At 66.4% G+C, this 56507-nt stretch carries 48 protein-coding genes and 1 tRNA gene (2 of these 49 cut by a window edge); 25 read left to right on the top strand and 24 right to left on the bottom strand.

Features of this window, described 5'->3' with window-relative positions:
* Both CEW88_RS05130 and CEW88_RS05135 read right to left on the bottom strand, forming a co-directional pair.
* Positions 1–589: the 5' portion of a D-alanyl-D-alanine carboxypeptidase family protein gene (locus CEW88_RS05130; RefSeq protein WP_108964989.1), read on the bottom strand. The gene continues 611 nt to the left of window position 1, outside the view; 589 of the gene's 1200 nt are visible here — the first part of the coding sequence; it begins with the start codon at positions 587–589; its stop codon lies off the left edge, out of view.
* A 25-nt stretch (positions 590–614) separates the two neighbouring features.
* Positions 615–1538, bottom strand: coding sequence for an SPOR domain-containing protein (locus CEW88_RS05135; protein WP_108964990.1), 924 nt, complete (start codon positions 1536–1538; stop codon positions 615–617).
* Positions 1539–1890: 352 nt separating this feature from the next.
* Between CEW88_RS05135 and CEW88_RS05140 the strand changes: the two genes are divergently transcribed.
* A tRNA-Ser gene (locus CEW88_RS05140) sits at positions 1891–1980 on the top strand.
* A gap of 274 nt (positions 1981–2254) precedes the next feature.
* Here CEW88_RS05140 and CEW88_RS05145 read toward each other — a convergent pair.
* From CEW88_RS05145 to CEW88_RS05175, 7 genes are all read right to left on the bottom strand, one after another.
* Positions 2255–3337 carry a response regulator transcription factor gene (locus CEW88_RS05145; protein ID WP_108964991.1) on the bottom strand — a complete coding sequence of 361 codons (1083 nt, stop codon included), beginning with the start codon at positions 3335–3337 and terminating at the stop codon, positions 2255–2257.
* 35 nt (positions 3338–3372) lie between these two features.
* Positions 3373–4785, bottom strand: a complete 1413-nt coding sequence (locus CEW88_RS05150) for an HlyD family type I secretion periplasmic adaptor subunit (protein ID WP_108964992.1) — start codon at positions 4783–4785, stop codon at positions 3373–3375.
* Between the two features lie 3 nt (positions 4786–4788).
* On the bottom strand, positions 4789–6576 hold the full coding sequence (locus tag CEW88_RS05155; RefSeq protein ID WP_108964993.1) for a type I secretion system permease/ATPase: 1788 nt from the start codon (positions 6574–6576) through the stop codon (positions 4789–4791).
* A gap of 21 nt (positions 6577–6597) precedes the next feature.
* Positions 6598–8325 carry a calcium-binding protein gene (locus tag CEW88_RS05160; protein ID WP_108964994.1) on the bottom strand — a complete coding sequence of 576 codons (1728 nt, stop codon included), beginning with the start codon at positions 8323–8325 and terminating at the stop codon, positions 6598–6600.
* Positions 8326–8534: 209 nt separating this feature from the next.
* Positions 8535–8822, bottom strand: a complete 288-nt coding sequence (locus CEW88_RS05165) for a hypothetical protein (RefSeq protein WP_108964995.1) — start codon at positions 8820–8822, stop codon at positions 8535–8537.
* 223 nt (positions 8823–9045) lie between these two features.
* Complete coding sequence (locus CEW88_RS05170) at positions 9046–9504, bottom strand: hypothetical protein (protein ID WP_108964996.1); 459 nt, start codon at positions 9502–9504, stop codon at positions 9046–9048.
* 377 nt (positions 9505–9881) lie between these two features.
* A complete protein-coding gene (locus CEW88_RS05175; RefSeq protein ID WP_159099561.1) occupies positions 9882–10574 on the bottom strand; it encodes a hypothetical protein in 693 nt (230 codons plus the stop codon).
* A 652-nt stretch (positions 10575–11226) separates the two neighbouring features.
* On the opposite strand from CEW88_RS05175, the gene CEW88_RS05180 reads away from it, so the two are divergent.
* Positions 11227–13764 (top strand): penicillin-binding protein 1A, encoded by a 2538-nt coding sequence (locus CEW88_RS05180; protein WP_108967557.1) that lies wholly within the window; start codon positions 11227–11229, stop codon positions 13762–13764.
* 224 nt (positions 13765–13988) lie between these two features.
* Here the strand turns inward: CEW88_RS05180 and CEW88_RS05185 are convergent, their stop codons facing one another.
* The 3 genes from CEW88_RS05185 to CEW88_RS05195 form a co-directional block, all read right to left on the bottom strand.
* Positions 13989–14969 (bottom strand): ABC transporter permease, encoded by a 981-nt coding sequence (locus CEW88_RS05185; RefSeq protein WP_108964998.1) that lies wholly within the window; start codon positions 14967–14969, stop codon positions 13989–13991.
* The gene (locus CEW88_RS05190; RefSeq protein WP_108964999.1) at positions 14962–15999 is read right to left on the bottom strand and encodes an ABC transporter permease; all 1038 of its coding nucleotides are present in this window, start codon (positions 15997–15999) and stop codon (positions 14962–14964) included. Before CEW88_RS05190 ends, CEW88_RS05185 begins: the two co-directional genes overlap by 8 nt.
* 281 nt (positions 16000–16280) lie before the next feature.
* A complete protein-coding gene (locus CEW88_RS05195) occupies positions 16281–17990 on the bottom strand; it encodes a peptide ABC transporter substrate-binding protein (protein ID WP_108965000.1) in 1710 nt (569 codons plus the stop codon).
* Positions 17991–18228: 238 nt separating this feature from the next.
* Here CEW88_RS05195 and CEW88_RS05200 point away from each other — a divergent pair, with 238 nt between their 5' ends.
* From CEW88_RS05200 to CEW88_RS05235, 8 genes are all read left to right on the top strand, one after another.
* Entirely contained in the window at positions 18229–20049 is a 1821-nt protein-coding gene (locus tag CEW88_RS05200) for an ABC transporter ATP-binding protein (protein ID WP_108965001.1), read from the top strand.
* Positions 20050–20200: 151 nt separating this feature from the next.
* Complete coding sequence (gene minC / locus CEW88_RS05205) at positions 20201–21025, top strand: septum site-determining protein MinC (RefSeq protein WP_108965002.1); 825 nt, start codon at positions 20201–20203, stop codon at positions 21023–21025.
* Positions 21026–21050: 25 nt separating this feature from the next.
* Entirely contained in the window at positions 21051–21869 is an 819-nt protein-coding gene (gene minD, locus CEW88_RS05210; protein ID WP_095882785.1) for a septum site-determining protein MinD, read from the top strand.
* Complete coding sequence (gene minE, locus CEW88_RS05215) at positions 21866–22165, top strand: cell division topological specificity factor MinE (protein WP_108965003.1); 300 nt, start codon at positions 21866–21868, stop codon at positions 22163–22165. Before minD ends, minE begins: the two co-directional genes overlap by 4 nt.
* Positions 22166–22370: 205 nt before the next feature.
* Complete coding sequence (locus CEW88_RS05220; RefSeq protein ID WP_108965004.1) at positions 22371–23645, top strand: Hsp70 family protein; 1275 nt, start codon at positions 22371–22373, stop codon at positions 23643–23645.
* A gap of 117 nt (positions 23646–23762) precedes the next feature.
* Positions 23763–24929 (top strand): acetylornithine deacetylase, encoded by a 1167-nt coding sequence (argE, locus tag CEW88_RS05225; RefSeq protein WP_108965005.1) that lies wholly within the window; start codon positions 23763–23765, stop codon positions 24927–24929.
* Entirely contained in the window at positions 24926–26275 is a 1350-nt protein-coding gene (locus CEW88_RS05230; RefSeq protein WP_108965006.1) for an NAD(P)/FAD-dependent oxidoreductase, read from the top strand. Before argE ends, CEW88_RS05230 begins: the two co-directional genes overlap by 4 nt.
* 137 nt (positions 26276–26412) lie before the next feature.
* A complete protein-coding gene (locus CEW88_RS05235) occupies positions 26413–27576 on the top strand; it encodes a M20 aminoacylase family protein (protein WP_108965007.1) in 1164 nt (387 codons plus the stop codon).
* 150 nt (positions 27577–27726) lie between these two features.
* Here the strand turns inward: CEW88_RS05235 and CEW88_RS24440 are convergent, their stop codons facing one another.
* From CEW88_RS24440 to CEW88_RS05250, 4 genes are all read right to left on the bottom strand, one after another.
* Positions 27727–27891, bottom strand: coding sequence for a hypothetical protein (locus CEW88_RS24440; protein ID WP_159099562.1), 165 nt, complete (start codon positions 27889–27891; stop codon positions 27727–27729).
* 64 nt (positions 27892–27955) lie between these two features.
* Positions 27956–28999, bottom strand: a complete 1044-nt coding sequence (locus tag CEW88_RS05240; RefSeq protein WP_108965008.1) for an ABC transporter substrate-binding protein — start codon at positions 28997–28999, stop codon at positions 27956–27958.
* Entirely contained in the window at positions 28996–30465 is a 1470-nt protein-coding gene (locus CEW88_RS05245) for a sensor histidine kinase (protein ID WP_108965009.1), read from the bottom strand. The genes CEW88_RS05240 and CEW88_RS05245 overlap by 4 nt, the downstream gene beginning before the upstream one ends.
* Positions 30458–31129 carry a response regulator transcription factor gene (locus CEW88_RS05250; protein WP_108965010.1) on the bottom strand — a complete coding sequence of 224 codons (672 nt, stop codon included), beginning with the start codon at positions 31127–31129 and terminating at the stop codon, positions 30458–30460. The genes CEW88_RS05245 and CEW88_RS05250 overlap by 8 nt, the downstream gene beginning before the upstream one ends.
* Before the next feature lie 205 nt (positions 31130–31334).
* On the opposite strand from CEW88_RS05250, the gene CEW88_RS05255 reads away from it, so the two are divergent.
* From CEW88_RS05255 to CEW88_RS24445, 4 genes are all read left to right on the top strand, one after another.
* Complete coding sequence (locus CEW88_RS05255; RefSeq protein ID WP_108965011.1) at positions 31335–32324, top strand: Bug family tripartite tricarboxylate transporter substrate binding protein; 990 nt, start codon at positions 31335–31337, stop codon at positions 32322–32324.
* A gap of 89 nt (positions 32325–32413) precedes the next feature.
* Entirely contained in the window at positions 32414–32845 is a 432-nt protein-coding gene (locus CEW88_RS05260) for a tripartite tricarboxylate transporter TctB family protein (protein ID WP_108965012.1), read from the top strand.
* Positions 32846–32858: 13 nt separating this feature from the next.
* Positions 32859–34397, top strand: coding sequence for a tripartite tricarboxylate transporter permease (locus CEW88_RS05265; protein ID WP_108965013.1), 1539 nt, complete (start codon positions 32859–32861; stop codon positions 34395–34397).
* A 202-nt stretch (positions 34398–34599) separates the two neighbouring features.
* Positions 34600–34776 carry a hypothetical protein gene (locus tag CEW88_RS24445; protein ID WP_159099563.1) on the top strand — a complete coding sequence of 59 codons (177 nt, stop codon included), beginning with the start codon at positions 34600–34602 and terminating at the stop codon, positions 34774–34776.
* A gap of 98 nt (positions 34777–34874) precedes the next feature.
* Here the strand turns inward: CEW88_RS24445 and CEW88_RS05270 are convergent, their stop codons facing one another.
* On the bottom strand, positions 34875–35624 hold the full coding sequence (locus CEW88_RS05270; protein ID WP_108965014.1) for a siderophore-interacting protein: 750 nt from the start codon (positions 35622–35624) through the stop codon (positions 34875–34877).
* Between the two features lie 15 nt (positions 35625–35639).
* Entirely contained in the window at positions 35640–36161 is a 522-nt protein-coding gene (locus tag CEW88_RS05275) for a PadR family transcriptional regulator (RefSeq protein ID WP_108965015.1), read from the bottom strand.
* 180 nt (positions 36162–36341) lie between these two features.
* Here CEW88_RS05275 and CEW88_RS05280 point away from each other — a divergent pair, with 180 nt between their 5' ends.
* From CEW88_RS05280 to arsJ, 3 genes are read left to right on the top strand one after another with little or no spacing between them, the layout of a single operon-like run.
* Positions 36342–37214 carry a helix-turn-helix domain-containing protein gene (locus CEW88_RS05280; RefSeq protein WP_108965016.1) on the top strand — a complete coding sequence of 291 codons (873 nt, stop codon included), beginning with the start codon at positions 36342–36344 and terminating at the stop codon, positions 37212–37214.
* Positions 37211–38209, top strand: coding sequence for an ArsJ-associated glyceraldehyde-3-phosphate dehydrogenase (locus CEW88_RS05285; protein ID WP_108965017.1), 999 nt, complete (start codon positions 37211–37213; stop codon positions 38207–38209). Before CEW88_RS05280 ends, CEW88_RS05285 begins: the two co-directional genes overlap by 4 nt.
* Entirely contained in the window at positions 38206–39483 is a 1278-nt protein-coding gene (arsJ, locus tag CEW88_RS05290; protein WP_438839471.1) for an organoarsenical effux MFS transporter ArsJ, read from the top strand. The genes CEW88_RS05285 and arsJ overlap by 4 nt, the downstream gene beginning before the upstream one ends.
* A 105-nt stretch (positions 39484–39588) precedes the next feature.
* Here the strand turns inward: arsJ and CEW88_RS05295 are convergent, their stop codons facing one another.
* Together CEW88_RS05295 and CEW88_RS05300 are read right to left on the bottom strand one after the other, a co-directional pair.
* A complete protein-coding gene (locus CEW88_RS05295) occupies positions 39589–42723 on the bottom strand; it encodes an efflux RND transporter permease subunit (RefSeq protein ID WP_108965018.1) in 3135 nt (1044 codons plus the stop codon).
* Positions 42724–42744: 21 nt separating this feature from the next.
* On the bottom strand, positions 42745–43896 hold the full coding sequence (locus CEW88_RS05300) for an efflux RND transporter periplasmic adaptor subunit (RefSeq protein WP_108965019.1): 1152 nt from the start codon (positions 43894–43896) through the stop codon (positions 42745–42747).
* 262 nt (positions 43897–44158) lie between these two features.
* On the opposite strand from CEW88_RS05300, the gene CEW88_RS05305 reads away from it, so the two are divergent.
* The 8 genes from CEW88_RS05305 to CEW88_RS05340 are packed head-to-tail and all read left to right on the top strand — an operon-like array spanning position 44159 to position 51454.
* Positions 44159–45145 (top strand): TRAP transporter substrate-binding protein, encoded by a 987-nt coding sequence (locus CEW88_RS05305; RefSeq protein WP_108965020.1) that lies wholly within the window; start codon positions 44159–44161, stop codon positions 45143–45145.
* A 55-nt stretch (positions 45146–45200) separates the two neighbouring features.
* Positions 45201–45704, top strand: coding sequence for a TRAP transporter small permease (locus CEW88_RS05310; RefSeq protein ID WP_108965021.1), 504 nt, complete (start codon positions 45201–45203; stop codon positions 45702–45704).
* Between the two features lies 1 nt (position 45705).
* Complete coding sequence (locus CEW88_RS05315) at positions 45706–46983, top strand: TRAP transporter large permease (RefSeq protein WP_108965022.1); 1278 nt, start codon at positions 45706–45708, stop codon at positions 46981–46983.
* Positions 46984–46988: 5 nt separating this feature from the next.
* The gene (locus tag CEW88_RS05320) at positions 46989–47789 is read left to right on the top strand and encodes an NAD-dependent epimerase/dehydratase family protein (RefSeq protein ID WP_254694443.1); all 801 of its coding nucleotides are present in this window, start codon (positions 46989–46991) and stop codon (positions 47787–47789) included.
* Positions 47790–47847: 58 nt separating this feature from the next.
* Positions 47848–48750, top strand: coding sequence for a 5-dehydro-4-deoxyglucarate dehydratase (gene kdgD, locus CEW88_RS05325; RefSeq protein WP_108965023.1), 903 nt, complete (start codon positions 47848–47850; stop codon positions 48748–48750).
* A gap of 15 nt (positions 48751–48765) precedes the next feature.
* The gene (locus CEW88_RS05330; RefSeq protein ID WP_108965024.1) at positions 48766–49899 is read left to right on the top strand and encodes a mandelate racemase/muconate lactonizing enzyme family protein; all 1134 of its coding nucleotides are present in this window, start codon (positions 48766–48768) and stop codon (positions 49897–49899) included.
* A gap of 52 nt (positions 49900–49951) precedes the next feature.
* A complete protein-coding gene (locus CEW88_RS05335; RefSeq protein WP_108965025.1) occupies positions 49952–50812 on the top strand; it encodes an amidohydrolase family protein in 861 nt (286 codons plus the stop codon).
* 9 nt (positions 50813–50821) lie between these two features.
* A complete protein-coding gene (locus CEW88_RS05340; RefSeq protein ID WP_108965026.1) occupies positions 50822–51454 on the top strand; it encodes an SGNH/GDSL hydrolase family protein in 633 nt (210 codons plus the stop codon).
* Between the two features lie 4 nt (positions 51455–51458).
* Here CEW88_RS05340 and CEW88_RS05345 read toward each other — a convergent pair whose 3' ends face one another.
* The 4 genes from CEW88_RS05345 to CEW88_RS05360 form a co-directional block, all read right to left on the bottom strand.
* On the bottom strand, positions 51459–52538 hold the full coding sequence (locus CEW88_RS05345) for a glycoside hydrolase family 88/105 protein (protein ID WP_108965027.1): 1080 nt from the start codon (positions 52536–52538) through the stop codon (positions 51459–51461).
* Entirely contained in the window at positions 52535–54091 is a 1557-nt protein-coding gene (gene pglA / locus CEW88_RS05350; RefSeq protein WP_108965028.1) for a polygalacturonase PglA, read from the bottom strand. Before pglA ends, CEW88_RS05345 begins: the two co-directional genes overlap by 4 nt.
* 77 nt (positions 54092–54168) lie before the next feature.
* A complete protein-coding gene (locus tag CEW88_RS05355) occupies positions 54169–55446 on the bottom strand; it encodes an ABC transporter substrate-binding protein (RefSeq protein ID WP_108965029.1) in 1278 nt (425 codons plus the stop codon).
* A gap of 29 nt (positions 55447–55475) precedes the next feature.
* A protein-coding gene (locus CEW88_RS05360; RefSeq protein ID WP_108965030.1) for an ABC transporter ATP-binding protein crosses the window boundary here: on the bottom strand, positions 55476–56507 show its 3' portion. The gene runs 75 nt beyond the window's last position; 1032 of the gene's 1107 nt are visible here — the last part of the coding sequence; the start codon falls outside the window, past its right edge; the stop codon is at positions 55476–55478.

Here is a 56507-nt window from a genome sequence, read left to right on the forward strand (position 1 = left end):
GGTAGAACTCGGGGAAGTCCTCGATGATGTGCCGCGCCAGAAGCGTCAGGTCGCGCATCGACATCACGTGGCCCTGCGCCGGCCAGCCCGAAGCGTTGGCGAAGCTGGAGTTGGTCATCCCGAGCTGCTGCGCGCGGCGGGTCATGAGGTCGGCGAAACCGGCCTCGGTGCCGTTGGGCGAGAGCGCCTCGGCGATCACCGCACAGGCGTCGTTGCCCGAGAGCACGATGATGCCGCGCAGCAGGTCCTCGACCTTCACCCGGTCGGTTGTGTCGAGGAACATGGTCGAGCCGCCGTAGGACATCGCGTGCTCGGAGACAGGCAGCTCCTCGTCGAGCTTGAGCCGGCCGTCGCGGATCGCCTCGAAGGCCATGTAGAGCGTCATCAGCTTGGACATGGAGGCGGGCGGGACGGCCGTGTCGGCATCCTTGGCCAGCAGCACGGTGCCGGTGGTGTAATCCAGCACAAAGGCGGCACGGGCGCTGGTATCAAAGGCCTGTGCACCGCTGGCAAGCAGCGCTGCGGTGGCCGCGCCGGCCAGAAGGCGGCGCAGGGGCAGGCTCGAAAGGGGGCTTTTCAGGCGGCGCATGGGCGGATCCTCTCTATGGCTCCGGTCAGTTCTTGACGGCGTAGGCATCCGAGAAGCCGGTGCCCTTGATCTTGGTCAGCAGCGCGTCGAGCTCGGCCTTGTCGGCGGCGGGGCCGACCAGCACCCGCCAGAAGGTCTTGCCCGAGCTGCTCTGCTTCTTGACGGTCGGCACCATGCCGGCCTGTCGCATCGCGGTGGCGGTGTTCTCGGCGTTCGTCTCGACGCTGAAAATGCCGATCTGCACGTAGGGGCGCGACAGCGACGTGGCCTGCGTCGGCGCGGGGGACGCGGGTGCCTTGGGCGCGGCGGCTGCGGGTGTCGCGCTGGGTGCGGGCGCCGGGGTTGTGGGGGCCGCGTCGATCGCTGCGGCGGCGGAGGCGGTCACCGGGTCGAGCGTGCTTGCCTCGACCGCGGGCGCATCCGACAGGGTCGCGGCCTCGACACCGGCGGGGCCGGTGCCAGCTTCGGGTTCTGCCGGGCCCTCCTCGCGGCGCAGAGCGACCACGTTGAGGTTCACCGGCTCGCCCGCGAGCATGCCGATGGCGGCGGCGGCGTCGGAGGAGACCTGCAGGCGCGGTCCGGGGCTCATGCGCTCGCGGCGGAATAGCGCGCCGATGACGAACTGCCCGGTCTTTTCGTTGCGAATGATCACCCGCTCGGGTTCGCTGACGTCGGGATGCGCGACCCAGACGCCGCCAAGCGAGGGGCGCCCGTCCCAAAGTCCGGCCTCGGTGGTCTGGAAGACCTCGGGCGCCTCGATGTCGCGTTCCGCCGTGGCGGCCCCGCGCGAGACCTCTGCCCCGCCAGCGCTGCTGTCCTTGCCCTTCAGGAATCCAGGCATCTGCGACTCGCTGCAGGCGCCGAGCGCGAGCGTTGTCAGCAGTGCCACGACTGTTCCTCTTGCGGCCCCCTGTCCGATGATGGGCCGCGTTCGCTTTGCTCTGGTCATAATGCCCCCTGCATTCCCGCCTGACCGGTGGCGTCTGTCGCGCCTTGCCGGATATCCCCTCTTCCGGGCTGCCTGGCCCGGTCCGTGATTTGCGGGATGCGCGCTCCTTTGCCACGGCGCGCTTCGAGGGCGCGCTTGGGTCGGGGTCTGCCACGCCGGACCTGCCGCGGCGCCGGGCCTTGGCTGTCGGAGGGCTGCGCCACCGGCGCTGGGAAACGGAGCGGAACATCCCGCTTTTTCGCGGATGGTAGCGGGTGGCGCAGGTCAAGAAAAGCCATCAAAGCCGTGATCGGCGGTTTTTCCCGGAAAGCCTGTTCTAGAATCGCGGGAAGCAGGCTAGGTCGGTCGAACCGGAGGTTTGGCAGAGTGGTCGAATGCGGCGGTCTTGAAAACCGTTGGGCCTTTGCGGGTCCCGTGGGTTCGAATCCCACAGCCTCCGCCATGTTTTTTCCGCAGAGATCCGGCGAGATGCGCGCGGGACTGTCCGCCAGGAGGCCCGTGATCCGCGACCCCTGACCCTTGTGCGTCTGCAGTGCTTTGTGAAGCTGGGCGCCGTCGAGGGCGACAAGGCCGTCACCTGCTGCGAAGGGGGCAAGGACCGGCAACGCGGGACCGGGCGAGGGGTCGTCCCTTGCCGGAGCCGAGTAGCGCTCAAGGCGCTCTGTCCATGGCATCTTGTTGCGGTATTGGCACCGCCCCGGGCCGCAAGGGGTGTCTCAGGTCAACCGTCGCGGTGGCTGCGCGAGGGAATGCAGCTTTTCATCGGCACCACCGAGGAGATTGCGGCGCAGCGCGCCTCCCCGACCGAGCTCGCAGGGGTCCAGCCCCTCGACGCCGTCCATCGCGCCTCCACGGGGGTGATCGTCGCGGTCAGGCGACCCGGCGCGCGCCGTTTCGGCGTCCTGCTCGGCCTCTACGTCCTGCCACTCGAGGGCCGAGGCGATCAGCGCGGCCTCCGTGCGGTTCTTCGCGCCGAGCTTTCGGATCACTTGGCGCACCTCCAGCTTCACCGTGGCTTCCGAGGTGCACAGGACCTTGGCGATCTCCTTGTTCGAGCGCGCCTGCGTGAGGTTCATGAGCACGGCCGATTGGCGCTCGGTCAGCCCTTCGAGTTTCGCCGCTTCATCCTGATCGCCCTGCGTCGGCCGGGGCTGGAGTTCGTGCCCGTTCCGCTTGGGTGGCGTGCCTTTCGGCGTGGTGTCCGTGTCGTCGGGAGACCCGTCCGGCTCTCCTTGCTTGGCGCCAAAATCCTCCAGCAGAGGAGGACTGAGGTCATTGTCCAGGACCGAGGGCGGGACGACGATGCCGCCATGCAGCACCAGTTCGAGAGAATTGAGCACGTTGCTGGGATTCATGGAGGCGGGGATCACGCCGCGCGCCCCGGCCTTCAGCGCCGATTGGACAAACTCGGCGCTGGCGGTCTCGCAGAGCAGCAGGATCGGCTCGACCAGCCCGAGCTGGCTGATCCTGCGGACGATGGAGAACCAGTCGCGCGCGCGAGGGGTGCTCCGGGTGTTGACGATGCACATCCCCCGCCGGGTGATCTGATCGATGAACGCCGGGTCGCTCGGCTCGATCTCTTCGATCCGCATGCCGTGCAACTGCGCGAAACCGGCCAGGAAATGGGAAAGCTGCGCCCGGGTCAGCGGCATTTCGTCCACGAGATAGAGGATCGGGGTCCGTGTCTTCGGAAGTGCCATCGTCTTTTTCCCCCCTTCGGGCGACATGTTGTCGCCGAAACTTGATCCGGTCGCCGGTGCGTCCTCGCTGGCGGAGCCCGGCGCCGCGGGCAGGGGCATCCGGTGCGCCCCGTGGGGCCTTCCGCTCCGCGCCGCTACCCTTCGCGCATCCCGTTCTGCAGAAGCGCTTGGAACGGCTCCCAGAGATAGCTCAGCATCGATCGTTCGCGGGTCACCACCAGCACGCTCGCCAGCATTCCCGAGCGCAGTTCGATGTCGTGGTCCGAGAGTTCGGAGGCATCGACCTCGACGCGGATCGGGTAGTACGTCGCATTCGAATGCTCGGACCGTGACGTGTCGGCAGAGACCATGGTCACCACCCCCACGATCTGGGGCATGGTGCGGCCAGAGAAGGCCGACAGGCGGACGTTTGCTTCCATGCCGACCTCGACGGCATCGATATCGTTCGGCGAGATTTGCGCGTCGATCTGCAGGCGCTCGCGCGCGGGCACCACGTCGAGAATGGCCTCGCCCGGCTGGATAATGGCGCCGGAGTTGCGCACCTTGAGGTTCGCCACCACGCCATCGACCGGCGCGCGCAGGACCTCGCGGTCGAGGATGGCCGTGAGCGCCGACAGGGACTTGTCGATCTCGGCGAGCTCGCTGCGTATTTGCGCAGCGCGCACCGCCAGTTTCTCGGCATCCTCGGCATCCTGTGCCTTGAGGTTCAACTCGATCTCGCCGATTTCCTTCTTGGCTTCAGAGGCGGCGGTGACGTGGCTGCCACGCATCCCCTCGGCCTCGGCGATTCCCCGGCGCAGCCGGAGCACTTCGCCCTTGGCCGCGAGGCCCTTGTCCAGAAGCGCGACCTTGTCCGCCAGTTCCTCGTGCATGAGCTCGAGCTGTTCGGAGGCGCTGCGCTGCTGCAGGCCGTGGCCGGCGATGGTTTCCGAAAGCTGCGCAATCCGCTGCCTGAGCACGCGCTCGCGCGCGCTGCGGAGCGCGAGTCGCGCGTCGAGGGTGCGCTGCTCGGCCTCGAAGGCTGACGCGACGACCGGATCCGACAGGTCGAACGCCGCCGGAACGACCAGAGCCGGTGTCCCGGCGATCTCGGCGGCGATCCTGGCCTGCTCGGCCATCCGGGTCAGGCGCCGGTCCTCGAGCGCTTCCGCCTCGCTGCGCGGCGCGGTGACATCGATCGTCACCAGAACATCTCCCTGTCGGACCTTGTCGCCGTCGCGGACATGGATGCGCTGCACAAGGCCGCCTTCGAGGTGCTCGACTGTCCGCACGCCGCTGTCGGGGCTGATCTGACCCGCGGCGATCGCGCCGCCGGCAAGTGGGGCCATCGCGCCCCAGACGCCGAAGCAGGCGACGAAGCCCAGCAGGATCAGAAACCCCGCCCGTCTCGGCGCGCGGATCGCCTCCGAGATGCTGCGCTGCCGGTGGCGCGGGGAGGCATCGCCAGAGGCGGTCTTTTGGGGCAACTTTTCCGGCAGGCGCCGCGGGTCCGCGGGAGGGGAAAGACCCTCGGCACCGTGCAGGGAGTGTCTGGCAGCAATGGTCATGGGTCAGTCTCCCGCGAATTCTGCCTGCGCGGCAGCCGATGGGCGCCGCGCAGGCTGCTCCGCCTGCGAAGGGGCCGGGGGAACCGCCTGGGCCCTGCGGGCGGCAGTGGCTTCCCGCATCCGTCCCAGCACCTCCTGGCGCGGGCCAAAGGCCTGCACCATGCCGCCCCGCAGCAGCAATACCTTGTCGCTTTGGGCGAGGGTCGACGGGCGGTGCCCGACGATCAGCAGCGAGGCACCGGCCTCCTTGAGCTCCAGCACCGCAGCCGAGAGCGCAGCCTCGCCGGCCTGGTCGAGATTGGCGTTCGGCTCGTCCAGCACGATGAGCGCCGGCGAGCGGAACACCGCACGCGCAAGGCCGATGCGCTGCTTCTGCCCCCCCGACAGGCCTGCGCCGCGCTCGCCGAGCCGCGTCTCGTAGCCCTGCGGCAGCTGCGAGATCATCTCGTGGACGCGCGCCCGGGTGGCGGCCTCGACCACCTCCTCCGGTGCGGCCTCGGCCATCCGTCCGATGTTCATGCGGACCGTACCCTCGAAGAGGCCGACCTCCTGCGGGAGAAAGCCGATGTGCGGGCCGAGTTCATCGGGGTCCCAGTGATCGATCCTTACCCCGTCGATCGAGACCGTCCCGGAGTTGGGCTTCACCAGCCCGACGATGGCGCGGCAGAGCGTGCTCTTGCCCGCGGCCGACGGGCCGATGACCGCGACGACCTCGCCCGGAGAGATCTCGAAACTCACCCGCGCGAGCTGCGGGCCGTTGGGGCCGATCACCGTCAGGTCCTTGACCTGCAACCGCCCGCTTGGCGCCGGCAGGGCCATCCGTGCCGGCTCCCTGGGGAAGTCGGTGACCAGCTCGCTCAGTCGGCCGTAGGCCAGCCGGGCCCCGGAAAAGTTCTTCCATGCAGACATGGCCATGTCGACCGGCGCCAGCGCCCGGCCGAGGAGGATCGATCCCGCGATCATCGATCCCGGCGTGGTCAGCCCATGGATGACGAGGTAGGCGCCCGCGCCGAGCATCAAGCTCTGGGCAAAGTAGCGCAGGAACTTCGCCGTCCCGGTGATGTAGCTGTTCCGCTCGCTGGCGCGTAGCGTATCCGCCTGGGTTTCCGCGTTCTGCGCCTGCCAGCGCCGGACCATGGATCCGATCATCCCCATGGCCCGCACCACCTCGGCGTTGCTGATCGTGCCTTCGGCGAGGCTGTTTCCCTTGAGCTGGCTGCTGTTCGCGGAGCGCAGAAGTCGCCGGGTGACAAGCTCGTTCCCGACGCTCAGCGCCAGCAAAAGCAGGGCCGCGCCGAGCGCGATCATTCCCAGCACCGGATGCAGCACCCAGGTCACCGCGATGAAGAACGGGGTCCAGGGCAGATCGAAGAAGGCGGTCATCGCCTGACCGCCGATGAAGGACTGCACCTGCCCGAGATCGCGGAAAGCCTGCCCGCCCGCGGCCCGCCCGCTGAGCCGGGCCTTCAGCCCGACCCTCAGGAGCTCGGGCCCGAGGGTCTCGTTGAGCCAGACGCCGATGCGGAGCGCCACGCGGCTCCGGGCGGTGTCGAGCATGGCCATGGTGAGCAGCGCCAGGCCGAGAATGCCGGTCAGCAGAACCAAGGTCTCGGTTCGGCCGCTGCTCAGAACCCGGTCGTAGACCTGCAGCATGTAGAGCGGCGAGGAGAGCATCAGCAGGTTGATGGCGAGGCTGAACACCCCCACGGTGAGGAAGGCCCCGCGGCACTTGCGCAATGCTTCATCAAGAACCGTTTCCGGCTCCGGGCGGCGATCGGATTTCCCGGCCATGGCACTATGCTCCCGCTTGCCTCAGACCAGAAAGCCGTCAGGGTCGCTGAACGCGAAGACGTCGATAAGGGCGGCGCGTTGGCTCGCGAGTGTCGGGTCGGCGGTTCCTGTCCAGACATAGGTAGACTGGTCCGCGGTGTAGAATTCCAGGGCGTAGGCACCGGAGAGCGTCCGCCACCTTGTACTCGAGGCCGCGTCTATACCGATCTGATCGTGTCCGGCCGTGTCGTAGAAGTCGTAGTCGAGGACAAGGTTCGTGCCCGAGATGCCGACAAACGTGTCCGACCCGTCCTGACCATAGAGGTAATTCGTGCCGCCATTGCCGACCAGCATGTCGTCACCGGCGCCGGCAGTTATCGTATCCACACCCGCGCCGGTTATGAATTTCTGATTCCCATCCAGGCCGTTGAAGCGATCGTTGAAGGCGCTTCCCTCGACGACTTCCACGCTTGCGAGCACGTCGCCCTGGGCGTCACCGCCTGTTGCCGCGTAGGCGTTGAGCGCCGAGACCGTCACGGTGACGGCGCTGCCGGAGCCTGCGTAGCTGACGGTGTCGATGCCGGTCTGTCCATTCAGCGTGTCGGCACCGGCCCCACCGACCATGTAATCGTTGTCCTCGCCACCCTGGAGGATATCGTCACCCAGTCCGCCGAAAAGGCTGTCGTTCCCCAGGCCGGAGGAGAGCGTGTCATTGCCGTCCAGACCGTAGAAGGTCTGGTTGCCGCTGCCTCCGACCAAGGCGTCGGCAAAGGCGCTGCCGATGGCGCCGTTGATCTCGAGATAATAGTCCCCCGCCGCGCCTCCGGCGCCCTGTGTGGCGCCAAGGGACGACAGTTGTACGGTCACTGCCGAAGCGCTGCTTTCATAGGTGACGAAATCGTAGCCGCTATCGCCGGTGCCCGAGTCGCCGTACATGAGATCGCCGCCACCGCCACCGTCGATCGTGTCGTCGCCCGCGCCGCCCACGATCGTATCATTGTCGAGCCCGCCGTTCAGGATATCGTTGTCGGCATCGCCAAACAGAAAGTCCGTGCCTTCGCCGCCATTGATCGTGTCATTGCCATCGCCGCCGTGAGCCTCGTCAACTCCCGACCCAAGGATCATTTCGTCATGGCCACCATCGCCCCAGACAGAGTCATTGCCGCCGCCGGAGGTGATCGTGTCGTTGCCGTCGCCGGCCGTGATGGTGTCTTTGCCGCCTGACGATTGCAGCAGGTCGTCACCTGACCCGCCGTCGAGATAGTTGTCGCCCGTCTCTCCGATCAGCGTATCGCCGCCATCTCCGCCGAAGATCAGGTCGTTGCCCGACGAGCCAGAGAGGGTGTCCGATCCCGAGCCGCCGATCATGATATCATTGCCACGGCCGCCCAGCAGAAGGTCGTCCCCGCCGCCGCCGTCCATGCTGTCGTCGCCATCTCCGCCATCGAGCGTGTCGTCGCCATCATTGGCGGATTCCGTGCGGGCATCGCCGAAATCCTCCCGGCCTGCGTCGCCGTAGAGGACGTCATTGCCGTCGTCGCCTCTCAGCAGGTCGTCGCCAGAGCCGCCGAGCGCCGTGTCGTCGGTCCCCGCGGCCATGATCGTATCGTTGCCGTCTCCGCCATCGAAGTAGTCCGCGAGATCCTGCGAGGCGTTTCGGCGCGAAATGTAGACCCGCAGGAAATCATCTCCGCCCAGGCCAAGAATGCGGAATGCGCCCGGATCTCTTATGTACAGAGTATCGTTGCCCTCGGTGCCGATCTTGTCCATTTTCAACTCCCTGTCTTTTTTTGATTACGGAGGCAGCTCCGAAAATTGAGCCTTGGAAAATCCTGTCTACTGTAGAGCGCGGAACGCCTTCAGGCACCGATCGGCGCAAGAGGTTGCGTGGCCGTCAGACATGAATTGAATTTCGGCCTGGCTCGCATGTGCGAACATGAAATGCGGGCGGCCATAATTGACCGCCCGCTGCGCGTTCTTCAGCCTACGGCCGAGGTAATGGCGCCGGAGATGCTCGACAGTTCGTCTTCGATGGTGAGCACCGCGATGTCCAGCGAGGTGAACGTGTCCTCGCCCACGGCTTCGATATCGAAGGTGACGTCAGCGGTGTTGCCATCGATGCAAGCGTCCGCGATGACCGTCGACCAGACAAAAATGTCGACATCTTTGTCGATATCTACGTTGGTATCGAGATCAATGTCGATATCGACATCAATGTCCTTGTCGAAATCCACATCCGACGACGGCGGGTAGTATGGGAATGTCATATCTTATCTCCTCGTTGTTGGTAATTCGTATTAGTCTAATTGCACCGAGTGTTCTCGATGTAGGAGAACATTCACTCGGGAAATAATTCTGTACAACTGCAATAATGGGTATTAGCCGGAAGATTGTCTGATCGCGGGGTTTGTCGGAAAATTGCGTCACAATCGTGATGTCGGCGCATGCCGGTGAATACGCCGAGCGGCGCGCGTATATCTTCGATATGGCCTAAATAAAGTCGAAAAAGAATGAAAACGCGAAGGCGCTGGGCTCGGCTGGGGTCTCCGGAACCTCAGCGGGGGATTCCGCAAATCCCGGGGATTGCGCCTTGAAGCTGATATGGGTCTCAAAGGCCTTGCCTGCCGCATCCGAGCGGAACTCTACCAGGCTCTTCAGGGTCATCTCCGGGCCGCCGTCGTCTTCGGTCTCGAGCAGCAATTCTGATTGCCAACTCGCGGCCTCCTCATCGACGGAAACGTCGTAGCTTCCACTGACCGGAGAGTCTTCGTCCCATTCGGAAAAATCGAGCAGGGTTCTTGTGGTCAGCCTGCCCGAGCCGAAATCAAACGCGTCTTGGAAATCAAAGACGTCGTCATTTTGCTCGTTCGGCCATTGGATCGGTGTCTGCGCTTCTGTGGTCGCCTCGGGCAAGCCCTTCGAGGCTGGAGTGGCGGTCAAATCAAGCATGGTATCCTCCTTCGTGCGCTCACAGTTTACACCTGGTCAAGTGCTGGAAGGGGTGCAATTGCGATACCTATTCGTCTGGATAAATCGGCGGATACCCGGAAATTACGAGCCTATGTGGCTGATATTCGGGAACATCCGGGAAGCTGAACTCGAGCCCCAGAAGCGCGCGTTTGGACTCCTTCGGCTCGGTGCGGAGGTGACAGCGGAGCCGGCGCAACCGGGGATGCATCACCCGGCCGGCGCCACTCGTGAGCTGTTCTCGGGGGGGCCGCCGGGGGCGGGTCGGAGATGACGCCGGGCCCAAGGCCTCGGCTACACAGACGCACGGGGACGCGGCAGGATAAACTCCGCCGCGTCCCGTCAGCTTGGGCGCCGTTTCAGCCGATGGCCAGCATCGCGTCGATCGACGAACCGGAATAGGTGTCCTCGATCGCCAGCACGCCGGCGTAGACATCCGCCAGGGTGTCCTCTGCGTTGGCCTTCACGTCGAAGTCTGCCGTGGCCACGTTGCCGTCGGCCACGCTTTGGTAGCTGTTCACGGTATAGGTCGAATGAGGCGTGACCATGATAGGTCGGCCGTTGTCGAGGAAGGCGAAATCCACGGCAATGACCTTCGTCGTCGTTGTCTCCCAGTTCCGTCCGGTCGTCGTCACCGTCCGGCTGAAGACGAAGTCCGCGCCGTCCACGTCGCAATAGGCGTCCGTCAACGCAAATTCCGCCCCGCCTTCTGCCGCCGCTCTGAAGGTCGACGAGGCCACCGCGAAGGACGCATTGTCGGTGTCCGTCAGTTTGGCACGCAGGTCCGCTGAGGCGATGGTATGTTCGCCGACGGCCTCCGCGCTGCCTCCGAGTTCCATATCGATGGCCGTTTCTACCGGCCTATCATTGTCGTGATCCTGATGGTGGTGGCGATCTGAAATTCGATCGTTGCGATCAGTCAGGCGCTCTATACGGTCCGCGAGCCGATCCAGCATATCAATCGCCCGATCAATAACTCGATCAGACCAATCACTTTTGTTGAGCATTTTGCCGATGCTGGAAATCTGCGCGGAAATAAGTCTCGACAGCATAAGGCTACCTCCGCCGTTGGTGTCAATTTGTCTGTGGCTTATACGGGAATAGTGGCATCTTTTCAGGAGCAATCACATACTCCCTCTGATAGAGAGTTGGTGATCCGATGGTGCGACGACAAGTATATGAATATTAGAGAGAAGTTTCTTCGGATAATGCCTTTGCGCTGATCATGCATTTCGGTTGCCGGGCGGCTTTATCCTTTGGTGTCTCTCGGGGTCCGGAATCATGCCCCGTGGTATCGAAGGACATAGGGTACAACTCGCGCATGTCCCTTGATCCTATCTTTCGATAGAAATTTGCGCCTCCTGTGTGCCTGAATATCCTTCGCGTTCTCCAAAAGGATCAATATCACTGGAGTCGGTGCATCCACGCAATTCCGATATGTCGACTTGCGGGAAAGAGGCGAGTCCAAAGGCGTGGGCGCAGGTGATGCGGCGCAGCCGTGCCCGGTGTCTGGCGCATCTGTGCAGTCCAACGGCAGTGCCTGCGGTCTCGCCGAGCAGGCAGGCCATCCAACGCGGCCATGGGCTGGAAGCTCTGACGCAGGGGCAGCGGGCTCGCGCTCGTCATCGCCCCAGTGGCACCTATGTGTTTTGACCTGAAGTCCAACGCAGTATAATGGGTCTGCAATCCAAAGAGGCATTGCTCGTGATCAGGTTCATCTTCTCCTTCTTCGGGGCCATCTTCAGCGTCATCACCCTCGGGCTGATGGCGATCGCGCTGTCCATCGGCGCGATCTTCTGGATCTATGGCCGCGACCTGCCGAGCCATGAGAGCCTGGCGCAATACACCCCGCCCACGATCAGCCGGATCTATTCGACCGAGGGCAAGATCATCGACGAGTTCGCGCAGGAGCGGCGGCTCTTCACCCCAGCGGACCAGATCCCCGACATGGTGAAGCAGGCCTTCATTTCGGCCGAGGACAAGAACTTCTACGAGCACCATGGCTACGACGTCCGCGGCATCGCCGCGGCCGTGGTCGACGCGGTGCGCACTCGCGGCCGCGACGTGCGCGGCGCCTCGACCATCACCCAGCAGGTGATGAAGAACTTCCTGCTCTCGGGCGACCGAAAGATCGAGCGCAAGATCAAGGAGATTATCCTCGCCTCGCGGCTCGAGGAAACCCTGAGCAAGGACAAGATCCTCGAGCTCTATCTGAACGAGATCTTCCTCGGCCAGAACTCCTACGGCGTGACCGCGGCGGCGCAGACCTATTTCAACAAGAGCCTGTCGGAGCTCGCCCCGCACGAGGCGGCGACGCTGGCCTCGATGCCCAAGGCGCCGTCGGATTACCACCCGGTGCGGAACATGCAGCGCCTTCTCGACCGCCGCAACTACGTGCTGCGCGAGATGCGCGAGAATGGCTATATCGACGAGGCCACCTTCGAGACCGAGGTGGCCCAGCCGCTGCGCTCGGTGCAGAACGGCGATTTCGAGCCCTACCAGCATTCGCTGCCGCCGCGCGACTATTTCACCGACGAGATCCGCCGTCAGCTGACCTCCGAGTTCGGTGAGGGCGAATTCTTCTCCGGTGGCCTGTCGGTCCGTGCGACGCTCGATCCCGAGATGCAGGTCGAGGCGGCCAAGTCGCTGCGCGTCGCGCTCGAAGATTACGACCGTAGCCTGGGCCGCTGGCGCGGCACCGGCAAGACCATCGCCGAAGAGCAGCTCGGCTCGGAAGCGGACTGGCGCGCGGCACTCGCGTCCGTAGCCGTGGCGCGCGACATCGATCTCGACAGCCAATGGTATCCGGCCGTGGTGCTCGAGGTGGGCGAACAGCAGATGCGGCTCGGCATCGAAGGGGTCGAGGACACTGCCGAGCGTCCGACCGTGGTGCCCCGCAATGACATCAGCTGGGCCAAGGGCAGCTTCGCCGACAACTTCGAGCGCGGCGACGTGGTGCATGTGCGTGCGATGACCGACGACAAGACCGGCGAGTTCATCCGCTGGACGCTGCGCCAGGTGCCGCGCGTGCAGGGGGCCTTCATGGCGATGGACGTGAACACCGGCCGGGTGATCGCCATGCAGGGCGGCTTCAGCTACCAGGACTCGGTGTTCAACCGCGCCACCCAGGCGCTGCGTCAGCCCGGTTCGAGCTTCAAGCCCTTCGTCTATGCGGCGGCGTTGGACTCTGGCTACTCGCCCTCCACGATCATCATCGACGCGCCGATCGAGATCGACACGCCGCAGGGCGTCTGGCGGCCCAAGAACGCGTCCAACACCTACTATGGCCCGACGCCGCTGCGGACCGGGATCGAACAGTCGCGCAACCTGATGACCATCCGCCTCGCGCAGGAAATCGGCATGAACACGGTCGCCGATTACGCCGAGAAGTTCGGCGTCTATGACAACATGGGCCGGGTTCTGGCCAATGCGCTCGGCGCGGACGAGACTACGCTCTACAAGATGATTTCGGCCTATGCGATGTTTGCCAACGGCGGCGAGCGGGTCGAGCCGACGCTGGTCGACCGGGTGCAGGACCGCTACGGGCGCACGGTCTACAATCACGAGTACCAGAAGGGCAACGAGCGCAGCTGCCTCGACTGCGCCGATCCCAACCTGCCGCCGGGCCGCGGGCCGGACATCCGCAACAACCGCGACCGGATCATGGACGCGGTGACCGCCTACCAGCTGACCTCGATGATGCAGGGCGTTGTACAGCGCGGCACCGCCTCGCGCACGGTGAACCTGCCGGTGCCCACCGCCGGCAAGACCGGCACCACCAATGACGCCAAGGATGTCTGGATGCTCGGCTTCACCTCGAACATCGTGGCGGGCTGCTACATCGGCTACGACACGCCGCGCCCGCTGGGCCGCGGCGCCTCTGGCGGCGGCATGTGCGGGCCGGTGTTCAACCGGTTCATGCTGAAAGCGGTCGAGAAATACGGCGGCGGCCAGTTCAAGGTGCCGCCCGCCTGCAACTTCCTCAAGATGGACCGCTTCACCGGCGCGCGGCTGGGGCCGGACGCTTCGGGTGAGAACGTCGTCGCCGAATGCTTCCGCTCGGGCGAGGAGCCGCTCTTCGGCATCCAGCTCGACGGCGGATGGGCGATGTCCGGCAATTTCGACATGATCCAGCCCGACGGCTCGACCCGCCCGCGCGAGGTCACCACGTCGACCGGGCGCAAGGCGACGGTGGGTCCGAAGGCCTCCTTCGGCACGCTGAGCTCGGGCGGTCTTTACTGATCCGGGCAGAGGAGGGGGGCGCCACCGCCCCTCTCTTTGCCTGCAGGCACGTCACCCGGGGAATCTGTGCCTGGAACAAGGCCCGCCTTCCGCGCGCGCTGTGGCATTGTCTCTCTTCAAATACGCAAGGCTCGGCCACTTGCCCGGCGCAGGGCAGGCGCGCGGCATGAAAAAGGGCGGGGGCTTGCGCCTCCCGCCCTGTGCGGTTTCAGTGGATGTCTGGCTCAGCGGCCCCGGATGCGTGGGTCCAGAGCGTCGCGCAGCCCGTCGCCAAGGTAGTTCACCCCGAGCACGGTGAGCGAGATGGCGATGCCCGGCAGGATCACCCGCTCGGGGAAGTCTTCCATCCGCGCGACCGCGTCGGCCAGCATCTTGCCCCAGGTCGGGAAGTCCGAGGGGAAGCCCACCCCGAGGAACGACAGGGCGCTCTCGGTGATGATCGCCGTGGCGAGGCCCAGCGTTGCCGAGACCATGATCGGCGAAAGCACGTTGGGCAACAGGTGGCGCTTGATGATCTGGAACGGCTTGGTGCCGATCGAGCGCGCCGCCAGCACGAACTCGCGTTCCTTGAGTGCCAGCACGTCGCCGCGCACGATGCGCGCCGTGGGCATCCACGAGGTGATGCCGACCACGGTGACGATGAGGATGAACATGCCGCCCTCGGGTCCGAAGTTGGCGCGCAGCGGCTGGCGGAACAGCGTCACCGCGACCAGCAGCAGCGGCAGGATCGGCAGGCTCAGAAAGAGATCGGTCAGGCGCATGAGCGGCCCGTCGAGCTTCCTGAAATAGCCCGCGAGCACGCCGATGCCGGCCCCGATCACCAGCGACAGGATCATCGCCGCCCAGCCCACCGCCATCGAGGCGCGCCCGCCGGCGATCAGCTGCGAAAGGTTGTCACGGCCCAGCTGATCGCTGCCCAGCGGATGCGCCCAGCTGACCTTGGCGGTGCTGTCCCAGAGCGCGGTGTAGATCGGCCGCATGTCCTTGGCGCGGATGTCCAGCGCCTGCGGATCGAGCGTCCACAGATAGGGGCCGACCAGCACGCCGAGGGTGATGAAGATCAGGAAGAAGGCCCCGATCATCGCGCCCTTGTGCTTGCGGAACTGGGCCCAGACGTCCTTCCACTTGGAGCGCGGCGGCTTGTCGGGGCCCTTGTCGCGCAGGGCCTCGATCGGGGCGGGGGAGGCGGGAACGGGTTCAGTCATAGCGGATCCTCGGGTCGAGAAGGCCGTAGAGGATGTCGGCGATCAGGTTGAAGACAACGATCAGCACGGCGAAGATGAAGGTCAGTGTCATCACCATCGGCAGATCGTTCGCGAAGAGCGCGGTGATCAGCAGCTGGCCGATGCCGTTCACCTTGAACACGTTCTCGGTGATGATCGCCCCGCCGAAGATCGCCGGCACGCCGAGCGCGATCACGGTGATCACCGGGATCATTGAGTTGCGCAGCACGTGGATCATGACGACCACGGCCTCCGACAGGCCCTTGGCGCGGGCGGTGCGGACGTAGTCCTGATTGAGGTTGTCGAGCATCGAGGCGCGCATGTAGCGCGAGAGCTGCGCGGTGGTCTGCAGCGCCAGCACCATCACCGGCATGATCATCTGCATCAACTGGATCTTGAAGCTCGCCCAGTCATTCACCACGTGGGTGGTGTCATAGATCGACGGGAACCAGCCCAAGTAGACCGAGAAGATCACGATCAGCAGCGGACCGGTGAAGAACGGCGGGATTGAGAAGCCGACCATGGTGATGAACGTGCCGGCCTGGTCGAAGACCGAATACTGCCGGTAGGCCGAGTAGATGCCGATGGGCAGGGCGATCAGCACGCCGACGATGTAGCTCAGGCCGACCACCCAGAGCGTCTGCGGGATGCGCTGCAGCACGATGTCCATCACCGGCGAGCGGGTCTGCCAGGAGATCACCCGCAGCTCGCCGTTGTAGAGATGCGTGTCGGGCAGCCAGCCGAGCAGGAAGCTGTCGCGGGTCAGCCAGTCGATGAAGACCTTGGGCTCGATCCAGAAGACCTGCACCAGCCATTTCCAGTATTGCACCAGCGCGGGCTCGCCGACGCCGAGCGCCTCGCGCATCTTCTGCTTCACTTCGGGCGGTACGGTCAGCGGCACCTGCGCCATGGGGTCACCCGGCGCCAGTTGCAGCAGCATGAAGATCACGAAGCTGATGAAGAGCAGCGTCGGGATCGAAAGGACGAGGCGGCGGATTGCATAGGTCAGCATGGGCGGACCTCGCGGGCGGGGGCGCTGGGGCGGCGGCGCTGCGAAAGCAGCGGCAGCGTCCGGCACCGGTCATGGATGCGGGCTGTGTGCGTCATGAATTCCGTGTCTTTGTTGTGGGGCCCGTGCGGCGGCAGCGGCTGTCGCCGTTTGGCGCAGGCGGCTGGGAAAGGGAACCGGCCGCGCGGGCCGAGGTCGGGGTTCCGGAGAGGTGAGGTCACGGGCAGACCTTCCGAAAAGGGGCACGCCCCCGCGCGGGGCGCGGGGGCGTGCGTGTCACAGGGTCAGCCTTCGGTACGGTACCAGTCGGCCGCGTTCCACAGCTCGCTGTCCCAGGTGTTCAGGATGACACCGCCGAGCGTGTTGGAATGCGCCGAGACGCGGCCACGGTCCACGAGGGGAACGATCGTCATCGTTTCCTTGGTGATGATGTCGTTCAGCTTCTTGGCGATCTCGCCGCGCTTGCTCAGCTCGCCGGTCTTGGCTAGCTCGTCGAGGAGCGCGTCATATTCTTCGTTGCAGAAGCGGTTGATGTTCTCGCCCTGCCACTGCGAGGACGGCTTCGGCTCGTTGCCGCAGCGGTACATCTGCAGGTAGGACTGCGGGTCGGTGCCGTCGAAGTTGTTCGCGTACATCTCGACGTCGGCGTAGAACTTCTGGAAGGTGTCGGGCGAGCCCGGGTCACCGCCGAAGAACACCGAAGAGTCGACGTTGCGCAGTTCGGTCTCGACGCCGATCTGGCGCCACCAATCCTTGATCAGGGCCTGGAAGTCCTGACGCACGGCGTTGGTCGAGCTCTGGTAGAGCAGGCTCAGCTTCATGCCGTCCTTCTCGCGGATGCCGTCGCCGTCGCTGTCGGTCCAGCCGGCTTCCTCGAGCAGCGCCTTGGCGCCTTCGAGATCCTGGGTGAGGCACTCGGTGTTGTCCGACGCGTAGAGCTCGGGCGCGGGCACGAGGTTGCAGGTCGCGCGGCCGGCCTGGCCGTAGCCGATCTCGGTCAGCAGTTCGCGGTCGATCGCCATTGACAGGGCCTTGCGGACCTTGAAGTCAGACAGGATCGGGTGCGGATGCGCCACGGTCGAACGCTCGCCCTCGGGCAGATTCGGCGAGGGGTCGGTCATGTTCATCTCGAGCCGCTCGACCAGGGTGCCGAAGGCCGAGACCGGGGTGCCCTGGCCGCCTTCTGCCATCGAGGCGAGGACGTCGGGCGCCAGCTGCAGGTTCCAGGCGTAGTCGAACTCGCCGGTCTGCAGGACCGCGCGGGCCGCGGATTCCGCATCGCCGCCGCCTTTCAGCGTGGCGGTCGCGAAGGCGGGCTTCGCCGGGTCACGGTAGTTCGGGTTTGCCGAGAGCGAGATCACGTCGTTCGGCTTGAACTCGTCGACCACGAAGGGGCCGGTGCCGATCGGGTTGAAGTTGGCCTCGGTGCAGGTCGATGCCGCTGCGCCTACGCAGTTCTCGAACTGCGCCTTTTGCAGGATCGGGGACTGGCCGCCCATGAAGGGGCCGTAGGGGTTCGGCATGGCCTCGTCGAAGTTCACCACGACGGTCAGATCGTCAGGGGTGTCGATCGACGCGATGTGGTCGAACTTGGCGAGCTGCGCGCAGCCGCCCTCGGGGTTCATGCAGTAGTCGGCGGTGAATTTCACGTCTGCCGAGGTCACCGGCGAGCCGTCGGACCAAACCAGGCCCTCCTTCAGCTTCCAGGTGATCGACTTCAGGTCTTCGGACACGCCGCCGTTCTCGACGGTGGGGATCTCTTCGGCGAGGAAGGGAACCAGGGCCCCGGTCTCGGTGTAGCGGCCCAGCGGTTCGAGCACGAGCGAGGAGGCTTCGATGTCCTTAGTGCCGCTCGACAGGTAGGGCGTCATGATCGACGGTGCCTGCCAGTAGATGATGTTCACGTGCCCGTCCGAGCCGCGCTCCGCCATGGCGGCGGCGGGGGCCAGCACAAAGCTGGCGGCGGCCCCGAGCAGTAGGGTCTTCGTTTTCATAGGTCACTCCCTGTTATCGACCTAAGACCGGTTGGTCTCTTCTTTGTATCAGCGGGAAAATGAAGTCGGTGCGGCCTTTTGTGGCCGGACATTCTGATCGTTCCCATCCCGCTTGGCCGTCATCGAAGCAGAACACGCGCGAAATGCAAGCATTGCCTTAGGGTCAGCCGATGCTTGGGTTTGACAGTTTGTCGAAGCTGCCTTTAGCGTTTGCACTGACAACGACGGAGAGGCCCAAATGCTGGACAACCCCATCGCGCGGATCGAGAGCCTGCGCGTAGAATTCGAGACAAAAGACGGCCCTGTGGCCGGTGTCGAGGATGTGAGCTTCGATATCGGGCCGGGCGAAACCGTCTGCGTCGTGGGGGAATCCGGCTCTGGCAAGTCGGTCAGCTCGCTCTCATTGATGCGCCTGATCGAGTTCGGCGGCGGAGAAATCGCCAAGGGGCGCCTAATTTTTGATCGCAAGGACGGCGGCGAGACGGACCTGGCGAAGGCCTCCCAGGACGTCATGCGCGACATCCGCGGCAACGAGATCGGGATGATCTTCCAAGAGCCGATGACCGCGCTCAACCCCGTCTTCACCGTCGAGCGCCAACTCACCGAAGGTCTGCGCGTGCACCGCGGCATGACCAAGGACGAGGCCAAGGCCCGGGCTCTGGAGTTGATGCAGCAGGTGCGCATCCCCGAGCCCGAGCGTCGGCTGAAGCAATATCCGCACGAGCTGTCGGGCGGCATGCGCCAGCGCGTGGTGATCGCCATGGCCATGGCCTGCAAGCCGCGCCTGCTGATCGCCGACGAGCCGACAACGGCGCTCGACGTGACCATCCAGGCCGAGATCCTTGCGCTGATGGACCGCCTCAAGCGCGAGACCGGCACCTCGGTGATGTTCATCACCCACGACATGGCGGTGGTGGCGCAGATGGCCGACCGCGTTGTGGTGATGTTCCGTGGCAGGAAGGTCGAGGAGGGCACGGTCGAGGAAATTTTCGAGCGCCCGCAGCACCCCTACACCCAGGCGCTGCTCGCCGCGGTGCCGAAGCTGGGGGAGATGCGGGGCAAGGCGCTGCCCGAGCCGATGCGCCTGCTGGGCCGCGAGCAGGACGAGATCAAGCCGATCCCCGGCACCGAGCAGCCTCTTCTGACCGTCGAGGGGCTGACCACGCGCTTCCCGGTCAAGGGCGGCTTCTTCCGCCAGACCGTGTCGAACGTCCACGCGGTCGAGGATGTCAGCTTCACCGTCAACAAGGGCCAGACCCTCAGCCTCGTCGGCGAGTCAGGCTGCGGCAAGTCCACCTGCGGGCGCTCGATCCTGCGGCTTGTCGAGCCGTTGAAGGGCAGGGTGGTGCTCGACGGCGTCGACGTGATGGGGCTCGGCCCGAACATGCTGCGCGATGCGCGGCGCGAGATGCAGATGATCTTCCAGGATCCCTTTGCCTCGCTGAACCCCCAGATGAACCTCGCCGACCAAGTGGCCGAGCCGATGCGCAATTTCGGCTCGCACAAGGGCAAGGAGATGATGGACCGCGTGGCCATGCTCTTCGACCGGGTCGAGCTGCCGCGCAGCTTCATGCGCCGCTTCCCGCACGAGCTTTCCGGCGGCCAGCGCCAGCGCATCGCCATCGCCCGCGCGCTTGCGCTCAACCCCAAGCTCATCGTCGCGGACGAGGCCGTCTCGGCGCTCGACGTTTCGGTGCAGGCGCAGGTGGTCAACCTGATGATGGAACTGCAGGCCGAACTGGGCCTGTCCTATCTCTTCATCAGCCACGACATGGCGGTGGTCGAGCGGGTCAGCCATAAGGTGGGGGTCATGTACCTTGGCCGGATCGTCGAGATCGGCCCGCGCGCGGCGGTTTTCGAGAACCCGCAGCACCCCTACACTAAGGCGCTGATGTCGGCCGTTCCGATCGCCGATCCGCGCCGCCGCAAGTCCGAGAAGGACCTCAATTTCAAGCCCATCCCATCGCCCATCCACCCGGTCGGATACGAGCCCGAGCCGAACGTGTACCAAGAGGTCGGACCGGATCATTTCGTGCTTACTTCGGCGTCCGGCTACTAAGGGTTGTAGTCTCGTCACGGCATTTCTCTGCCGATGACGAGAAAATTTTGGCTTGGAGGTGGATCCCGGAACGTGGGATGATTATGCACGATGCAACGAAGCACAGACACGAATCTGTGCCAGGCCCGAGAGCAGAAGGCTAAGAACAAGCGTGCAGACAGACGTCGCCAGCGGCAACATCGATGGTGTCGGGACGACACTGAAACCCTTCCAGTTCCGGGGGCGGTTCCTGACCGCGCTCGCCCTGCGCCTCAGCACGGCCCCGGACGCCCGCTTCTACGAGATGCTGGCCGACCGGCTGGAGAAAACTCCGAACTTCTTCACCGACGCGCCGGTCATCATCGACCTCGAACAATCCCAGGCCGAGGTGACCCCCGAGGCGCTGACCGAGCTGGTCGGCGACCTGCGCCGCCGTGAGCTTGCGGTCTTCGGGCTGCAGGGCGGAAACGAGGCGCTGCGCGCCGCCGCCGCCGGGCTGGGGCTGATCACGGTGACCGGTGGGCGCGATGCGCCTCTGCGCGGGGCGCTGCCTAGCTCGGAGCAGAAGCGCCCGAGCCGGGTGTTCCCCGAGCGGGCGCCCGCGCCCGAGACGCAGACAGCACCCGCACCGCAGCCCGAACCGGCGCCGATCCCGCAGCGCGTCGCGCCGGAGAACAAGATCGTCACCATGCCGGTGCGCTCGGGGCAGACGGTGATCGCCGACAAGGGCGATCTGACCGTGGTCGGCCCGGTGAGCTCGGGGGCCGAACTTTTCGCCGCCGGCAATATCCACGTCTATGGCCGGATGCGCGGCCGCGCCTTCGCCGGTATCGACGGCGATGAGAACGCCCGGATCTTCTGCCAGTCGCTCGACGCCGAGTTGCTGGCGATCGCCGGTCTCTATCGGACCTCGGATAGCCTTGGCGCCGATGTCCGCCACAAGATGGTGCAGATTTACCTCGAGGACGAGCGGCTGATCGTCGCGCCGTTCGGATAACCTCGGCATTCAACAGGAGCCGCCAGTGAGCAAAGTAATCGTTGTGACCTCGGGCAAGGGTGGCGTGGGCAAGACCACGTCCTCGGCTGCCATCAGCGCCGGTCTCGCATCGCGCGGGCACCGCACCGTCGTGATCGACTTCGACGTGGGTCTGCGCAACCTCGACATGATCATGGGCTGCGAGCGCCGGGTCGTGTTCGATTTCATCAACGTGATCCAGGGCGACGCCAAGCTGAACCAGGCGCTGATCCGCGACCGCCGGCTCGACAACCTCTACGTGCTGCCGACCTCGCAGACCCGCGACAAGGACGCGCTTACGCAGGAAGGCGTCGAAAAGGTGCTGAACGAGCTCCGCGAGGAGTTCGACTACATCATCTGCGACAGCCCCGCGGGCATCGAGCGCGGCGCGCAATTGGCCATGTACTACGCCGACGAGGCCGTGGTCGTGACCAACCCCGAGGTCTCCTCGGTGCGCGACAGCGACCGGATGCTCGGCCTGCTGAGCTCGAAGACCGCCCGCGCCGAGCGCGGCGAGGAAGACCAGATCAAGAGCCACCTGCTCCTCACCCGCTTCGACCCGAAACGCTCGGGCGACGGCGAGATGATGTCGGTCGAGGACGTGCTGGAAATCCTCGCGATTCCGCTCCTCGGCGTAATCCCGGAAAGCCCCGCGGTCCTGCGCGCCTCGAACGTCGGCGTGCCGGTGATCCTCAACGAGAAGTCGCGCGCCGCCACCGCCTACGAGGAAGCCGTCGCGCGCCTCGACGGCGAGGACATCCCGATGAAGATCGAAGGCGAGAAGGTCCCGGGCCTGATGTCACGTCTCTTCGGGAGGAGCGCATGAATCTTTTTGGGTTCACCTTCAACCGCAAGCCCAAGTCCTCGGTCCAGGCCAAGGAGCGTCTGCAGATCCTTCTCGCACATGAGCGCGGGTCGGGTCCCAGCGCCGATTTCTTGCCGCTGCTGCAGCGCGACATCGTCGAGGCGATCAAGCGCTACGTGCAGGTGAGCGACGATGCCGTTGGAATCCGCATGGATTCCATCGGCGACGTCTCCAGTCTCGAAATCAACATCGAGCTGCCCGCTGACCAGAAAGAGGCCGCCAAGGCCTCTGACAAGAAAGCCGCGGCGAAGGGCTGATCCCCCTCGCCGCAAGGCCGCCGACAGCGGGCCGGTCCGTTCGTTCTCGCCGAGCGGTCCCAACGTCCCTCGGGAACGCCGCCACCATCCGCTGTGCGGCCTCCGCTAAGATTTAATTGCCCTGAAGAAGGGGCGGGCGTTTCGGCCTTGCCCCAGGTTTGCGTTTTGGGTAGCCGGGCGGCTTTCCATCCTCGGGGAGCATGTCATGGCTGATGCGGACTATTCGGGCGGCGACTGCCTGGCTGTCGATTTCGGGACCTCCAACTCGGCGGCGGGGATCGTCGAGCGGGGTGCGGTGCGCCTGCTGGAGATCGAGGCCGGGGCCGAGACCCTGCCCACCGCTGTGTTCTTTCCCGAAGAGGGCGGCATGCGCATTGGCGCGGCAGCCTCGGAGGCGCTGATCGCCGGCGAGGAAGGGCGCTACATGCGCGCGCTGAAAAGCGTGCTCGGCACCTCGCTCTTTCACGAAAAGCGACTGATCGGCGGGACTCGCCGGACGCTGGCGGATATCGTCACGGCGTTTCTTGCCGAGATGAAGGCGCGGGCCGAGGCGCAGTCCGGGCGCCGCTTCACCCGCGCGCTCTCGGGGCGGCCGGTGCATTTCCACACCAGCGATGCAGAGCGTGACGCGCGGGCCGAGCAAGACTTGCGCGGATGTTATCTCGCGGCGGGCTTCGGGAGCGTCGAGATGATGTTCGAGCCGGAGGCGGCAGCGCTGGCGAGCCGCATCGCCGAGGGCACCGGCGGTATCGGGCTCATCGTCGACATCGGCGGCGGCACCTCGGACTTCACCGTCTTCCGCAGCGAGGGCGACGGCATCGCCATCACCGCCAGCCATGGCATCCGCCTCGGCGGCACGGATTTTGACCATGCGGTCTCCATGCGCCACGCCATGCCGCTGCTGGGTCTGGGGGGCGAACTGCGGCGCGACTTCGGCGAGGGGCTTCTGCCGGTGCCGAATGCGCTCTACGTGGATCTCTCGACCTGGGCGAAGATCCCCTTCCTCTACAACCGCGACACCGAACGGGCAGTGGCGGACATGCTGCGCCACGCAGTCGAGCCAAAAGCTATGAAGCGCCTGCAGACGGTGATCACCGACGAGCTTGGGCACGAGCTGGCCTTCGCCGTGGAGCGCGGCAAGATCGAGGCCAACTCCGGTGCGGCAGGCGCGCAAATCGCCATGGGAATGATCGAGCCGGGGCTCGGAGCGCGGGTCACGCCGGGCACGCTCAACGCGGCGCTTTCCGAAGCGCGAGAGGCGCTGCGCATGGCGATCTACGAGACGCTGATGCTGGCGCAGGTCTCGCCCGCGCAGGTGGACAGCGTGGTGCTCGTCGGGGGCTCGAGCCTGATGGCGCTGGTCGAGGGCGAAGCGCGGGCGGTGTGCCCGGGCGCCGCGCTGCGACGCTCCGAGGCTTTCACAGCAGTGGTCGATGGGCTGGCCTGGGCCGCCTCGGGCCGGGGTGTCGCGCGCGGCTGAGGAACGGGCAATCGCGTCTTTTCTCGGCGCGAATACCGGGGCTTGGGCCCCGCTCCCCCTTGTGATCGGAACCAAGGCGCGTTTAGGTCTGCCGCAAAGACAGACCAAGGACGCCCCATGACTTCCCGGCTATCCCCGCGCGCGCTTCTCGAGAAGCTCGTTTCCTTTCCCACCGTGAGCAGCGGAACCAACCTCGATCTGATCGACTGGACGCAGGCGTATCTTGCCAGCCACGGGATCGAGAGCCACCGCCACGCCAAGCCCTCCGAGCCCGAGCTGAAGGCGGCGCTTTTTGCCCATGTCGGCCCCGAGGCCGAGGGCGGCGTGGTGCTGTCGGGGCACACGGACGTGGTGCCGGTCGAGGGGCAGGACTGGAGCTCGGATCCGTTCACGCTCACCGAGCGGGAGGGGCGGCTTTACGGGCGCGGCTCGACGGACATGAAGGCATTCGACGCTCTGGCGATCTGGGCTTTGGTCGAGGCGCGGCACCGGGGCGTGACGCGGCCGCTGCAGTTGGCGTTCAGTTATGACGAGGAGATCGGCTGCGAGGGTGCGATCGACCTCGTCGCGGCGATGCAGGGGGTGGTGCCGAAAGCCAGCGCCGTGATCGTGGGCGAGCCGACCATGCTGAAGCCGGTGACTGGCCACAAGGGCGGCATCAGCTTCGAGGTGCATGTGCACGGCGTCGAGGTGCACAGCTCGATTCTCGAGACCGGCGTCTCGGCCATCATGTGGGGTGCCAAGCTCATCGACTGGTGCAACGCGGTCAACGCCGAGAACGCGTCTGGCGAACCGGGGTCAGTGGCGGCGCTCTTCACCCCGCCCTACACCAACGTGCACGTCGGGCAAATCCGCGGCGGCACGGCGCAGAACATCACCGCCAAGGAGTGCTGGTTCCCGCTTGGCTTCCGCGTGGTGCCGGGGGAGGACCCGGCCTATTGGAAAGGGCGGCTGCTGGACAAGGTCGCCGATCTGAATGCTGAAATGCAGAAAGTGCGCCCCGAGGCCTGGATCGAGGTCCGCGATGCCTTCCACCTGCCGCCCTTCGCCCCGACCGCGGACAACCGCGCCGAGGAGATGGTGCGACAGATCACCGGCGACAATGCCAAGCGCCACGTCAGCTACGGCACCGAGGCCAGCCATTTCCAGAACGGCGGCTACGACGTGGTGGTTTGCGGACCGGGCGACATCGGCATCGCGCACCAGCCGGACGAGTACATTGAGGTCTCTCAGCTGGAGGCCGGGCAGGCCTTCATGGAGCGCCTGCTGGAGCGGTTGGCATGAGCGTGGTCTTCCCGTTCCGCGACGAAGGCCCCGTCGCCCACGAGGGCGCGCTGCCCGAGGCCGCCGATCTGGTGGTCATCGGCGGCGGTGTCATCGGCACCTGTACGGCGCTCTTTGCCAACCGTGCCGGGCTCAAGGTGGTGCTGCTGGAAAAGGGCCGCATTGCCGCCGAGCAGAGCTCGCGCAACTGGGGTTGGATCCGGGTGCAGGGCCGAGACATGGCCGAGATCCCGATTGCGCTCGAGGCGCAGGACCTCTGGCAGGAGCTTGATGCGCTCTGCGAGGGACGGCTCGGCACCCGCACCGTGGGCGTCGGCTACCTCGCCAAGAGCCGTGCCGAGATGGAGAATTTTGCCGGCTGGCTGGAGCAGGCGAAACCGCTCGGGGTCAGCTCCGAGTTGCTGGATGCCGAGCAGACCAAAGCGCAAATCGGGGCCACGGACAGCCCTTGGGTTGGTATGTTGCACACGCCCACCGACATGAAGGGCGAGCCTTGGCAGGCGGTGCCCGAGCTGGCGCGGCTGGCGGCCTCGGAAGGGGTCATCGTGCGCGAGCGCTGCGCGGTGCGCGGGCTCGAGCGGAGCGGCGGACAGATCACCGGCGTGGTCACCGAGGCGGGGACGGTGCGCTGCGAGCAGGCGGTGCTTGCGGGTGGGGCCTGGTCGGGTCTCTTTCTCAAGCGTCACGGCGTGTCGATCCCGCAACTCTCGGTGCGCTCGACGGCCATGGCCACCGCGCCGCTGCCGCAGGTGGTCAACAAGGCGGCGGTGGATGACGTGCTGGCCTTCCGGCCGCGCGCCGACGGCGGCTACACGCTGGCGCCTTCGGCCTTTTCCGAGCTCTTCCTCGGTCCCGACGCATTGCGCCACGCGCGCCCCTACCTCGCGCTCGCCCGCAAGGGCAGCTTCGACGTGCACTTCCGGGCCAAGGCGCCGGCGGGCTATCCGGACGCCTGGGGCACGCCGCGCAGCTGGCGCGACGACGAGCAAAGCCCCTTCGAGCGGATGCGCATCCTCTCGCCTGAACCCAACGCGGGCAAGGTTGCCGCGACCCGCGCGCAGTTTGCGCAGCACTTCCCAGAGATGGGCGAGGTGCCGCTGCAGGCGAGCTGGGCGGGGATGATCGACGTCATGCCGGACGTGGTGCCGGTCGTCGATCACGTGGCGCAGATCCCCGGGCTGATCGTGGCCACGGGAATGTGCGGCCACGGCTTCGGCATCGGGCCGGGCTTCGGGCGGGTTGTCGCGGACATGGCGCAGGGCAGGGACCCGGGCCATGACCTGACGCGCTTCCGCCTGTCGCGCTTCTCGGACGGCAGCAAGCTGGTGCCCGGGCCGAACCTCTGACCGGCGGGGCGGGGCGCTGAACAAGACGGCGGCGCGCCCTGTTTTCCCTAGGTTCACGCCCCGGCTCCGCTTGCCACGCCGCGGCGCCGGTGGCAGGCTCCGCGCGAAATATGATCAAACAACAGGGACGCACTTCGATGCCCGTCAAGAACCGCTTCGCCGAGCTTCAGTCCGAGATCACCGACTGGCGCCGCGACCTCCACGAGAACCCCGAGATCCTCTTCGAGACCCACCGCACCTCGGCGCTGGTTGCCGAGAAGCTGCGCGCCTTCGGCTGCGACGAGGTGGTCGAGGGGATCGGCCGCACCGGCGTGGTGGGGGTGATCAAGGGCAAGAGCGACGCCTCGGGCAAGGTCATCGGTCTGCGCGCCGACATGGACGCGCTGCCGATCCTCGAGGACACGGGGCTCGACTATGCCTCCAAGACCCCGGGCGCGATGCACGCCTGCGGCCACGACGGCCACACCGCGATGCTGCTCGGCGCGGCCAAGTACCTTGCCGAGACGCGCAATTTCGACGGCACCGCCGTGGTGATCTTCCAGCCCGCCGAAGAGGGTGGCGGCGGCGGCAAGGAGATGTGCGAAGACGGCATGATGGACCGTTGGAACATCCAGGAGGTCTACGGCATGCACAACTGGCCCGGCGTGCCCGTGGGACAGTTCGCCATCCGCCCCGGCGCTTTCTTTGCCGCGACCGACGTCTTCGAGGTCACCATCGAGGGCAAGGGTGGCCACGCCGCAAAACCGCATGAGACGATTGACCCGACCGTTGCCTCGGCGCAGATCGTCACCGCCCTGCAGACCATTGCCGCGCGGAATGCCAACCCGGTGACCGAGATCGTCGTGTCGGTGACCAGCTTCGAGACCTCCTCGAAGGCCTTCAACGTGATCCCGCAGCGGGTCACGCTGCGCGGCACGGTGCGGACGCTGGCGCCCGAGAACCGCGATCTTGCCGAGACCCGCATCACCGAGATCTGCACCGGCATGGCCGCGGCGCTCGGCTGCGTGGCCACGGTGGATTACACCCGCAATTACCCGGTCATGGTCAATTCCGAGGAGCAGACCGAGTTCGCCGCCGATGTGGCGCGCGCGGTCTCGGGCGATTGCGCGGATGCGCCTCTGGTCATGGGCGGCGAGGATTTCGCCTTCATGCTCGAAGAACGGCCGGGCGCCTATATCCTCGTCGGCAACGGCGACACGGCGGCGGTTCACCATCCCAAGTACAACTTCAACGACGAGGCCATCCCGGCTGGCTGCTCGTGGTGGGCGGAAATCATCGAACGGCGGATGCCGGCGGCCTGATCGCACGCGGGGGCGGTTTCGGCCGCCCCCGCGCTTGGGCCCAAGCGCGAAGATGGGCGGGCTCCGACCCCGTCCACGGCACGGAATGTCCCGGGGTATTTTGGCTTGGAAGAATTGGAGGCCTCGGCGCGCCCCTCGTCGGGGCGCGGCTCAGAGTGGCTTGCCGGTCACCGACATGCCGCGGGAGAGATAGCCGCAGGCCTCGTTGATGCCCGCCGAGCAGGCCACCGAGAGCACCTCTGCCTCGGTTGGTTGTCTCGCGGCGCAGGCCGCCAGCGCCAGCAGCGCGGCGCCGAAGATGGCATGTCGCATCATGGCCCTGTCCTTGTTTGATCCATCAAGCCCGACTGCGGGCTGCTTTGCAAGCGCCTGTGGTACCTCATCCCGCATCCGCCGAAAAGGCCTCGTCCCACAGCCGGAACAGCCGCTCGCGCGTGCTGCGGTCGAGCGCCAGCAGCAGCGGCGGCGAAAGCGCGATCAGGCGCCGGGCGCTTGGCAGTAGGCTGGTCTCGGAGGGATCGGTGGCGGCGACCAGCCCGAGATCGGCCAGCATTCCCTGCGCCTCGGGTGACAGCAGGAAATCGAGCAACCGCTGCGCTGCCTCGGGGTGGGGGGCGCCCTTGGGAATCATGTAGGCGCGGGACATCATCAGCGTGTAATCCTCGGGCAGGATGATGCCGACGTTGGGTGCGGCGCGGGCCTCGGCGTAGGAGCCGAGCACGTTGTAGGCGATGTAGTAGCGCCCCTCCGAGACCCCGTCGATGATCGACAGCGAGCAGCAGGTGGCGATCGCTCCGATCCGCGAGAAACCCTCGAGCATGGCGCCGAACGTGGTGGCCTCGAGGCTGTCGGCATGGGCGAAGAGATAGCCAAGGCCGGAATCCTCGATGTCGTAGGTGGCGATGCGGCTGCGCAGCAGCTCGGGCTTCTTTCGCATCAAATCGAGCAGGGCGAAGCGGGTGCGCGGAACGTCTTCGGCCGAGAGCGCCTCGGTGTTGTAGATGATCACCGCCGGTTCCTCGGTGATCCCCCAGAGCTCGTCGCGCCAGCGCCGCTCGGCGGGCAGGTCGGTGGTGGCCGGTGAGCGGTAGGGGTGGGCGCAGGCGGCGTTGACCAGCGCGAGCATGTGGTGCGCGCCCGACGAGAGCAGCGCGTCGGCGGGGGCGGCGCGCCCGGCGCAGGCGGCGCGGCTGCCGGCGTAGAGGTTGTTCGAGCCCCATTGCTCGTAGCGCAGCGACAGGTCCGGGTTCAGCTCGGCGAAACGTGCGATCACCGGTTCGATGATGTCGATGTCGGTGGTCGAGCGCAGGGTGAGCTCGGTGGCACCTTTGCCGAAGCTCTCCACCCGCTCCTGCGCGGAGCCGGTGCAGGGCAGGGCAAGGCCGAGGGCGAGCAGCAGCGATGGCAGCAGGCGGGTCTTCATTCGGGCGCGTCCTCTTGCGGGGCGGCGGGCAGCAGAAGCGCGATGCGAAAGCCGCCGCCGGGGTATTCAAGCGCGATCCGTCCGCCGAAGGCCGCCGCCACCGAGGCGACGATGGCAAGGCCCAGCCCGGCACTGTCCTCGTGAGAGGCGGTGCTGCGCTCGAAGCGCTGGCCGAGGCGGGCGGCAATTTCGGGCGCGGGACCGGCGCCTGCGTCCCTGACCCAGAGCGCCGCCTCGGTGCCGCGGAGCTCGGCGCCGATCGCGATGGGCGAGGCGCCGTGCTTCAGCGCGTTGACCAGCAGGTTCTTGGCGGCCTCTCCGACCGAGAAGGCATCGGCCCGGACCATCACCGGCTCCTCGCCGATCTCGAGCCGCAGCTCGGCTTCGGGCGCCAGCAACTCGTGATCGCCACGCTCGACCACCTCCAGCGCAACCTCGCGCAGGTCGAGCGGCGCGCGCGGGACGCTTTCGCTGCGATGGCTGACGAGGGCGCGCGACAGCAGCTGGTCGAGCAGCGATCCCAGCGAGCGGGTGCGGGTCAGCAGCCGGGTCAGCGCGCGGGCGCGCAGCGCGTCGTCGGGCTGGTCCTGCATCGCCTCGGCCTGCACCCGGATCGCCGCCACCGGGGTGCGCAGCTGGTGGGCGGCGTCCGAAATCAGGTGGCGCATGCCCTCCATCTGTCGGTCGAGACGGCCCATGAAGCGGTTCATCGCCTCAAGCATCACCGTCAGCTCGCGCGGCAGACCCTCGGTGGGCACGGGGGTCAGGTCGTAGGGGTCGCGCGCCGCAAGATCCTCGGACATCGCCTCGAGCGGGCGCAGCGCCGAGCGGGTGACCAGCCAGGACATGACCAGCAGCGCGAGCCCCGCCAGCAGCATCGGCAGCACGGTGTCGAGCGTCAGCCCGAGGGCCATCGCCTGCCGCGCGCGCAGGGTCTGCCCAATGGTGACCGAGATGCTGCCCGAGAAGTCGCGCTCGGCGAAGCGGCGGGTGACGCGGACGAAACGGGCGGGTTCGCCGTTGAGCCGGGCGTCGAAGAACTCGGGGCCGGAGCTGGCGCCGGCGCGGCGGGCGGGGGGCGCGATGTCGGTCTCGTCGAGCCCGGTGATCAGCGTGTTGCCGGGGCCGCGTACCGCGTAGTGGATGCGGTCCTCGGGCGCCTGCGCCAAAAGCTCGAAGGCCGAGACCGGCAGGTCGACGATGGGCCGCCCGGACTGGATGCGGATCGAGCCGGCGATGTCCCGCGCCGCGCCCAGCAGGATGCGGTCGTAGGATTGCCGTGCCGCCAGCCGGCCGTTGTAGAGCGTTGCGCCCGCCACCAGCAGCCCGCCGGCCAGAAGGATCAGCAATACCGCCTTGAGCACCCGCGAGGCCAGGCTGGGCGGAAGGCTGGGTGTCTGACTGGGTGGCACCTTGGGCGGCACTCTGGGCGGGCCGCTGGCGGAGGGGCGCGCAGGTTCAGCCATCAAGGTCGATCCGGTAGCCGATGCCGCGCTGGGTGGCGATGCCGACGGGGCTGCCCGCAAGTTTCTTGCGCAGCCGGGCGATGTAGAGCTCGATGGCGTTCACCCCGACGTCCGCATCGCCAAACCCGTAGAGGGAATCGTAGAGCCGCGCCTTGCTCAGGTACTGGCCCTGGTGGCGCAGGAAGACGGCAAGCAGCGCCGCCTCGCGGGCGGTCAGCTCGAGTCGCTTGCCGTCGAGGGTGGCGCTCTGCCCGGCGGGCGAGAAGGCGAGCGGGCCGAGCACGATCTCGGCGCCCTTCTGGTCGGCCTCGCGGCGGATCAGCGCCCGCAGCCGTGCCTCGAGCTCGCGCTGGTCGAAGGGCTTGCCAAGATAGTCATCGGCGCCGAGGTCGAGGGCGCTCACCCGGTCGTCCACCGACACCAGCGCGGTCAGCATCAGCACTGGCGTGCGGGCCCCCGAGGCGCGCAGCTCGCGCAGGAAGCGCAGGCCAGAGCCGTCGGGCAGGTTGATGTCGAGCACGAGCGCGTCATAGGCCTGCACCGCGAGGAAATCGCGCGCCGCCTCGAGGCAGTCTGCGACGTCGCAGACGATGCCGGACTGCGCCAGCCGCGATGCGACGCCTTCCGCCAGATCGCTCGCATCCTCGACCATCAGCACACGCATGAGACTCGTCCCTCCCTTCGGCCCCGGGCTGGTTGACGACGCGTCCACATGCGCGGGAGGGCATCTGACAGGTTCGTGACAGCTTCGAGGCTTAGATACACGTCTTAACCCGCAACCGGGGAGGCTGCAAAGCGCAGTCAGGTTCCGCGGGGAGAAGACGGCGCCGGCGCGTATCGGTTCGGCGGCCGACAATGAGGAGGATACCATGTTTATCAATGCAACCCGCGGCCTGATTGCCGCGACCGTTCTCGGCGTGTCGGCTCTTGCCGCCCAGGCTCAGGACTTCACCCCCGAGAACCCCGAGTGCATCGCGCCCGCCAACCCCGGCGGCGGCTGGGACTTCACCTGCCGCCAGGTCGGCAAGGAGCTTCAGGATCTCGGGCTGATCGGCAAGACCATGCAGGTCGTCAACCTCGCCGGTGGCGGCGGCGGCGTGGCCTTTGCCGAGGTGGTCAACAAGCGCGCGGACGACAATGACCTGATCGTCGCGGCCAGCTCGGCCACCGCGACCCGCCTGGCGCAGGGCGCCTACCCGGGCAACACCACCGACCAGGTGCGCTGGCTGGCCTCGATCGGCGCCGACTACGGCGTGATCGCTGTCTCGGCGGACAGCGAGATCGAGACGCTGCCGCAGCTGCTCGACAAGATCAAGACGGACCCGCGCTCGATCTCCGTGGCCGGCGGCTCGGCCGTGGGCGGCTGGGACCACCTGAAAGTACTGATCGCGGCCTCGGCCTATGGCATCGAGGACGTGCGCACGGTCAAATACGTCGCCTTCGACGGCGGCGGCGAGGCGGTGACCCAGCTGCTCGCGGGCTCGGTGCAGGCCTTCACAGGCGACGCCTCGGAAGCCAAGGGCTTTGTCGACTCGGGGGACATCCGGGTCATCGCCGTGCTCGCACCCGAGCGTCTCGAAGGCGATTTCGCCGACTTCCCGACCGCCAAGGAGCAGGGCGTCGACGCCATCGGCGCGAACTGGCGCGGCTTCTACGCGCCGGGCGGCATGAGCGACGCGGCCTATGACGCCTGGGTCAAGAAGATCGGCGAGCTCTACGCGTCTGACGAGTGGAAGGAAATCATGGCCAACAACGGTCTTGCGCCGCTCGACCTGCAGGGCGCGGACTTCGAGCAGTTCGTCCAGAACAGCGTGAGCGAGATCCAGGACATCTCGCGCGAGATCGGCATCATCAAGTGATCTGATCCCACGCGCGCACCGGCGGGCCCCTGTCACTCCGGGGGCCTGCCGGACATATCTACCCTTCCACGCAAATTTCGGGGGACACCATGAGTGACCGCATCTTCGGCCTTTTCGGCCTGGCGCTCGCCATCTTCTTCGCCTGGGCCGCGCTGCAGATCGAGGAGAGCTTCCTCTCTGACGAGGTCGGACCCAAGGCCTTCCCGCTGATCATCGCCGCCATCCTCGGCTTGTCGTCGATCGTCATCGCGCTCCGGCCCGACGCAGATCCCGAGTGGCCCTCCCTGGGACGGCTCGTCGAGATCCTCGCGGCGGTCGTCGTGATGATCCTCTATGCCGAATTCCTGCCCATCGCGGGCTTCGTCACCGCCACCGCCATGGCATCGGCTTATCTCACCTGGCGCCTCGGCAGCCCGGTGCTGTCGTCGCTGCTGATCGGCGTGCTGACCTCGGTCGGCATCTATGTGGTCTTCCATCTGCTGCTGGGCCTGTCGCTTGCCCGCGGCCCGCTGGGTTTCTGAGGAGGAGGCCGCAATGGACGTTCTTGCCAATCTCGGAGACGGTTTTGCCGTCGCCCTCACCCTGCAGAACCTCGGCCTCGCGCTGCTGGGCTGCTTTCTTGGCACCATCATGGGGGCGCTGCCGGGCCTAGGCCCGTCGAACGGCGTCGCCATTCTGATCCCGCTGGCCTTCACGCTGGGCCTTGGGCCCACGCCTTCGCTGATCTTGCTGACCTCGGTCTATTACGGCGCCATGTACGGCGGGCGGATCAGCTCGATCCTGCTGGGCATTCCCGGCGACGAGCCTGCCATGATGACCGTGCTCGACGGCCACCCGATGGCCAAGAAGGGCATGGCCGGCGAGGCGCTCTCGCTTTCCGGCATCGCCTCCTTCGTCGGGGCCTTCATCGCCACATGGGGCCTGATCCTGCTGGCGCCGCAGCTGGTGAAGATCGCGCTGCTCTTCGGCCCGGCTGAGTATTTCGCGCTCTTCGCGCTCGCCTTCGCGACGCTGGGCGGAGTCTCCTCGACAAACCAGGCGAAGTCGGCCTTTGCCGCCATGCTCGGCCTTGGCCTCGCGATGATCGGTGTCGACACCCAGACCGGCGTGCCGCGCTTCACCTTCGGCGAGGTGCATCTCTATGACGGTCTCGACTTCCTCGTCGCCATCGTCGGCCTCTTCGCGCTGTCGGAAGTGTTCATCTTCCTCGAGCACCGTCACGGCGACGCCGATGCCACCTCGGGTCAGCTGAAGGTCGGCCGTCTGACCCCGCCAATGTCGATGATCAAGCAGTGCACCCCGACCATGCTGCGCACCTCCATCCTCGGTTTCATCGCCGGCGTGCTGCCGGGCGCGGGCGCCTCGCTGGGCTCGTTCATCTCCTACTCGATGGAGAAGCGCCTGGTCGACAAGGAGGGCACCTTCGGCAAGGGAGATCCGCGCGGCGTCGCGGCTCCCGAGGCGGGCAACAACGCCGCCGCCGGCGGTGCGCTGGTGCCGATGCTGGCGCTCGGCGTGCCCGGGTCGGGCACCACGGCGGTGCTGCTCGCGGTGCTGCTGTCGCTGAACATCACCCCGGGGCCGTTGCTCTTTGCCAACAACCCCGACGTGGTCTGGGGCCTGATCGCGGCGCTCTTCATCGCAAACTTCATGCTGCTTGCGCTGAACATCCCGATGGTGGGCATCTTCACCCGCGTGCTGATGGTGCCGCCGCGCATCCTGATGCCGGTGGTGGCGATGGTCAGCTTCGTCGGCATCTACGGCATCTCGGGCTCGAGCTTCGATCTGCTGGTGATGATTGGCTTCGGGGTGATGGGCTGGCTGCTGCGCAAGTTCGACGTGCCGCTGGTGCCGATCATCCTCGGCACGCTGCTCGGCAACACCATGGAGAACAACCTGCGCCGCGCGATCACCATCGACAACGGCAACTGGTTCACGCTTTTCGACAGCCCGCTGTCGTTGACGCTCTGGGCGATCGCCATCATCGGCTTCGTCATGCCGCTGATCGTTGGCCGGCTGGTGCGCGCCAAGATGCACGAGCGTGGCGACGACGAAGGTTCGATCGCCGACTGAGCCGCCGCACCCGAACCCTTGTTTGCCAGCTCCGCGCCGGCCCGTTTCCACGGGCCGGCGCTTTCCGTTTCCAAGGCGGGCGAGGCTGCGTGCCGCAGCGCAGCGTCAAATGCTGCCGCTGCAAAGGCGATGTCGAAAATGAAAATGCGGCATTGTGTCGCCACGGATCCGTGATAGCGTTGATTCCAAGGGAGGAGCTATCATGGAACTTTATCTGATCGGCTTGGCCATTGGCCTTCTCATCATATCTCCGGTGATCGCGCTGATCCTGTTCGCTGGGATCGTCACTCGCAAGCAAGAGCGCCGGACACCGCCGTCGGGCGGCTCGCGGGCGCGGGTCGGCCTGCAGGGATTCGCGGCCCGCTACGCCAAACCCTGATCCCGGTCACGGGCGACGAGCATTGCACAGCAAGAGGCCGGGCGCGGCGTGGCGCCCGGCCTCTGATCTTTGCACGGTAGCCCCTGGCAGGCCCTGTGTCAGTTGAGCGCCTTGTCGCTTGTGCCGGCACCGCCTTTCACCCAGTAGCCCGCGGCCTTGAGCCAGTGCGGCGGATGCTGCCGCTCGTTGAGGAAGTGCAGCTTGAGCGCACGGGCGACCTGTGCTTCGGCGGCGATCCAGACGAAGCCGTGGCCTTCCGGGAGGGTCAGCGCGCGGGCCGCGTCGAGCAGGGTCTCCGGCTCATGCGCCTGAGCAACCGGACGGTGCAGCCAGTGGGGCTTTTGGGTCGCGGCGCTCTCGAAGCGCTGCTCGTCTCCCGGCGCGGGCACCGCCGCGAGGGTGATCGCGGTGACACCCTCGGGCAACTCCTCGATGCGGCGGCCGATGGCGGGCAGGGCGGTCTCGTCCCCGATCAGCAGGTACCAGTCGAAGACCGGTGCGATCACCGCCGAGCCGCGCGGCCCGCCGATGCGCAGCGTGTCTCCGGGGGCGGCACTCTCGGCCCAGTCCGTTGCCGGGCCGGCATCGTGGATGGCGAAGTCGAGCACCAGCGTGCCCGCCTCGGCGTCGTAGCGGCGCGGGGTATAGTCGCGCATCTGCGGCTTGTCGGCCTCGGGGCCGGGGAAGAAAAGCTTGATGTGATCGTCCGCACCGAGGCTGGTGAAGCCGTCGAGCTCGGGCCCGTCCAGCGTGATGCGGATCATGTGAGGGGTGAGTCGTTCGGTCTCGCGCACCCTCAGGGTGCGGCGCTTCAGCTCGTGCTTGTGGCGTGTGATGACATTTTCCATGGGGAGTCCCTGCTGTCAGCTTTCGTCTTGGGGCGCGTCCGGCGTGTCGCCTGCGATGGCCCGGGCGGTGTCTCGTAGCTGCGCGGCAAGCGTGGCGATGAGCGTGTCGTCGGCACCCTCCGCCGCCATCCGGCGGCGCAGGGCAATCTTGATCTCGTCCATGGCGGCAACGATCTCCTTCGGCGCGTTGCCCCGGTGGAAGGCCAGGGGTTTGCGGGCCAACAGGTCGTCCGCCGCTGCGCGGTTGGCTGCGAGAAAGGCCGCGCCCTCGGCGGTCAGCCGGGCGCGCTTTCGACCGCTCTCGTCAGGCTCGACTTGCGCATAGCCCATGTCTTCCAGCCACGACAGGGTGGGGTAGATGACGCCGGGACTGGGGGTGTAGGCGCCGTCGAAGCGCGCATCGATGGCCTTGATCAACTCGTAGCCGTGGCGCGGCTGTTCGGCGATCATCGACAGGATGAGCAGGCGCAACTCGCCGTATTCGAAGAGGCGCCTGGTCCGCCTGCCGCCGCGATGTCCGTCCGTGTCCCGTCGCATGCCCTGTCTCGCGCCCAAATATTTGGGTTAAATTTCGATATATCGGAAGATAGGATATATCTGGAAAAGTGCAAGATGCCGCGAGGGCTCGCTGTCGAGAGGCGCTGGAGATGCGCGTTGCGCGCGCGTGTCATGAAACTGTCACTTCCGCACTCCCTATAATTCATATATTCATGAAATATGGAAAAAGAGATTCCCGACCGCCTCATGACCCTCGGCCACCCGCAGCGGCTGGCGCTGTTCCGGCTGCTCATGCGCCGCTACCCCGACCGCCTGCCGGCCGGCGAGATCGCCGAGGTGCTGGAGGTGAAGGCCAGCACGCTTTCGACCTATCTCGCCGCGCTGATGCGTGCCGGGCTGGTGACCCAGGAACGCGCGGGCACCTCGCTGCTTTACGCGGTCGACATGAAACAGGTGCAGGACACCTTCGACTACCTGCTGCGCGACTGCTGTCGCGGGCGCCCCGAGATCTGCTCCCCGAGCCCGCTTTTCGCACCGGAAGGAACCGCCCCGATGACCACCCAAGGTCCTGACCGCAAATATAACGTCCTGTTCATCTGCACCGGAAATTCCGCGCGGTCGATCTTTGCCGAAACGCTGCTGCGCGAAATCGCCGGTGATCGGTTCAACGCCTATTCGGCGGGGACGAAACCCAGCTCCGAGCTGAACCCCGTTGCCGTCGAACTGCTGCGGCAGAAGGGCCACGACATTGCGGCACTGCGGGCCAAGAATGTCTCGGAATTCTCGGGCGAGGGCGCGCCGGGCCTCGATTTTGTCTTCACCGTCTGCAACCAGGCGGCCAACGAGGACTGCCCGGCCTGGGACGGCCAGCCGATCTCGGGCCATTGGGGTATGCCTGACCCGGTGAAGGCGACCGGCACCGAGGCCGAGAAGATGCTCGCCTTCCAACAGGCCTATGGTGCGCTTAAGCACCGGATCGAGGCCTTCACCGCGCTACCCATTGACCAGCTCGACCGCATCTCGCTGCAGGCTGCTGTCGACAAGATCGCACAGTTCGCCCCGACCCAGACATCCCCGGAAAAAGACGCATGACCACATTTGCCCTGAAGGGCCTCGGCCGCATCGGAAAACTCGCCCTGAAGCCCCTGCTCGAGAAGGGGGCGAAGATCGCCTGGATCAACGACGCCGTGGGCGACCCGGCGATGCACGCGCACCTGCTGGAGTTCGACACGGTGCACGGCCGCTGGAACGCCGAGTTCTCGCACGATGCGCAGAGCGTGACGGTGGATGGCACACGGCTTCCCTTCATTGGCAGCCGTGATCTCTCTGCGCTGCCGCTCGACGGGGTGGACGTGGTCATCGACTGCACCGGGGTCTTCAAGTCCGAGGCGGCGCTCGCGCCCTATTTCGCGGCGGGGGTGAAGAAGGTCGTGGTCTCCGCCCCGGTCAAGGACGGGGCAACCGCCAATATCGTCTACGGCGTCAACGACGGCACCTATGATCCGGCCCGGCACAGCATCGTCACCGCGGCCTCCTGCACCACCAACTGCCTCGCGCCGGTGGTCAAGGTGATCCATGAGAACCTGGGTATAAGGCACGGCTCGATCACGACAATCCACGACGTGACCAACACGCAGACTATCGTCGACCGGCCCGCCAAGGACCTGCGGCGCGCGCGCTCGGCGTTGAACTCGCTGATCCCCACGACCACCGGTTCGGCCACCGCGATCACCCTGATCTACCCCGAGCTGAAAGGGCGGCTGAACGGCCACGCGGTGCGGGTGCCGCTGCTCAACGCTTCGCTGACCGACTGTGTCTTCGAGGTGGAGCGCGCGACCAGCGCCGCGGAGGTGAACGCGCTTTTCGAGGCGGCGTCGAAGGGCGCGCTGAAGGGCATCCTCGGCTACGAAGAGCGCCCGCTGGTTTCGTCGGATTACACCAACGACACCCGCAGCGCGATCATCGACGCGCCCTCGACCATGGTGGTGAACGGCACGCAGGTGAAGGTTTACGCCTGGTACGACAACGAGATGGGCTACGCGCACAGGCTGGTGGACGTGGCGCTGATGGTCGGGGGGCGGCTGTGAGCGTGCAGGCCGAAGGCAGGCCCGAGGGGCTTTCGGCCTATGTCGCCGTCACCGCCGCCTACTGGGCCTTCATGCTCACCGACGGCGCGCTGCGCATGCTGGTGCTGCTGCATTTCCACAGCTTGGGCTTCAGCCCGGTGCAACTGGCCTATCTCTTCGTGCTCTACGAGATCGCCGGGATGGTCACCAACCTCTCGGCGGGCTGGATCGCGGCGCGCTTCGGGCTGACCTCGACGCTCTACGCGGGGCTCGGGTTGCAGGTGGCGGCGCTGCTGGCGCTGACGCAGCTCGACCCTTCGTGGAGCATCGGCGCCTCGGTCGTCTTCGTCATGTGCGTGCAGGGTGCCTCGGGGGTCGCCAAGGACTTGGCCAAGATGTCCTCGAAGTCGGCAGTCAAGCTGCTGGCGCCCTCGGAACGGGGCGGGCTCTTCCGTTGGGTCGCGGTGCTCACCGGCTCGAAGAACGCGGTGAAGGGGGTCGGCTTTTTGCTCGGGGCGGCGCTGCTGGCGTCGCTTGGCTTCAAATGGGCGGTGCTGGCCATGGCGCTGGTGCTTGCGGTGATCCTCATGGCGGTCTGCGTCTTCATGCCCGGCGGCTTGCCGAAGGGCCGCAAGGGAGCGAAATTCTCCGAGGTCTTCTCGAAGTCGGCCAACGTCAACTGGCTGTCGGCGGCGCGGGTGTTCCTTTTCGGCGCGCGCGACGTGTGGTTCGTGGTCGGCATCCCGATTTATTTCTACGCGGTGCTCTCGGACGGAAGCGAAGAGGGCAACCGCGCGGCCTTTTTCATGATCGGCACCTTCATGGCAGTCTGGATCATCCTTTACGGCGCGGTGCAGGCGGCGGCGCCGCGCATCCTGCGCGCCAAGACCCGCCCCGAGGCCGAGCTGATCCGAGCCGCGCGGGGTTGGGCGGCGGCGCTCTTCGTGGTGCCGGCTGCGCTGACCGTGGCGGTGCTGCTCTCGCCCGGGCCGCAAATGTGGCTGACGGTGGTGGTGGTCGTCGGCCTGCTGGTCTTCGGCGCGATCTTCGCGGTGAACTCCTCGCTGCATTCCTACCTGATCCTGGCGTTCACCAAGTCCGAGCGGGTGACAATGGACGTCGGCTTTTACTACATGGCCAATGCCGGAGGGCGACTGATCGGCACGCTGCTCTCGGGACTGACCTATCAGCTCGGAGGCCTGCCGCTGGTGTTGGGCACGGCGGCGGGAATGGTGGCGCTGGCAGCGCTGGTCTCGGGGCGGCTGAGCGCCGAAGTGCATGAGGTGGCGGTCTAGGCGCGCGACCGGCGGCTTCGACTTGTCCCGCTCGGGTAAGGTGCTGATCGAAATCTACAAAGGCCCGGGCGCTGTGCCCGGGCCTTTCCTGATTGCCACGACGTCTCACACCACCGGCGGCGTCCGTCCCCGGTGGATTTTCTCGCGCAGCCCCTGGATGATCTTGAAGAACACCGGCCCGAAGATCGCCCCCAGCACCGCTGAGGCGATCGCCCCGCCGAACACCGCGAGGCCCAGCGACACCCGGCTCGCCGAGCCCGCACCCGAGGCGATGACCAGCGGGTAGACCCCGACCGCGAAGGCCAGCACCGTCATCATCACCGGGCGGAAACGCAGCCGCGCCGATTGCATCGCCGCCTCGTGCAGTTCCAGCTCCGCCGCCTCGCGCTGCTGCTTGCCGAACTCGACGATCAGGATCGCCGTCTTCGCCGCCAGCGCGATCAGCATCAGAAGGCCGATCTGCCCGTAGAGACTGAGCGGTTCACCCGCGATCCTCAGCGAGACCAAAGCCCCCAGCACCGCGAAGGGCACGGTGAGCAGCACCGCGACTGGCGTCAGGAAGCTTTCGTAGAGCGCCGCGAGGAACAGGAAGGTGAACACGAGGCTCAGCCCCAGCGCGATCGGCACCGCGTTGCCCGAGGCGCGCTCTTCGCGCGACGAGCCGGTCCATTCGTAGCGGAACCCCTCGGGAAGGGCGGTTCCGGCGACCGTCTCGAAACTGTCCATCGCATTGCCGGTGCTGAAGCCGCCGGCGGAGTTGGGAATGCCGGTGACCGTGGCCGAGTTGTAGGTGTTGTAGCGATAGAGCACGTCCGGCCCGGTGGTGGGCACCGGGGTGATCACTGTCGAGAGCGGCACCATGCCGCCCTCGCTGTTGCGCACGTAGAGTGTGTCAAAGGCGCGCTCGTTCTGGCGGAACTCGGCGTCGGACTGGATCATCACCTTGTAGGACTGGCCAAAGACGTTGAAGTCGTTGATGTAGAGCGCCCCAAGCTGGGCCTGAAGCGTCAGGAAGATGTCAGAGATCTGCACCCCCAGCGTCTTTGCCCGCACCCGGTCGATGTCGAGGAAGAGCTGTGGCGCGTCGGCCTTGAAGGTGGAATAGGCCAGCGCGATCTCGTCGGCGCCATTGGCGGCGGCGAGGAAGCTTTGCAGCGCCGCGGTCATTTCGTCGGGCCCGCGCCCCTGCGTGTCCTCGAGCACAAAGGAAAGACCCTCGACCGCGCCGATGCCCGGCAGCGCGGGCGCACCGAAGATGATCGTCTTTGCCTCCGGCATGTCGGCGAACTGTTGGGTGAACTTGCGCTGCAGGAAGGCTTGGCTGCTTTCCTCGGTGGTGCGCTCGCTCCACTCCTTGAGCTTGACGATGATCATCCCCGCGTTCGACTGCAGCGCCGAGTTGAGGATCGAGTAGCCATTCACCGAGAGCACGTTTTCGACCGCCTCATCCTCTCCGAGCGCGTCGGTGAGCCGGTCCATGATCACCTCGGTGCGGTTCAAAGACGCGCCCGAGGGCAGTTGCACGTCGACCATGAAGAAGCCCTTGTCCTCGGTCGGGATGAAGCTGGTCGGCGTGGTGGTAAAGAGCGTGTACATGGCGAAGAACAGCGCCGCGACGATGGCGATCGCGATGAGTGCGTGCTTGGCGAGGAAATCGACGATGGCGCTGTAGACCCGGGTCACCCAGTCGAACCCCTTGTTGAAACCACGGATGACGAAGTTCGGATGCATCCCCGGCTTCATCAGCACCGAAGCCAGCGCCGGGCTGAGCGTTAGCGCGTTGACCATGGAGATCAGCACCGAGACGGTGAGCGTCGCGCCGAACTGGCTGAACATGCGCCCGGTGATGCCGGGCAGCAGCAGCGTCGGCCCGAAGACCGCCGCAAGCACCAGAGAGGTTGCGACGATCGGCCCCGTCACCTCTGCCATGGCGCGTTTGGTCGCCTCGACCGAGCCGATCTCGGGGTGCTCGTGCAGGATGCGCTCGACGTTCTCGACGACGATGATGGCATCGTCCACCACCAGCGCGATGGCGAGGATGAGTGCAAAGAGCGTCACCGTGTTGATCGTCATGCCGAAGGCGTAGAGCACCGCCAATGTGCCGATGATCGACACTGGCACGGCGATCGTCGGGATCAGCGTCGCCCTTACCGAGCCGAGGAAGATGTAGGTCACCGCCACCACGAGCAGGATGGTGAAGATCATGGTGATCACCGTCTCTTCGAGCGAGGCCTCGATGAAAAGCGTGGTGTCATGGCCGATGACGTAATCGACCCCTTCGGGGAAGTACTGCTTCAGCTCCTCCATCTTCTCGCGCACCGCCTCGGCCACCTCGAGCGAGTTCGCCTCGCTCAGCTTGTAGACCGCCAGCAGCACGCCGGGCTGGTTGTTGAACTCGCCGTAGCCCTTGTAGGCAAAGGCCCCGAGCTCGATCCGCGACACGTCGCGCAGGCGCACCACCGAGCCCGCGTCATTGGCGGACAGGATGATATCGCCGAACTCCTCTTCGGTTTCGAGCCGGCCCTTGGTGGTCAGCACGTATTGGAACTGGGTGTCCTCCGCGGCCGGGGCGGCGCCGAGCGAGCCGACGGCAGCCTGCACGTTCTGCTCCTTCACCGCCGCGACGATCTCGTTGACCGTAAGATTGTGGTTGGCCATCTGCACCGGGTCGAGCCAGGCCCGCATGCCGTAGTCCAGCGCGCCGATGTTCTCGGCGGCGCCGACACCGGTGATGCGCGCCAGCTCGCCCTCGACGTTGATCGAGGCGTAGTTCGACAGGAAGAGCCCGTCGAAGCGCCCGTCGGGCGAGATGATGTCGACCACCATCAGGATGTCGGGATTGCGCTTTCGCACCCGGATGCCGCGCTGGCGCACCTCTGCGGGCAGAGAGGGTTCGGCCAGCGCCACCCGGTTCTGCACGTCGACCTGCGCCAGATCGGCGTCGACGCCGGTCTCGAAGGTCACGGTCAGCGTGTAGGAGCCGTCCGAGGCGGCCTTGGATTCCATGTAGGCCATGCCCTCGGCGCCGTTCACCTCGTCCTCAATGGGCGCGGCGACAGCCTGCAACAGGGTTGCCGCGTCGGCGCCGGGGTAGTTCGCGCGGACCACGACCTTGGGCGAGGTGATGTCGGGATACTGGTCGATGGGCATCACGGTCAGGGTCAGTAGACCGAACAGCGTGATGAGCATGGAAAGGACAAAGGCGAACTTGGGTCGCCTGATGAAAAATAGAGGTCCCATGAAATTCTCCGCTGCCGGGGCTCAGCTGTCGTAGGGTTGCGGCGAGACTGTGAGGCCGGGACGCATGCTTTGCAGGCCTTCCACGACCACCTGCTCGCCATCCGCGAGACCTTCGGTGATGGTCCAGTTGGCGCCGCTGCGGACGCCGACGCTGATGGTGCGGCGCTCGACGGTGTTGTCTTCGCCGACAACCCAGACGAAGTGGCCCTGCTGGTCGAGGCTCACCGCCCGCTGCGGGATCAGCGGGGCCTGGATCGGCTCGATCACCTGACCGCGGATGGTCACGTTCTGACCCGGCAGAAGCACCCCATGGGGGTTGGGAAAGAGCACGCGGGCCGCGATCGTGCCGGTGCTGGCCGCGCCGGTGTTGTCCCAGTTCTCGAAGGTGCCCTTCTCGGGATAGACCTCGCCGCCGGGCAGGATGGCCTCGAGTTCGAGCGGCGGGATCGATCCGCCAGCCTCCTGGATCTCGAGCCGCTTGGCGAGGAAGCCGAAGTAGTTCGACTGGTCGACCAGCCCGACCGCGTAGATCGGATCGAGCGAGACGATGGTCGCGATGTAGGGGGGTTGGGTCGGATCTCCCACGGTGAAGAGATCGCCGACGGAATAGTTCGGCGCCGAGATACGGCCGCTGAAGGGCGCATAGACCTTGGTGTCCGCAAGGTCTTCCTCTGCCTGCGCGATCTGCGCGCTGGCCACGTCGACCTGGGCCTGCGCCACGTCTGCCTGAGCCTGCGCATATTCGACCTCGCGCTGCGAGACGGTGTTGCTCTGCGAGAGCTGGGTGGCTCGGTCGAGGTCGAGATCCGCCTTGATCGCCGCCGCTTCGGCCTGTTTCAGCGCGGCGTGCGCCTGCGCAAGGGCGATACGGTAATGAGTCTCGTCCATCTCCACCAGCAGATCGCCCTTTTCGACAAAGTCGCCGGCGGTGATGTGCATCGCGGTGATCTGCGCTTGCACCGTCGGGCGGACCGACGCGGTGTTGAGTGCCTCGATGCGCGCCGGATGGGTGAACGAGGGGCGAATGCTTTGCGTCTCGACCGTCTGGACGAGGACCGTGGGGCCGGGGGCCTCGGCGGTGTCCTGCGCGAGCGAAGGGGTGGCAGTCGTGGAGGCAAGAATAAACGCGCACAGAGCGACAGCCGAAAACGATTCAATCAGTCTAAAGAACATATCAATGGTCCTTCCAAGGACGGATCTATGCCCCTGAGCTTACACGATATGAACGAAATAGCGACAACCTCTGCACCCAAGGCGCGAGCTTCCGCGCATGTCCAAGTATTCGGGATTGAATTTATACAAGGTGCTTTCTGGAGGTCGGTTTGTGTCTCGGCGCGCCCGACGCACTCTTGTCATACGAAATTATTGACAGTCATCATACAACTCATTCATAACCGCCGCGTAACGTCATACGCATCTATGGGAGGAGAGGATGATGTACTTCACCAAGACCAAAACGGCCCTGGTCGCGGCGACCGCGCTGTGCGGGCTGCTGGCAGGGGCGGCACAGGCAGAGACCTGGCGTGCCTGGGCGATCCACCCCGAGGATTATCCGAACGTGGTCGCCATGCAGCAGTTTGCAGACGAGGTGACCGAAAAGACCGAGGGTCGGATCGAGCCGACCGTCTACGCCAACGGCGTGCTAGGCGCGCAGCCCGATGCGATTGAACAGGTCCGTGCCGGCGCCATCGCGGTGGGGAACTTCAACATGGGCCCGATGGGCGAGATCGTCCCGGCGACCAACGTGCTGTCGCTGCCCTTCATCTTCCGCGACGTGGACCACATGCACAAGGCGATGGACGGCGAGATCGGCCAGCGCTTCTCGGATGCGCTCTCGGAAGAGGGGCTGGTTGCCCTGTCATGGATGGATAGCGGCTCGCGCTCGTTCTACAACACCAAGCACCCGATCGAGACACCCGCCGACATGGACGGCATGAAGTTCCGGGTGATGAGCAACGATCTTTACGTGCAGATGGTCGACCAGCTGGGCGGCAACGCAACGCCCATGGCTTATGGCGAGGTCTACCAGTCGCTGAAGACCGGCGTGATCGACGGCGCCGAGAACAACTACCCGTCGTTCGAGAGCTCGAACCACTACGAGGTGGCCAAGTACTACTCGATCACCAACCACCTGATCATCCCCGAGTGCATCTGCGTCTCGACCAAGGTCTGGGACAAGGTCTCGGACGAGGACAAGGCGATCGTCACCGAGGCGGCGGTTTCGGCGGCGGAAACCCAGCGCGAGCTCTGGGCTGAGCGCGAGGGCGCCTCGAAGCAGAAGGTGATCGATAGCGGCGTGACTGTGAACGAGGTCACCGACGCGGCGGCGTTCCAGGCGGCGATGGAGCCGGTCTACGCCAAGTTCATCGAGAGCAACCCGGATCTGGAAGGCCTGATCCGCGACATCCAAGCGATCGAGTGATCTGAAGCAGGCTCAGGCGTGTCCCCGCGGGGACACGCCCATTCCGGGAGAGACCATGGCACAGAGCCACGTGGCCGGGGCAGGGGCCGTCTATCGCCTGCTCGACCTGCTAGCGCGGGTCTGCGTGACGGTGGCCGGAACCGGCCTCGTCCTCCTGATCGCCATCTTCGGCTGGCTGGTCTGGGGGCGCTACATCCTGAACGACACCCCCACCTGGGTCGAGCAGCTGGCGCTGCTCCTCGTGGTCTGGATCACCTTTCTCGGGGCTGCGGCGGGCGTCTGGGGCCGCACCCACCTCTCGGTGGATTTCCTGCGCGACGCCTTTCCCGGCCCGATCGCCATGGCGATGAAATGGCTCGCGCTCGTCGGCGTGCTGATCTTCGCGCTCTGCCTCGGCTGGCAGGGCTACATCCTGGCCGAGAACACCTGGGCCCGCACCGTGCCGATGCTCGGTATCTCCGAGGGCCTGCGCGCCGTGCCGATGGCCATCTGCGGCGCTCTGAGCGCGCTTTTCACCCTCTATCAAATGGCCGAGCTGGCAAAGGGTCGCGGGTACTGACATGGGTTTGATCATTCTTTTCGGGACTTTCGGCTTTGGTCTCATCTGCGGCATGCCGGTGGCCTTCGCACTGGGCCTCGCTGCGGTCAGCGGCTTCGTTTACGAGGGTTTGCCGCTCTTCATCGCCTTCCAGCGGGTGCTCTCGGGCATCTCTGTCTTCTCGCTGCTGGCCATCCCCTTCTTCATCTTCGCCGGCGAGCTGATGATGCATGGCGGCATCGCCGGGCGGCTGGTGCGGCTGGCCTCTTCGGCGGTGGGCGCGATGCGCGGCGGGCTGGGCGTGGTCAACGTCGCCTCATCCATGCTCTTCGGCGGCATTTCGGGCTCGGCAGTGGCCGACACCTCGGCGCTGGGATCGATCCTCATCCCAGTGATGAAGGAAAAGGGCTATGACCCCGACTACGCGGTGAACGTCACGGTGACCTCCTCGGTGGCGGGCGTGGTGATCCCGCCGTCGCACAACATGATCCTCTTTGCCGTGGCGGCGGGCGGCGTGTCGGTCTCGAAACTGTTCATCGCAGGCGTCATCCCCGGCATCCTGATGTGCCTCTGCCTCGGCATCGTGGCCTATGCGGTGGCCGTGCGCCGCGGTTACCCGGCTGAAACCTTTCCGGGATGGAAGGCGCTCGGCCTGTCCTTCGTTGTCGCCCTGCCGGGGCTGATGACCGCGATCATCGTGGTGGGCGGCGTGCTCTCGGGCGTCATGACGGTCACAGAGTCCGGCGCTTTCGGCGCGATCTGGGCCATCCTCGTGACCACCTTCGTCTACCGCGAGCTGAGCTGGGCGGGCTTCAAGACCGCCGTCGTCAGCTCGGTGCGCACGACGGCGCTGGTGATGCTGCTGGTGGCGACGGCCTCGGCCTTTTCCTACCTGCTGACCCTCTACCGGGTGCCCGAGCTGCTGGCGGGCGCGGTCACCGGGATTTCCGACAACCCCTTGGTGATCCTGCTGCTGCTGAACCTGATCTTGCTGGTGCTCGGGATGATCATGGACATGGCGGCGCTGATCCTGATCTGCACGCCGATCTTCCTGCCCGTCGCGGTGGGGCTCGGCATGGACCCGGTGCAATTCGGCGTGGTGATGATGATGAACCTCGGCCTTGGCCTCTGCACCCCGCCGGTGGGCGCCTGCCTCTTCGTGGGCTGCGTCGTCGGCGGCGTGCGGATCGAACAGGCGGTGAAGACGATCCTGCCATTCTACGCGGCGATCCTCGTGGCGCTGATGCTGGTGACATATGTGCCCGCCTTCTCCATGTTCCTGCCAAGCCTGATGGAGTGAGAGACATGATGATGAAACGTATCCTGATTACCGGCGCGGCGGGCCAGCTTGGCACCATCCTGCGCGAGACGCTGAAGCCCCACGCCGAGGAGCTGCGCCTGTCGGACATCACCGAGATCACCGACCTTGGCGCCAACGAGAGCTTCGTGCCCTGCGACATCGCCGACGGCGACGCGGTCAAGGCGTTGGTCGAGGGCTGCGACGGGGTGGTGCACCTTGGCGGCATATCGGTGGAAAAGAACTTCGACCTGATCGAGGCGGCCAACCTGCGCGGCGTCTACAATCTCTACCAGGCGGCGCGGATGCACGGCATGCCCCGGATCATCTTTGCCAGCTCCAACCACACCATTGGCTACTATCGGCAGGAAGAGCGGCTGAAGCACACCGACCCGTTCAAGCCCGACGGGCTCTACGGCGTGTCGAAGATCTTCGGCGAGGCGGTGGCCAGCCTCTACCACGACAAGTTCGGGCAGGAGAGCGCATTGGTGCGCATCGGCTCCTGCACCCCCAAGCCCGAGAACTGGCGGATGCTGTCGACCTGGCTCAGCCCGCGCGATTTCACCTCGCTGATCATGGCCGCCTTCACCGCGCCGCGGCTCGGCTGCACCGTGGTCTGGGGGCAATCGGCGAACGACATGGGCTGGTGGGACAATTCCCACGCCGCCTTCCTCGGCTGGGTGCCGCAGGACAATTCCCAGGACTATGCCGAGGAAATCCGCCGCTCCGTGCCGCGCCCCGGACCCGAGGACTCGGTGGCGAAATACCAGGGCGGCGTCTTCACCGACGAGCCCATTCACCAAAGCTGACACATCCCCGAACACCCCACAGGCCCGCACGCGCGCGCCCCAGAAAGAGGACCCTCGCATGGACCCGCAACAGATCAAACAGGCGCTCGGCTCCGGCCTGCTTTCCTTCCCGGTCACCCCGTTCGACGCCGACAACAGGTTTGCCGCCGACCCCTACCAGAAACACGTCGAGTGGCTCTCGGGCTTCGACGCCCCTGTGCTCTTTGCCGCGGGCGGCACGGGCGAGTTCTTTTCGCTGACCCCGGACGAGATCCCGGTCATCGTCAGGGCCGCCAAGGAAAGCGCCGGAAAGACCGCGATCGTGTCGGGCTGCGGTTACGGTACCGAGATCGCCAAGGGCATCGCACGCTCGGTCGAGGCGGCGGGCGGTGACGGCATCCTGCTTCTGCCGCACTACCTGATCGATGCGCCGCAGGAAGGTCTCTACGAGCACGTGAAGGCGGTCTGCGATGCCACCGGCATGGGCGTCATGGTCTACAACCGCGACAACGCGGTGCTGCAGGCCGACACGCTGGCGCGGCTTTGCGACGCCTGCCCGAACCTCGTCGGTTTCAAGGATGGCACCGGCGACATTGGCCTCGTGCGGCAGATCACCGCCAAGATGGGTGACCGGCTGACCTACCTCGGCGGCATGCCCACGGCGGAGCTGTTCGCCGAGGCCTACCTGGGCGCCGGCTTCACCACCTACAGCTCGGCGGTGTTCAACTTCGTGCCCGCGCTGGCCAACAAGTTCTACGCCGCGCTGCGGGCAGGGGACCGGACCATCTGCGAAGACATCCTCAAGAGCTTCTTCTACCCCTTCATGGACCTGCGCTCGCGCCGCAAGGGCTACGCGGTGTCAGCCATAAAGGCGGGCGTGCGGCTGGTCGGCTTCGACGCCGGGAAAGTCCGCGCGCCGCTCTCGGATCTTACCGGCGAGGAGGAAGAGATCCTCAAGGCCCTGATCGACGCGCACCAGTAAGGCAAGGACAGACCCATGAAGATTACCGAGATCCGCACCCATCTTCTGGAACACAGGCTGGAGACGGCGTTTGAAAGTGCCTCCATGCGCTTCGATCGGCGGGTGCATCTGCTGGTCGAGGTGGTCTGCGACGATGGCACCACGGGCTGGGGCGAATGCCTCGGCCCGGCGGGACCGAACCGCGCCATGGTCGAGGCCTATACGCCCTGGCTCATCGGCAAGGACCCTCTGGAGACGGAGAAGCACTGGGCCGTGCTCTACAACGCGCTGCGCGATCAGGGGCAGCGGGGGATCTCGGTCTGCGCGCTTTCCGGCATCGACATCGCGCTCTGGGACATCAAGGGCAAGCACTTCGGCGTGCCGGTCTCGACCCTGCTCGGCGGTCGCTTCCGCGAGAAGGTGCGGGCCTATGCCACCGGCTCGTTCAAGCGCGACGGGGTGGATCGGGTCGCGGACAATGCCGAGGAGACCGGCCGCCACGCGGCGGACGGCTTCCACGCGGTGAAGATCAAGATCGGCTTCGACCCTGCAGAGGACCTGCAGGTGATCAAGGCGGTGCGCGAGGCCATCGGCCCGGAGACCCGGCTGATGATCGACGGCAATCACGGCTATGACGTGATCGAGGCGGTGCGGGTCGGCAATGCCGCTGCCGAGTATGACATCGACTGGTTCGAAGAACCGGTGATCCCGGAGCAGCTGGGTGCCTATGCCGAGGTCCGCGCACGACAGCCGATCCCGGTGGCGGGGGGCGAGACATGGCACACCCGCTGGGGATTTGCCGAGCCGCTGCGGCGGCGGGTAATCGACATCGCCCAGCCCGACCTCTGCGGCGTGGGCGGCTTCACCGAGGCCAAGCGCGTGGCCGATCTTGCCACGCTGCACGGGGTGCGCGTGGTGCCGCACGTCTGGGGCACCGCGGTCCAGATCGCCGCCGCGCTGCAGTTCATGGCGTCGATGGTGCCCGACCCGGTGCGCCGCGGTCCGATCGAGCCGATCATGGAGTTCGACCGCACCCACAACCCGTTCCGGCAGGCGGTGGTGACGCGGCCCATCGAGCATGAGAACGGCTGGGTCACCATCCCAGACGCGCCGGGACTGGGGATCGAGATCGACCGCGCTGCCCTCAAGGATTTCGCACCGAAGGGCTGAACGTCCTGACGGCGTTCCGTCTCTCACCTCATATCGCCTCGAAGGACCGACGATGATCGACCGCAAGCTCACCGGCGCAAAGCCCAGGACCCGGATGCCCAAGGGCGCCTGCGACACGCAGATGCACATGTACCTGCCGGGCTACGGCTGGCGGGCGGATGGCAAAGGCGTGCCCGCCGAGCCTCTGCCCACGCCCGAGATGTACCGCAAGACCATGGGCTGGCTCGGCATCGACCGGGTGGTGATCACCCAGGGCAACGGGCACCAAATGGACAACGCCAGCCTGCTCGCCTGCGTCGCCGAGATGGGCGAGTGCGCGCGCGGCGTGGCGGTGATCACCGGCGAGACCTCGGAGGCGGAGATGACGCGGCTGGCCGAGAGCGGGATCGTCGGCGCGCGGATCATGGATCTGCCCGGCGGGGCGGTGGGTCTCGATCAGCTCGAGGCGGTGGATGCGCGCGCCCATGCGGCGGGATGGATGATGGCGGTGCAATTCGACGGCACCGCGCTCCAGGAGCTGGAGCCGAGGCTGGCGAAGCTGAGATCCAACTGGGTGCTCGACCATCATGGCAAGATCTTCGGCGGCATCACCCCCGAGCATGTCGCCACCATCAAGCGGCTCATCGACGGGGGCCGGTGCTGGTTCAAGTTCGCCGGCTGCTACGAGGCGACCACGATGTCGGGCCCCGACTATCCCGACATCGCCGCGCTCAGCCGCGAAATTGGGGCTCACGCCCCCGAGCGCATCGTCTGGGGCACCAACTGGCCGCACAACGCCGCCAGCCGCACCGAGGACTATCCCGACGACGCTCATCTGCTGGATCTTGCCATGAGCTGGCTGCCGGATGACGCGCAGCACCGCGCACTGGTGGAGAACCCGCAGCAGCTCTATGGTTTTCCTCAGATAAGCTAGGGAGACAGCATGGCCCGGATACTTTGCTATGGCGACAGCCTCACCTGGGGGCACGATGCCGCCAATGGCGCGCAGCGCCACGCGATTGCCGATCTCTGGCCCTCGGTGCTGGCCGAGGCGCTTCCTGGTGTCACGGTGCTGGCCGACGGGGTCGGCGGGCGCACCACCTCCTTTGACGATCATGCCGCGCCCTGTGACCGCAACGCCACGCGCACGCTGCCGGTGGCGCTGGCGGCGCATATGCCGCTCGATGCGGTGGTGATCCTTCTGGGTACGAACGATCTCAAGCCGAAGTTCGGCGGGATGGCGATCAGCGCGCAGCAGGGGATGCGCCGGCTGGTCCAGCTGGTGCGGGGCTTTCCCTACACGCCTGCCAGCGCGGTGCCCAAGGTGCTGATCGTCGCGCCGCCGCTTTGCACCGCGCCTGCGCAGGGCGCCTCCGACAGCCCCATCCGTGCCGAGCAATCGGCGCTCTTCGCCCCGCTCTACGCGGCGCTGGCAGAAGAGATGGGCGTGGCCGTCTTCGATGCAGGAACCGTCGCGCAGGCCTCGCCGGTGGATGGCATCCACCTCGATGCGGCGAACACCCGCGCGATCGGCGCGGCATTGGCAGAGCCGGTGCGCGCGCTGCTGGCTATCTGACCCGTCAGGCGGGGGCGCGGGCGGTGAGCCGCTGCGCCGCCGCCATCATCAGCGGGCCGACGCCCTTGGCATCATCCTCGACAACCTCCTCGCTGAGGTAATACTCGCGCGAGCCATCGCGCATCTTGCCATCGAAGCCGCCGAGCCCCGCCACGTGGCAGATGCCGGTGAGCCGAGTCACGCCGCCCTCCGTCTCCAGCCGGGAGTCGACCAACGCATCATGGGCGCGTTGCCCGGCGTCGAACCATTCGCCCAGACCAAGTTCGGTGCCGCGCATCAGCGCGTAGGCGAACATGGCCGAGGCCGAGCTTTCCTCGTAGTTGCCCGGCAGGTCCGGCGCGTCGAGCACCTGCGGCCAGAGACCGGATGCGGCTTGCTGGCGCACGACGGAGGTGAGCAGATCGAAGGTCTGGCGCTTCGGCGCGCGCTCGGGAGCCAGCGCAGAGATGTCGACCAGCGCCATGGCAAGCCAGCCCACAGCGCGCGCCCAGACCGCCGCCGACTTGCCGGTCTCGGGATCGGCCCAGCCCTGCGCCCTTGCCGCGTCGTAGCCATGCACGTAAAGCCCCGCCGGGCCGCGGGTCAGCTCGAGCGCGCGCGCAAGCTGCGCCAGCGCATCCTCGACCAGCGCGGGTTGCGCCTGGCGTATCCCGTATTCGATCTGGAAGGGCAGGCCCATGTAGAGCCCGTCGAGCCAGACCTGCTGCGGGTAGCGCTGCTTGTGCCAGTAGTTGCCTGCTGCGGTGCGCGGGTGGCGTGAGAGCTGCTCGGCGAGATGCCCGGCGGCTGCCATGTAGCGCGGATCCCCGGTCTCGTCGGCGAGGTGGAAGAGACAGCGCCCCGCAAGGATGTGGTCGATGTTGAACTCGTCGATCCGGTAGCCCGCCAGCGTGCCGTCGCGGGCGATCTGCGCATCTGTCAGGCGTCTGAGGTGATCCCACCAGCGCGCCTCGCCGGTGGCCTCGTGCAGCAAGGCGAGGCCACGGTAGACGCAGCCGTCCTCGTAGCACCAGCTGCCGGCCTTGTAATGGCTGTAGCGGGCCGCGAAGGCGTCGAAATACTCCAGGACATCGGGAAGGGTCATGGCTGGGCGAGGCTCCGGTTGAGGACATCGTCGGTGCTGAGCGGGGCGGCGTCGGCAGACAGATCCCCGACGACCGTGGCGTGTTCGGCGCGCACGCCCGAGTGGCGCAGGGCGCGCACGCCGTCGGCCATGAGCGGCGGCGCGGGGCGGGCGCCGGGATCAAGCGAGACCAAGGTGACCTTCGAGAGCCGGATCGGGCCGATCGGGGCTTCTGGCAGGCCGAGGAAGGCGCCGAGCGCATGGGCAAGGCTGCGCACCTCGACGTTCTCGACGGTGATCTTGCCGATGCGCGGCGTCAGTTGGCTGACCGCGGCGGGCGCGCGGGACTGCACCCAGTCCGCATGGCCGTCGTGGTCGCAGAAGTAATGGGCGTTGGCCGAAAAGGCGGTGAGCACCCCGTCCATGGTCACGTTGCGCATGACAATGCGGGCAATCTCGCCGCCGCGGCCGCGCCGGGTCTTCAGCCGCAGCCCGCGGTCGGTGCCGACCATCTCGCAATCGCACACGGTCACGTCGGTGACGCTGCCCGACATCTCCGAGCCGATGACGCAGCCGCCGTGGCCCCGCTCCATCAGGCAATGCTGCACGGTGATGCGGCGGGTGGGGCGCAGGTGATCCGCCTCGCCCTTGTCGCCGCGCTTGCCCGCCTTGATCGCGATGCAGTCGTCGCCGACCGAGAAATGCGTGCCGACGATGGTGACGTCCTCGCACATGTCGGGATCGAAGCCGTCGGTGTTGGGGCTGTCGTGCGGCGCCTGAATGGTCAGGCAGGCGGCAAAGAGATCGTGGCAGCCCTGCGGGTGGATGGTCCAGCTCGGCGCGTTGCGGATGGTGAAGCCGATGAGGCGGGTGGCCTCGGCGTCGATGAGATGCAGCCCGCGCGGGCGGCGGGCACCCTCGCGCGTTTCCTTGGCCCAGGTCCACCAGTCGCCGCGGTCGCCGCCGCCGTCGAGCGTGCCGAGACCCTCGATGGTCAGGTTGCGCGTGCGTATGGCGTGCAGCGGTGCGCGGAAGCAGGGTTCGGGCAGCCCTTCCCAGGAGCCGAGCATCGTGCCGTCGGGGTTGCGGGCGGGCAGGATCGGCCAGCCGCTGCGGTCGGAGGAGGGGGCGAGGGTGGCGCCTTCGGAAAGGTGCAGGATCATGTCCGAGCGCAGCTCGACCGGGCCGCAGACCCAGTGGCCGGGCGGGACGATCAGCGTGCCGCCCTTCGGCAGCGCGGCGATCGCCTGGGTAAAGGCGGCGGCGTTACCGGCGGCGGCGAGGGGCGTGTCTGCCAGGCCCGCGCGGGCACCGAAGTCGGTCACTTCCAGCGCGCCGGGGCAGGGGGCCGTGGTGAAGCCCAAGGTCTCGCCGCCGCAGTAGAAGGCGTAATCGCTGTCCGGCTCCAGTGGGCCGAGCGGCAGCACCACGCGGGACGCCATGCCCTCGGCGACGGTCTCGCCGTTGCGGCTCAGGCGCCAGGGGCGGGCCGGGTCGAGCGTGAAGCGGGCAGGCGGCGGCGCGAGGCAAAGCACGGCCATGCGCGGGGTCACCGCGGCGCAACGGAGGGTCATGGGGCGGACTTTCGTCTTGGGGATGCGGGGCGGCCCGGAGTGGCGGGCCGCCCCCTTGGAAGACCTCAGGTCCGAGGTCAGTCGAACTGGCTCAGCACGTCGTTGGCGCCTTCGATGATGTACGCGGCGGCTTCCTCGGCGCTGACCATGCCGTAGGCGAATTCCTCGAGCGTATCGACGAAGGTGGCGCGCAGCTCGGGGTGCTCGTTGAACGGCGACACGGCGGGGCCTTCGGAGGCCATCATGATCTCATGCGCCTCGAGCAGTTCGGGCTTGATCTGGCCGGCGGCCTGCAGCCGCTCCAGCGCTACCTTCGAGGCCGGCAGGCCCCGGGTGTCGCCAAGCGCGTCGATGCCCTCGGGCTCGTTGACCAGGCAGTTGAGGATTTCGGCCGCGGCCTCGGGGTTCTTGGAGTTCTTCGACACGGCAAAGAGCATCGACGGCTTGCGGTAGACACCTTGGGTCACCGCGTCCTCGAAGGTCACCATCGGTACGGCGGCCAGCAGTTCTCCGTCCTGCAGCGGATCGGAGAACTTGAAGTAGGTGCTGTCCCACTCGTAGGAGCCGGCGATCTTGCCCTCGGCCCAGGCGGTCTTTTCGTAGAGCTTCACGTTGCCCTCGGCGGCCTCGTCCTGGCGCGACTGGATGGCACCGGTGTCGACCATGCGCTGATAGAAGTTGATCCCTTCGGTCAGCTCTTCGGGGGTCCATGCTACGCGGTTGGTTTCCGGGTCCACGAGGTCCTTGCCGGTCTTCTGGGTGACCGCGAGCGAGACCAGCAGCTGGGCGCTTTCCGAGACGGCGTTGAACAGGCGGTACTCCTCGCCCTCCTTGTCGCGCAGCGCCTCGGCGGCGCCGAAGAATTCTTCCCAGGTCGTCGGCGCGCTCAGCCCGGCCTCTTCAAGCGTGGTGGTGTTGAAGAAGAAGACACGGCCGGTGGTCGAGACCGGGATGCCCTGCACGTGGCCCTTGACAGTGACGCCGTCGAGATCGGTCTGCGGATATTGCGACAGCTCCACCGCGCCGAGCTCGTTCAGGTCCGCAAAGCCGGTGCCATCGCGCGAGAAGAGCGGCAACCAGGGCCAGTTCACCTGGATCAGGTCGGCCTCGGTGCCGCCGGCCATCTGGGTGGTGAGCTTCTCGAGGTAGCCCGAGAAGCCGGTGAACTCGGGGGCGATGCTGTGGCCGTGTTTTTCGCCGCAGGCCTTGAGCGCTTCCTGCGTGGCGACGTGGCGCGAGTCGCCCCCCCACCAGCTCATCCGCAGCTCGGCGGCGTTTGCCATACTGGCGGCAGATGACAGCGCACAGGGCACCAGTGCGCTTGCAAGCAGCGCCTTTTTGATCGTCGACTTCATTTTGAAAACTCCTCCTCCAAGTTTTCGGATCAGCCCGCGAGGGGCAGGGATACGTTCGCGCCGCTCTGGCGGTCGAAGATATGCGCGTGGGCAAGATCGGGCGTCAGGCGGATGCTCTCGTCCGAGCGGTCGAGCGCGTCATATTCCGCGGCACCGGCGACGGTGGTGATCTGCTTTCCCTCGAGCATGGCATGCAGGTAGACCTCGTGCCCCATGAACTCGGCCGAGCGCAGGCGGGCGGTCAGCCCGTTGCCCGCCGAGAGCTTCATGTGCTGCGGGCGGATGCCGAGCGCCGCCTCCTGCGGCTTCGACTGCATCCGGCTCAGCACCGCCTCGTCGAGCGAGATCACCTGCCCGCCGAGGCGAAAGTCGGTGCCCTCGATCTCGCCGTCGATCACGTTCATCTCGGGCGAGCCGATGAAGCCCGCGACGAAGAGGTTGGCGGGGCGGTCGTAAAGCTCTTTCGGGGTGGCGACCTGCATGATGTGGCCATCCTTCATCACGCAGATGCGGTCGCCCATGGTCATCGCCTCGGTCTGGTCGTGGGTGACGTAGACCACGGTCGACGGGCGGCCCTCGGCCTTCAGCCGCTTGTGCAGGTCGGTGATCCGCACCCGCATCGAGGCGCGCAGCTTGGCGTCGAGGTTCGAGAGCGGCTCGTCGAAGAGGAACACCTCGGGCTTCTTGATAAGCGCGCGGCCCAAAGCCACGCGCTGCGCCTGTCCGCCGGAGAGCTGCTTTGGCAGCCGGTCGAGCAGCGGCTCGATCTCGAGGATGCGCGCGACCTCCTGCACGGCGGCTTCGCGCTCGGCTTTTGGCACATGCGCGAGGCGCAGGCCGAAGGCAAGGTTGGAGCGTACCTTCATGTGCGGATAGAGCGCGTAATTCTGGAACACCATGGCGATGCGACGCTTGCCGGGGGGCAGGGCGTTGACGATGCGATCGCCGATGCGGATCTCGCCGGAGGTCACCTCCTCGAGTCCGGCGATCATCCGCAGCGTGGTGGACTTGGCGCAGCCCGAGGGGCCGACAAGCACCATGAACTCGCCTTCTTCCACGTC

This window comes from Alloyangia pacifica (genome assembly GCF_003111685.1).
Taxonomy (GTDB): Bacteria; Pseudomonadota; Alphaproteobacteria; order Rhodobacterales; family Rhodobacteraceae; genus Salipiger; species Salipiger pacificus_A.

What these genes read in the sequence shown, in the direction of transcription:
- CEW88_RS05135 (WP_108964990.1), bottom strand. Translation starts at nt 1,538, where the DNA reads ATGACCAGAGCAAAGCGAACGCGGCCCATCATCGGACAGGGGGCCGCA.
- CEW88_RS05145 (WP_108964991.1), bottom strand. Translation starts at nt 3,337, where the DNA reads ATGCCCCTGCCCGCGGCGCCGGGCTCCGCCAGCGAGGACGCACCGGCG.
- CEW88_RS05150 (WP_108964992.1), bottom strand. Translation starts at nt 4,785, where the DNA reads ATGACCATTGCTGCCAGACACTCCCTGCACGGTGCCGAGGGTCTTTCC.
- CEW88_RS05155 (WP_108964993.1), bottom strand. Translation starts at nt 6,576, where the DNA reads ATGGCCGGGAAATCCGATCGCCGCCCGGAGCCGGAAACGGTTCTTGAT.
- CEW88_RS05160 (WP_108964994.1), bottom strand. Translation starts at nt 8,325, where the DNA reads ATGGACAAGATCGGCACCGAGGGCAACGATACTCTGTACATAAGAGAT.
- CEW88_RS05165 (WP_108964995.1), bottom strand. Translation starts at nt 8,822, where the DNA reads ATGACATTCCCATACTACCCGCCGTCGTCGGATGTGGATTTCGACAAG.
- CEW88_RS05170 (WP_108964996.1), bottom strand. Translation starts at nt 9,504, where the DNA reads ATGCTTGATTTGACCGCCACTCCAGCCTCGAAGGGCTTGCCCGAGGCG.
- CEW88_RS05175 (WP_159099561.1), bottom strand. Translation starts at nt 10,574, where the DNA reads ATGCTGTCGAGACTTATTTCCGCGCAGATTTCCAGCATCGGCAAAATG.
- CEW88_RS05185 (WP_108964998.1), bottom strand. Translation starts at nt 14,969, where the DNA reads ATGACTGAACCCGTTCCCGCCTCCCCCGCCCCGATCGAGGCCCTGCGC.
- CEW88_RS05190 (WP_108964999.1), bottom strand. Translation starts at nt 15,999, where the DNA reads ATGCTGACCTATGCAATCCGCCGCCTCGTCCTTTCGATCCCGACGCTG.
- CEW88_RS05195 (WP_108965000.1), bottom strand. Translation starts at nt 17,990, where the DNA reads ATGAAAACGAAGACCCTACTGCTCGGGGCCGCCGCCAGCTTTGTGCTG.
- CEW88_RS05200 (WP_108965001.1), top strand. Translation starts at nt 18,229, where the DNA reads ATGCTGGACAACCCCATCGCGCGGATCGAGAGCCTGCGCGTAGAATTC.
- minE (WP_108965003.1), top strand. Translation starts at nt 21,866, where the DNA reads ATGAATCTTTTTGGGTTCACCTTCAACCGCAAGCCCAAGTCCTCGGTC.
- CEW88_RS05220 (WP_108965004.1), top strand. Translation starts at nt 22,371, where the DNA reads ATGGCTGATGCGGACTATTCGGGCGGCGACTGCCTGGCTGTCGATTTC.
- argE (WP_108965005.1), top strand. Translation starts at nt 23,763, where the DNA reads ATGACTTCCCGGCTATCCCCGCGCGCGCTTCTCGAGAAGCTCGTTTCC.
- CEW88_RS05230 (WP_108965006.1), top strand. Translation starts at nt 24,926, where the DNA reads ATGAGCGTGGTCTTCCCGTTCCGCGACGAAGGCCCCGTCGCCCACGAG.
- CEW88_RS05235 (WP_108965007.1), top strand. Translation starts at nt 26,413, where the DNA reads ATGCCCGTCAAGAACCGCTTCGCCGAGCTTCAGTCCGAGATCACCGAC.
- CEW88_RS24440 (WP_159099562.1), bottom strand. Translation starts at nt 27,891, where the DNA reads ATGATGCGACATGCCATCTTCGGCGCCGCGCTGCTGGCGCTGGCGGCC.
- CEW88_RS05240 (WP_108965008.1), bottom strand. Translation starts at nt 28,999, where the DNA reads ATGAAGACCCGCCTGCTGCCATCGCTGCTGCTCGCCCTCGGCCTTGCC.
- CEW88_RS05245 (WP_108965009.1), bottom strand. Translation starts at nt 30,465, where the DNA reads ATGGCTGAACCTGCGCGCCCCTCCGCCAGCGGCCCGCCCAGAGTGCCG.
- CEW88_RS05250 (WP_108965010.1), bottom strand. Translation starts at nt 31,129, where the DNA reads ATGCGTGTGCTGATGGTCGAGGATGCGAGCGATCTGGCGGAAGGCGTC.
- CEW88_RS05255 (WP_108965011.1), top strand. Translation starts at nt 31,335, where the DNA reads ATGTTTATCAATGCAACCCGCGGCCTGATTGCCGCGACCGTTCTCGGC.
- CEW88_RS05260 (WP_108965012.1), top strand. Translation starts at nt 32,414, where the DNA reads ATGAGTGACCGCATCTTCGGCCTTTTCGGCCTGGCGCTCGCCATCTTC.
- CEW88_RS05265 (WP_108965013.1), top strand. Translation starts at nt 32,859, where the DNA reads ATGGACGTTCTTGCCAATCTCGGAGACGGTTTTGCCGTCGCCCTCACC.
- CEW88_RS24445 (WP_159099563.1), top strand. Translation starts at nt 34,600, where the DNA reads ATGGAACTTTATCTGATCGGCTTGGCCATTGGCCTTCTCATCATATCT.
- CEW88_RS05270 (WP_108965014.1), bottom strand. Translation starts at nt 35,624, where the DNA reads ATGGAAAATGTCATCACACGCCACAAGCACGAGCTGAAGCGCCGCACC.
- CEW88_RS05275 (WP_108965015.1), bottom strand. Translation starts at nt 36,161, where the DNA reads ATGCGACGGGACACGGACGGACATCGCGGCGGCAGGCGGACCAGGCGC.
- CEW88_RS05280 (WP_108965016.1), top strand. Translation starts at nt 36,342, where the DNA reads ATGGAAAAAGAGATTCCCGACCGCCTCATGACCCTCGGCCACCCGCAG.
- CEW88_RS05285 (WP_108965017.1), top strand. Translation starts at nt 37,211, where the DNA reads ATGACCACATTTGCCCTGAAGGGCCTCGGCCGCATCGGAAAACTCGCC.
- CEW88_RS05295 (WP_108965018.1), bottom strand. Translation starts at nt 42,723, where the DNA reads ATGGGACCTCTATTTTTCATCAGGCGACCCAAGTTCGCCTTTGTCCTT.
- CEW88_RS05300 (WP_108965019.1), bottom strand. Translation starts at nt 43,896, where the DNA reads ATGTTCTTTAGACTGATTGAATCGTTTTCGGCTGTCGCTCTGTGCGCG.
- CEW88_RS05305 (WP_108965020.1), top strand. Translation starts at nt 44,159, where the DNA reads ATGTACTTCACCAAGACCAAAACGGCCCTGGTCGCGGCGACCGCGCTG.
- CEW88_RS05310 (WP_108965021.1), top strand. Translation starts at nt 45,201, where the DNA reads ATGGCACAGAGCCACGTGGCCGGGGCAGGGGCCGTCTATCGCCTGCTC.
- CEW88_RS05315 (WP_108965022.1), top strand. Translation starts at nt 45,706, where the DNA reads ATGGGTTTGATCATTCTTTTCGGGACTTTCGGCTTTGGTCTCATCTGC.
- CEW88_RS05320 (WP_254694443.1), top strand. Translation starts at nt 46,989, where the DNA reads ATGATGATGAAACGTATCCTGATTACCGGCGCGGCGGGCCAGCTTGGC.
- kdgD (WP_108965023.1), top strand. Translation starts at nt 47,848, where the DNA reads ATGGACCCGCAACAGATCAAACAGGCGCTCGGCTCCGGCCTGCTTTCC.
- CEW88_RS05330 (WP_108965024.1), top strand. Translation starts at nt 48,766, where the DNA reads ATGAAGATTACCGAGATCCGCACCCATCTTCTGGAACACAGGCTGGAG.
- CEW88_RS05335 (WP_108965025.1), top strand. Translation starts at nt 49,952, where the DNA reads ATGATCGACCGCAAGCTCACCGGCGCAAAGCCCAGGACCCGGATGCCC.
- CEW88_RS05340 (WP_108965026.1), top strand. Translation starts at nt 50,822, where the DNA reads ATGGCCCGGATACTTTGCTATGGCGACAGCCTCACCTGGGGGCACGAT.
- CEW88_RS05345 (WP_108965027.1), bottom strand. Translation starts at nt 52,538, where the DNA reads ATGACCCTTCCCGATGTCCTGGAGTATTTCGACGCCTTCGCGGCCCGC.
- pglA (WP_108965028.1), bottom strand. Translation starts at nt 54,091, where the DNA reads ATGACCCTCCGTTGCGCCGCGGTGACCCCGCGCATGGCCGTGCTTTGC.
- CEW88_RS05355 (WP_108965029.1), bottom strand. Translation starts at nt 55,446, where the DNA reads ATGAAGTCGACGATCAAAAAGGCGCTGCTTGCAAGCGCACTGGTGCCC.